At 71.5% G+C, this 56774-nt stretch carries 49 protein-coding genes (2 of these 49 running past the window's edge); 27 read left to right on the top strand and 22 right to left on the bottom strand.

The features are described 5' to 3' along the window. On the top strand, positions 1-404 hold the 3' end of the coding sequence (locus ACFYZQ_RS02095; RefSeq protein ID WP_389140637.1) for a TolB family protein. It extends 616 nt beyond the left edge of the window; 404 of the gene's 1020 nt are visible here — the last part of the coding sequence; its start codon lies beyond the left edge, outside the window; the stop codon is at positions 402-404. A 29-nt stretch (positions 405-433) separates the two neighbouring features. Here ACFYZQ_RS02095 and ACFYZQ_RS02100 read toward each other — a convergent pair whose 3' ends face one another. Both ACFYZQ_RS02100 and ACFYZQ_RS02105 read right to left on the bottom strand, forming a co-directional pair. Next, complete coding sequence (locus ACFYZQ_RS02100; RefSeq protein ID WP_389140639.1) at positions 434-1186, bottom strand: helix-turn-helix domain-containing protein; 753 nt, start codon at positions 1184-1186, stop codon at positions 434-436. A gap of 46 nt (positions 1187-1232) precedes the next feature. Continuing rightward, positions 1233-1535, bottom strand: a complete 303-nt coding sequence (locus tag ACFYZQ_RS02105) for a putative quinol monooxygenase (protein WP_389140641.1) — start codon at positions 1533-1535, stop codon at positions 1233-1235. A 363-nt stretch (positions 1536-1898) separates the two neighbouring features. On the opposite strand from ACFYZQ_RS02105, the gene ACFYZQ_RS02110 reads away from it, so the two are divergent. The 3 genes from ACFYZQ_RS02110 to ACFYZQ_RS02120 all read left to right on the top strand — a co-directional run bounded on the left by ACFYZQ_RS02110 (position 1899) and on the right by ACFYZQ_RS02120 (position 6936). Further along, entirely contained in the window at positions 1899-3452 is a 1554-nt protein-coding gene (locus tag ACFYZQ_RS02110) for an alpha/beta hydrolase (protein ID WP_389140643.1), read from the top strand. 226 nt (positions 3453-3678) lie between these two features. Further along, complete coding sequence (locus tag ACFYZQ_RS02115; RefSeq protein ID WP_389140645.1) at positions 3679-4419, top strand: hypothetical protein; 741 nt, start codon at positions 3679-3681, stop codon at positions 4417-4419. Positions 4420-4566: 147 nt separating this feature from the next. Then, entirely contained in the window at positions 4567-6936 is a 2370-nt protein-coding gene (locus tag ACFYZQ_RS02120) for an Orn/Lys/Arg decarboxylase N-terminal domain-containing protein (RefSeq protein WP_389140647.1), read from the top strand. Positions 6937-6999: 63 nt separating this feature from the next. Here the strand turns inward: ACFYZQ_RS02120 and glnA are convergent, their stop codons facing one another. Further along, positions 7000-8361, bottom strand: coding sequence for a type I glutamate--ammonia ligase (glnA, locus tag ACFYZQ_RS02125; RefSeq protein ID WP_361437730.1), 1362 nt, complete (start codon positions 8359-8361; stop codon positions 7000-7002). A gap of 339 nt (positions 8362-8700) precedes the next feature. Between glnA and ACFYZQ_RS02130 the strand changes: the two genes are divergently transcribed. Then, positions 8701-9897, top strand: a complete 1197-nt coding sequence (locus tag ACFYZQ_RS02130; protein WP_389140649.1) for a globin domain-containing protein — start codon at positions 8701-8703, stop codon at positions 9895-9897. A 32-nt stretch (positions 9898-9929) separates the two neighbouring features. Here the strand turns inward: ACFYZQ_RS02130 and ACFYZQ_RS02135 are convergent, their stop codons facing one another. Next, complete coding sequence (locus ACFYZQ_RS02135) at positions 9930-10367, bottom strand: Rrf2 family transcriptional regulator (protein WP_388788151.1); 438 nt, start codon at positions 10365-10367, stop codon at positions 9930-9932. 144 nt (positions 10368-10511) lie between these two features. Between ACFYZQ_RS02135 and ACFYZQ_RS02140 the strand changes: the two genes are divergently transcribed. The 4 genes from ACFYZQ_RS02140 (at position 10512) to ACFYZQ_RS02155 (ending at position 16149) form a co-directional block, all read left to right on the top strand. After that, positions 10512-11189: a DUF3105 domain-containing protein gene (locus ACFYZQ_RS02140; RefSeq protein ID WP_389140652.1), complete on the top strand. Its 678-nt coding sequence runs from the start codon at positions 10512-10514 to the stop codon at positions 11187-11189. Beyond that, a complete protein-coding gene (locus ACFYZQ_RS02145) occupies positions 11189-11812 on the top strand; it encodes a DUF305 domain-containing protein (RefSeq protein ID WP_389140654.1) in 624 nt (207 codons plus the stop codon). Before ACFYZQ_RS02140 ends, ACFYZQ_RS02145 begins: the two co-directional genes overlap by 1 nt. A gap of 218 nt (positions 11813-12030) precedes the next feature. Then, positions 12031-13974 carry a protease pro-enzyme activation domain-containing protein gene (locus ACFYZQ_RS02150; protein WP_389140656.1) on the top strand — a complete coding sequence of 648 codons (1944 nt, stop codon included), beginning with the start codon at positions 12031-12033 and terminating at the stop codon, positions 13972-13974. Positions 13975-14100: 126 nt separating this feature from the next. Next, on the top strand, positions 14101-16149 hold the full coding sequence (locus ACFYZQ_RS02155; protein WP_389140658.1) for an NAD(+) synthase: 2049 nt from the start codon (positions 14101-14103) through the stop codon (positions 16147-16149). 72 nt (positions 16150-16221) lie between these two features. Here ACFYZQ_RS02155 and ACFYZQ_RS02160 read toward each other — a convergent pair whose 3' ends face one another. Beyond that, positions 16222-17031 carry a DUF6461 domain-containing protein gene (locus ACFYZQ_RS02160; RefSeq protein WP_389140660.1) on the bottom strand — a complete coding sequence of 270 codons (810 nt, stop codon included), beginning with the start codon at positions 17029-17031 and terminating at the stop codon, positions 16222-16224. A gap of 509 nt (positions 17032-17540) precedes the next feature. Between ACFYZQ_RS02160 and ACFYZQ_RS02165 the strand changes: the two genes are divergently transcribed. Both ACFYZQ_RS02165 and ACFYZQ_RS02170 read left to right on the top strand, forming a co-directional pair. Then, positions 17541-22040, top strand: coding sequence for a ricin-type beta-trefoil lectin domain protein (locus tag ACFYZQ_RS02165; RefSeq protein ID WP_389140662.1), 4500 nt, complete (start codon positions 17541-17543; stop codon positions 22038-22040). Between the two features lie 70 nt (positions 22041-22110). After that, complete coding sequence (locus tag ACFYZQ_RS02170) at positions 22111-22494, top strand: hypothetical protein (RefSeq protein WP_389140664.1); 384 nt, start codon at positions 22111-22113, stop codon at positions 22492-22494. 275 nt (positions 22495-22769) lie between these two features. Here the strand turns inward: ACFYZQ_RS02170 and ACFYZQ_RS02175 are convergent, their stop codons facing one another. From ACFYZQ_RS02175 to ACFYZQ_RS02190, 4 genes are all read right to left on the bottom strand, one after another. Continuing rightward, positions 22770-23987, bottom strand: a complete 1218-nt coding sequence (locus tag ACFYZQ_RS02175; protein WP_389140666.1) for an MFS transporter — start codon at positions 23985-23987, stop codon at positions 22770-22772. Positions 23988-24100: 113 nt separating this feature from the next. Next, on the bottom strand, positions 24101-25159 hold the full coding sequence (locus ACFYZQ_RS02180; RefSeq protein WP_389140668.1) for an endonuclease/exonuclease/phosphatase family protein: 1059 nt from the start codon (positions 25157-25159) through the stop codon (positions 24101-24103). A gap of 125 nt (positions 25160-25284) precedes the next feature. Continuing rightward, the gene (locus ACFYZQ_RS02185; RefSeq protein ID WP_389140670.1) at positions 25285-25998 is read right to left on the bottom strand and encodes a TetR/AcrR family transcriptional regulator; all 714 of its coding nucleotides are present in this window, start codon (positions 25996-25998) and stop codon (positions 25285-25287) included. Positions 25999-26088: 90 nt separating this feature from the next. Further along, positions 26089-27678, bottom strand: coding sequence for an MFS transporter (locus ACFYZQ_RS02190; protein ID WP_389140672.1), 1590 nt, complete (start codon positions 27676-27678; stop codon positions 26089-26091). 200 nt (positions 27679-27878) lie between these two features. Here ACFYZQ_RS02190 and panB point away from each other — a divergent pair, with 200 nt between their 5' ends. Both panB and ACFYZQ_RS02200 read left to right on the top strand, forming a co-directional pair. Next, positions 27879-28745, top strand: coding sequence for a 3-methyl-2-oxobutanoate hydroxymethyltransferase (gene panB / locus ACFYZQ_RS02195; protein ID WP_389140674.1), 867 nt, complete (start codon positions 27879-27881; stop codon positions 28743-28745). A 146-nt stretch (positions 28746-28891) separates the two neighbouring features. Then, positions 28892-29074 carry a hypothetical protein gene (locus tag ACFYZQ_RS02200; RefSeq protein WP_389140676.1) on the top strand — a complete coding sequence of 61 codons (183 nt, stop codon included), beginning with the start codon at positions 28892-28894 and terminating at the stop codon, positions 29072-29074. Positions 29075-29102: 28 nt separating this feature from the next. Here ACFYZQ_RS02200 and ACFYZQ_RS02205 read toward each other — a convergent pair whose 3' ends face one another. The 4 genes from ACFYZQ_RS02205 to ACFYZQ_RS02220 are packed head-to-tail and all read right to left on the bottom strand — an operon-like array spanning position 29103 to position 33878. Further along, entirely contained in the window at positions 29103-30113 is a 1011-nt protein-coding gene (locus ACFYZQ_RS02205; protein WP_389140678.1) for a DUF5914 domain-containing protein, read from the bottom strand. Continuing rightward, positions 30110-31162 carry a phytoene/squalene synthase family protein gene (locus ACFYZQ_RS02210; RefSeq protein WP_389140680.1) on the bottom strand — a complete coding sequence of 351 codons (1053 nt, stop codon included), beginning with the start codon at positions 31160-31162 and terminating at the stop codon, positions 30110-30112. Before ACFYZQ_RS02210 ends, ACFYZQ_RS02205 begins: the two co-directional genes overlap by 4 nt. Next, positions 31159-32694, bottom strand: coding sequence for a phytoene desaturase family protein (gene crtI, locus ACFYZQ_RS02215; RefSeq protein WP_389140682.1), 1536 nt, complete (start codon positions 32692-32694; stop codon positions 31159-31161). Before crtI ends, ACFYZQ_RS02210 begins: the two co-directional genes overlap by 4 nt. Next, positions 32691-33878, bottom strand: a complete 1188-nt coding sequence (locus ACFYZQ_RS02220) for a polyprenyl synthetase family protein (protein ID WP_389140684.1) — start codon at positions 33876-33878, stop codon at positions 32691-32693. Before ACFYZQ_RS02220 ends, crtI begins: the two co-directional genes overlap by 4 nt. Positions 33879-34324: 446 nt before the next feature. Here ACFYZQ_RS02220 and ACFYZQ_RS02225 point away from each other — a divergent pair, with 446 nt between their 5' ends. The 5 genes from ACFYZQ_RS02225 (at position 34325) to ACFYZQ_RS02245 (ending at position 39799) form a co-directional block, all read left to right on the top strand. After that, positions 34325-35524 carry a lycopene cyclase family protein gene (locus ACFYZQ_RS02225; protein ID WP_389140686.1) on the top strand — a complete coding sequence of 400 codons (1200 nt, stop codon included), beginning with the start codon at positions 34325-34327 and terminating at the stop codon, positions 35522-35524. Beyond that, on the top strand, positions 35524-36255 hold the full coding sequence (locus ACFYZQ_RS02230) for a methyltransferase domain-containing protein (protein WP_389140688.1): 732 nt from the start codon (positions 35524-35526) through the stop codon (positions 36253-36255). Before ACFYZQ_RS02225 ends, ACFYZQ_RS02230 begins: the two co-directional genes overlap by 1 nt. Next, positions 36252-37835, top strand: a complete 1584-nt coding sequence (locus tag ACFYZQ_RS02235; RefSeq protein ID WP_389140690.1) for an FAD-dependent oxidoreductase — start codon at positions 36252-36254, stop codon at positions 37833-37835. Before ACFYZQ_RS02230 ends, ACFYZQ_RS02235 begins: the two co-directional genes overlap by 4 nt. A 126-nt stretch (positions 37836-37961) precedes the next feature. Then, a complete protein-coding gene (locus ACFYZQ_RS02240) occupies positions 37962-38987 on the top strand; it encodes an ATP-binding cassette domain-containing protein (protein ID WP_389140692.1) in 1026 nt (341 codons plus the stop codon). Beyond that, a complete protein-coding gene (locus tag ACFYZQ_RS02245; protein WP_389140694.1) occupies positions 38984-39799 on the top strand; it encodes an ABC transporter permease in 816 nt (271 codons plus the stop codon). Before ACFYZQ_RS02240 ends, ACFYZQ_RS02245 begins: the two co-directional genes overlap by 4 nt. A 29-nt stretch (positions 39800-39828) precedes the next feature. On the opposite strand, the gene ACFYZQ_RS02250 is transcribed toward ACFYZQ_RS02245, so the two are convergent. Both ACFYZQ_RS02250 and ACFYZQ_RS02255 read right to left on the bottom strand, forming a co-directional pair. Further along, the gene (locus tag ACFYZQ_RS02250) at positions 39829-43101 is read right to left on the bottom strand and encodes a BTAD domain-containing putative transcriptional regulator (protein WP_389141852.1); all 3273 of its coding nucleotides are present in this window, start codon (positions 43099-43101) and stop codon (positions 39829-39831) included. A gap of 14 nt (positions 43102-43115) precedes the next feature. After that, entirely contained in the window at positions 43116-43550 is a 435-nt protein-coding gene (locus tag ACFYZQ_RS02255) for a DUF6578 domain-containing protein (RefSeq protein ID WP_389140696.1), read from the bottom strand. 109 nt (positions 43551-43659) lie between these two features. Here ACFYZQ_RS02255 and ACFYZQ_RS02260 point away from each other — a divergent pair, with 109 nt between their 5' ends. After that, positions 43660-44430, top strand: a complete 771-nt coding sequence (locus ACFYZQ_RS02260; RefSeq protein WP_389140698.1) for a site-2 protease family protein — start codon at positions 43660-43662, stop codon at positions 44428-44430. Here ACFYZQ_RS02260 and ACFYZQ_RS02265 read toward each other — a convergent pair. Together ACFYZQ_RS02265 and npdG are read right to left on the bottom strand one after the other, a co-directional pair. After that, positions 44412-44645 carry a hypothetical protein gene (locus ACFYZQ_RS02265; protein WP_389140700.1) on the bottom strand — a complete coding sequence of 78 codons (234 nt, stop codon included), beginning with the start codon at positions 44643-44645 and terminating at the stop codon, positions 44412-44414. The two genes, ACFYZQ_RS02260 and ACFYZQ_RS02265, sit on opposite strands and share 19 nt — an antisense overlap. 4 nt (positions 44646-44649) lie before the next feature. Next, complete coding sequence (npdG, locus tag ACFYZQ_RS02270; protein WP_388788063.1) at positions 44650-45369, bottom strand: NADPH-dependent F420 reductase; 720 nt, start codon at positions 45367-45369, stop codon at positions 44650-44652. 177 nt (positions 45370-45546) lie between these two features. Here npdG and ACFYZQ_RS02275 point away from each other — a divergent pair, with 177 nt between their 5' ends. Further along, entirely contained in the window at positions 45547-46143 is a 597-nt protein-coding gene (locus tag ACFYZQ_RS02275; RefSeq protein WP_389140702.1) for a hypothetical protein, read from the top strand. 68 nt (positions 46144-46211) lie between these two features. Next, positions 46212-47504 (top strand): MFS transporter, encoded by a 1293-nt coding sequence (locus ACFYZQ_RS02280; protein ID WP_389140704.1) that lies wholly within the window; start codon positions 46212-46214, stop codon positions 47502-47504. Between the two features lie 384 nt (positions 47505-47888). Here ACFYZQ_RS02280 and ACFYZQ_RS02285 read toward each other — a convergent pair whose 3' ends face one another. Further along, positions 47889-48122 carry a hypothetical protein gene (locus ACFYZQ_RS02285; protein ID WP_389140706.1) on the bottom strand — a complete coding sequence of 78 codons (234 nt, stop codon included), beginning with the start codon at positions 48120-48122 and terminating at the stop codon, positions 47889-47891. Between the two features lie 58 nt (positions 48123-48180). On the opposite strand from ACFYZQ_RS02285, the gene map reads away from it, so the two are divergent. Further along, the gene (map, locus tag ACFYZQ_RS02290) at positions 48181-49038 is read left to right on the top strand and encodes a type I methionyl aminopeptidase (protein ID WP_389140708.1); all 858 of its coding nucleotides are present in this window, start codon (positions 48181-48183) and stop codon (positions 49036-49038) included. Positions 49039-49041: 3 nt separating this feature from the next. Here the strand turns inward: map and ACFYZQ_RS02295 are convergent, their stop codons facing one another. Further along, positions 49042-49725, bottom strand: coding sequence for a PhzF family phenazine biosynthesis protein (locus tag ACFYZQ_RS02295; RefSeq protein WP_389141854.1), 684 nt, complete (start codon positions 49723-49725; stop codon positions 49042-49044). A gap of 70 nt (positions 49726-49795) precedes the next feature. Then, positions 49796-50950: an RNA-guided endonuclease InsQ/TnpB family protein gene (locus ACFYZQ_RS02300; RefSeq protein WP_389140710.1), complete on the bottom strand. Its 1155-nt coding sequence runs from the start codon at positions 50948-50950 to the stop codon at positions 49796-49798. Positions 50951-50964: 14 nt separating this feature from the next. Here ACFYZQ_RS02300 and ACFYZQ_RS02305 point away from each other — a divergent pair, with 14 nt between their 5' ends. From ACFYZQ_RS02305 to ACFYZQ_RS02325, 5 genes are all read left to right on the top strand, one after another. After that, complete coding sequence (locus ACFYZQ_RS02305) at positions 50965-51207, top strand: type II toxin-antitoxin system prevent-host-death family antitoxin (RefSeq protein ID WP_389140712.1); 243 nt, start codon at positions 50965-50967, stop codon at positions 51205-51207. A 311-nt stretch (positions 51208-51518) separates the two neighbouring features. Beyond that, positions 51519-52655, top strand: a complete 1137-nt coding sequence (efeO, locus tag ACFYZQ_RS02310) for an iron uptake system protein EfeO (protein ID WP_389140714.1) — start codon at positions 51519-51521, stop codon at positions 52653-52655. Positions 52656-52668: 13 nt separating this feature from the next. Further along, on the top strand, positions 52669-53919 hold the full coding sequence (gene efeB / locus ACFYZQ_RS02315) for an iron uptake transporter deferrochelatase/peroxidase subunit (protein ID WP_389140716.1): 1251 nt from the start codon (positions 52669-52671) through the stop codon (positions 53917-53919). Between the two features lie 3 nt (positions 53920-53922). Then, positions 53923-54783 carry an iron uptake transporter permease EfeU gene (gene efeU, locus ACFYZQ_RS02320; protein WP_389140718.1) on the top strand — a complete coding sequence of 287 codons (861 nt, stop codon included), beginning with the start codon at positions 53923-53925 and terminating at the stop codon, positions 54781-54783. A gap of 108 nt (positions 54784-54891) precedes the next feature. Next, on the top strand, positions 54892-55884 hold the full coding sequence (locus ACFYZQ_RS02325) for a hypothetical protein (protein ID WP_389140720.1): 993 nt from the start codon (positions 54892-54894) through the stop codon (positions 55882-55884). A 5-nt stretch (positions 55885-55889) separates the two neighbouring features. Here the strand turns inward: ACFYZQ_RS02325 and ACFYZQ_RS02330 are convergent, their stop codons facing one another. Together ACFYZQ_RS02330 and ACFYZQ_RS02335 are read right to left on the bottom strand one after the other, a co-directional pair. Further along, on the bottom strand, positions 55890-56624 hold the full coding sequence (locus ACFYZQ_RS02330) for a bifunctional DNA primase/polymerase (protein ID WP_389140722.1): 735 nt from the start codon (positions 56622-56624) through the stop codon (positions 55890-55892). A gap of 127 nt (positions 56625-56751) precedes the next feature. Continuing rightward, positions 56752-56774, bottom strand: the 3' end of a protein-coding gene (locus tag ACFYZQ_RS02335; protein ID WP_389140724.1) for a small ribosomal subunit Rsm22 family protein. It continues 979 nt past the right edge of the window; only the last 23 of its 1002 coding nucleotides appear in the window; its start codon lies off the right edge, out of view — the gene reads right to left on this strand; the stop codon is at positions 56752-56754.

The following is a 56774-nucleotide window of genomic DNA, read 5'->3' on the forward strand; positions in this document are numbered from 1 at the left end:
TCGCGTCCGACGACCGCACCTTCTACGCGACGCTGGCGACGAAGGGCAAGACGTACCTGGTCCGGGGCGACCTGAAGGCCCGTACGGTCACCACCCTCCACACCAACGTGGAATGCCCGTCCCTGTCCCCCGACGGCACCCGCATCGCGTACAAGAAGCGCGTACCCGGCCTCTCGAAGGACGCCCCCTGGCGCCTGTACGTCCTGAACCTCCGCACGATGCGCGAAACCCCGCTCGCCGAGACCCGCAGCGTCGACGACCAGGCGGTGTGGAAGGACACCCACACGGTGGTGTACGCCCTGCCGGGCGACTACGGCGCCGACCTCTACGAGATGCCGGCGGACGGCACGGGCGAGCCACGCCGCATCAGCACGTCGGCGGTGTCCCCGGCCTACGTGGGGTGAGGGCGGGGCTGACACGGCGGCGAGGCTGGTCAGGGTCGGAAGCTGGCCCGGTAGTCGGTGGGCGTGCGGCCGGTCAGCTCCTGGAAGGCGGCGTTGAACGCCGACAGGGAGGTGTAGCCGACCATGAAGGCGATCTTGGTCACCGGGGTGTCGCCCGCGGCGAGTTCCTCGATCGCGCGCAGCAGCCGCATCCGGCGCAGGGCTGCCCGCCAGGTCATGCCCGTCTCGTCCGAGAACCGGCGTGCCAGCGACCGCGGCGCGAGACCGACCTCTTGTGCCAGGTCTTCGAAGCGGACTTCACGGTCGAGCCGCTCCTCGGTCAGTCGCAGGGCTCGGCGCAGTTCAGGAGACCGCCCCACCGGCACGACGACCGGGCTCGGCTGTTCGGCGAGCCGCCAGGTCACCGCGGCGAGCGCGGCGAACAGGGTCTCGGCGTACGCGGTGAGCGGTTGGTCGCTGTCGCCCCACGTGCCGCACTCGGCCACCAGGGAGCGTGCGAGGGGGCTGAGGTCGAACACGGTCAACGGCGCCGGCGGGGGCGGAGCGAATCCGGTGTCGAACAGCACCGACGCGGTCGTGACCGGCCGCGGGACACTCACCTGGATCGCCCTGCCCGCCTCGATCAGAGCAGCCCGGGCCGGCGGCAGCAACCACGCCCGGCCCTGTGCCTCCAGCCGGAGGGCACCGGCGGAGGCACAGAGGAGGTAGTGGCGATCGACGCAGAAGTCGCGAGTGGGCCCCGCGGCGAACGTGCGGACGAAGCTGTACGCCTTGCGGGTCATCGATTGCCTCGCACGGGCCGATCGTAGTGGTCCGTTGTGGTACCGGTCAGGCGACCGTCGCCAGCAACTCGCCGCGGAAGCGCCGGCTCACCGGCGCGCCGACCATGAGGGGGCGGATCGCCTCGCCGAAACGCGCGAAGGAGGCTGATCCCAGGTAACCGGCGAACGACGCCTCGTCCTCCCACTCGTGCACGATGGTGATGCGGCTGTCGTCCTCCCGGGAGGCGTAGACCCGGAAGGCGAGGTTGCCGGGCATGGCGCTGATCCGGTCACGTTCGGCGTCGAGATGGCCTAGGGCGGCCGCGCGGTCGGTGGCGGCGGTGTCGAAGTCGACGATGGCAATGAGCACGAGGGTCTCCTGGGTTCGCGGCGGTGATTGCTGCGGATGAGCTGCCTCTGAATCCTCACGCGGCGCCTGCTCGTCCGGCCTCCGTCAACCGGACGCGTTCACGCTCCCATCGGACAGACTCGCCGTGCGGTGGACGCCCTCGCGGATGTGGATGTCACCCGATGGCGTGCACCAGTGCACGCCGGAGTCGCTCTTCAAAGGGCGACGAGCAGAGAGCCGTCGAAGAGGTGCACGGCAGCCGAGTGACTGGGAGCACATCAGATACACGTCCTACTACCATGCACTCATTCGACGATCGGACGATCACGGGTACGGGCATGCGGCACGGCACGGGTGTCCGGGGGCGGGAACACGGGGATTTCAATGAGTGACGCACATCCGATACGAAGCCGCAGACCGGGCCTCTCGGTCGGTGCGCGCATCATCGCCGGGGTCGTCCTCGCCGTGATCGGGGCCGTCGGCGCCTGGCTCCAGCACGACGCTCCCGGCCGGAGGGCGGAGCCGCGTACGGAGTTCACCGCGCACAACCCGCCCGCCGGTCTGCCCACCGCGCTCACCACCGGCCAGCACCTCCACTGGTCCCGCTGCGCCTCGCCGCCCACCGCGCGCACGGGCTACGACTGCGCCGCCATGAAAGCCCCCCTCGACTACCGGAGACCAGACGGCAGGACGATCGACGTCGCCCTGATCCGCCGCAAGGCCACCGGCCCGAACGCCCGCCGCATCGGCTCGCTCGTCCTCAACTTCGGCGGCCCCGGCGTGTCCGGCGTGAGCGGACTGCCCGCACGCCTCAACCAGTACAAGCCGCTCCTCGACCGCTACGACCTGGTCTCCTTCGACCCGCGCGGCGTTGGCGCGACCATCCCCGTGCGCTGCGGGAAAACCGCGGACGACACCGGCTACGACGGGGCCGCCGCCTGCGCCAAGCACTCCGGGGCGCTCCTCCCGTACATCGGCACCTCGCGCACTGCGCGCGACCTCGACCTGATGCGCTACCTCCTCGGCGACGAGCGGCTGCACTACTTCGGCGTCTCGTACGGAACGGCGCTCGGCGCGGTCTACGCCCACCTGTACCCGTCGCACGTCGGACGGCTCGTCCTCGAGGCGTCCGTCGATCCGACCGAAGACCTCGACGAGGAGCAGGTGTCGCAGGTGAAGGCGGTCCAGGCGGCGTTCGACCGGTTCGCTGCGCACTGCGCGGCCCGTATCCGCCACTGCCCGACGGGCGACGGGCCCGAGGAGGCCGCGCGACGCATGGCGCGCCTGGCCGACCGCCTGGAGAAGAAGCCCGCCCCGGCCGGCGGCGGAAGGAATCTCGACGCCGACGGCCTCGCGTACGCCGTCAGCGACCATCTCGATCTCGGCACAGACGGCTGGTCGCCGCTCGCCAAGGCCCTCACCGCGCTGATCGACCACAACGACGGCCGTCCGCTGAGCAAGGGCGCGGACGACATCGGCTCCGCCGACCGCGCGGCGGCCCCCCGCGACATCAGCCGCGCCGCCCAGACCGCGATTACCTGTGCGGACTCCAGCCTGCGCCCCGGCTTTGAACGCCTCGACAGGGACGAGGCCCGCGTCAAGGCCGCCTCACCCGTCTTCGGCGCGGCCTGGTCCAACGGCGTCTACCTCTGTTACGACTGGCCGTTCGACGGCGAGCGCGTCACGCCCCAGGTGAACGCCGACGGCGCGGCCCCCGTCCTCGTGGTCGGCGGCACCGGCGACCCGACCACCCCCTACCCCGGCGCCCGCCACATGGCCCGCGCCCTGGGCGACGGTGTCGGCGTACTCCTGACGGCCGAGGAGGAGGGCCACGGCACATACCCGCAGAACCGCTGCGTCACGGAGACGGTCGATCAATACCTCCGCACGGGCCGCACCCCGGCCCCGGGGACGGTGTGCCGGGGCAGCATGTCCTGAGGCCCGTACGAATCCGCCGGGCGGCCGTCCGCACACCGGTTCGCTCGCAGGGGCCCCGGGCGTGCACCACCACACCGCCCGGTCCACACAACCACGCCGGCTGTCTGTGGGCCTTCGCATCCCTCCGGCGATCCCCAGGAGTCGTGGCTTGCCGAGCTGGCGTCCTGAGGTGTCTACGCTGATGTAGGGGGCATCGCGACGCGGCCGACCTCGCGGGGTGATCAAGATGCTCGACCTGTCCGCCACGTTGAAGGACTTTCCGGCGGTACGGGGCCGCGCCCCCTGGCCGGGACACGAGTACGTCAAGGGCTGGGGCGTGTTCGCGCTGCCCTTCGGCTCCGGTCACGTGCTCGCGCTGCGCGTCTTCCCGGAGAACGACTTCGGCCCGTACCGCACGCTGTGGCACCGCGACCCGGGCGGCGACTGGACGATCGACGTCGACGGGGCACGGCTGGACACCGCGTGCCCCAGGTACTATGGCGCCGCGTGCGTCCGCACGGGGTACGCGCACATAGAGCTCACCTGGACCGGCCCGGCCTCGCTGCGGGTGACAATGGATTCTCCCCCGCTGGACTGGACCCTCACGGCCACCTCGACCCGGCTCCTGGACCTCCTGAACACCGTCAGCGCGGCGCTGCCGCTCTCCACCTGGCGCACTCCTGCCTGGCTCCGGGCACGGCAGCGGCTGGCCCGCGCGCTGGGCATGGGCGACCTGCGCTTCCACGGGGTCATGCCGAGCGGCCACACCGGAACGCTCATGCCCCAGCGGATCTACTTCGTCGAAACCTCACGGGCCGTGTTCGACGGCGTCGACCTCGGCCGCCCCACCCACCTGCCGGACTGCCCGCGCATCGGTGCCTCGCGCCTGCCGGCCCGCGGTGTCCTCGCCATCGGCCAGGCGGTCTGGGAGGTCCTCGACCCCGCCGAGTACGAACGCACCCGCTCCGAGACCGCCCTGCGCCCCTAGGAGGCCCTGGGCCGGCTGACGCACAGGTCAACGCACAGACAGGGGTTTCCGCCCTCGGGGTGGTTTACCGCTCGGCAAGCCGCCGTCGGCACCGGCGCCGCCGGACACTCGGCCGGAGGCGGCGCCGGCCGCCGGAAGGGGGGCGGCATGGCCGAGAACGGGATTCTGATCGCGGTCCGGGAGCACCACCGGGACGAGGGTGCGAGCGCCGAGCAGTTGCGGCGGATCCGGGACGCCATCGAGGCGGGCGGGTTCGGGGTGCGCTGGGCGGTCGGTGCCGCCGACGCGGAGGCGGTGCTGCACACCGAGGCCGGGCTGGCCGCGGCGCTGGTGGCCTGGGACCTGCCCGGGGACGGGGGCGAGCCCGGCGGGGCCGCCGTGCTGCGCCGGATCGGACGGCGCTTCCAGGACCTGCCCGTGTTCCTGGTCATGGCGGACGACGGCGTACGGGACCTGCCGCTGTGGGTGTCGGAGTCGGTGGTGGGTTACGTCTGGCCGCTGGAGGACACCCCGGCCTTCATCGCGGGGCGGGTGACGACCGCCGCCCGCGCGTACCGGGAGGCGGTCCTGCCGCCGTTCTTCCGAGCGCTGCGCCGCTTCGACGACGCGCACGAGTACTCCTGGCACACCCCGGCCCACTCCGGCGGCGTCGCCTTCCTCAAGTCGCCCGCCGGGCGGGCCTTCCACGACTACTTCGGTGAGCGCCTGCTGCGCAGCGACCTGTCGATCTCGGTCGAGGAGCTCGGCTCGCTGTTCGAGCACACGGGACCGATCGGCGAGGCGGAGCGGAACGCCGCCCGGGTGTTCGGATCCGACCTCACCTACTTCGTGCTGCACGGCGACTCCACCTGCAACCGGCTGGTCGGCCACTTCAGCGTCACGCGCGACGAGATCGCGCTGGTGGACCGCAACTGCCACAAGTCGGTGCTGCACGGCCTGGTCGTCTCCGGAGCCCGCCCCGTCTACCTGATCCCCACCCGCAACGGTTACGGCCTGGCGGGCCCGCTGCCCCCGGCGGAACTCGACGCCGGTGCGGTGGCGGACCGGATCGCCACGCACCCGCTCGCGGCGGGGGCCGTCTCACCGCACGCCCAGTACGCGGTCTTCACCAACTCCACGTATGACGGCCTGTGCTACGACGCGGCGGCGACGGCGAGAGCGTTCGCGCCCAGCACGCCCCGCCTCCACTTCGACGAGGCGTGGTTCGCGTACGCCCGCTTCCACCCCCTCTACGCGGGCCGCTACGGCATGTCCGTGGACGAGGAGGCCTTCCCCGGCCCGGACCGGCCCACCGTCTTCGCGACCCAGTCCACGCACAAGCTGCTGGCCGCGCTGTCGCAGAGCGCCATGGTGCACGTCCGGCCCGCGCCCCGGGCGCCCGTGGAGCACGACCGGTTCAACGAGGCGCTGATGATGCACGGCACCACGTCACCGCTGTACCCGATGATCGCCTCGCTGGACGTGGCCACCGCCATGATGGACGGGCCGCAGGGCCGGTGGCTGGTCGACGAGGCGGTGACCGAGGCGGTCCGCTTCCGCCAGGAGATGGTGCGCGTCGGGCGGCGCATCGAGGCCGCCGGAGACCGGCCGCCGTGGTTCTTCGGCGTGTGGCAGCCCGAGACGGTGACCGATCCGGCGAGCGGCAAACGTCTCCCCTTCGACGAGGCACCGGCCGAGCTGCTGGGCACCGAGCCGTCCTGCTGGACCCTGGAGCCGGGCGCCGACTGGCACGGCTTCCCCGGGCTGAGCGAGGGCCACTGCATGCTGGACCCGATCAAGGTCACCCTGACCTGCCCGGGAATCAGCGCCACGGGCGAGATGGCGGACACCGGCATCCCGGCCCGCGTCCTGACCGCCTACCTGGCCACCCGGAACATCGTCGTGGAGAAGACGGACAGCTACACCACGCTGGTGCTGTTCTCCATGGGCATCACCAAGGGCAAGTGGGGCACCCTGCTGGACGCCCTGATGGACTTCAAGGCGCTGTACGACGGCGCGGCCCGACTGGACCGCGTGCTCCCCGAGCTCACCGCCGCGCACGCCCATCGGTACGCCGGCCTGACGCTCCCCGAGCTCTGCCAGGAGATGCACGACCACCTGCGCTCGGTCCGCCTCGTGGAGCTGCTGGACACCGCCTTCCAGCAACTGCCGGAGCCGGTGGCCCCGCCCCAGCTCTGCTACCAGCGCCTGGTACGCGGCGGCACCGAACGCGTCCGCCTCACCGAGGCGGCGGACCGCATCGCCGCGGCCATGGTCACCGTCACCCCGCCCGGAATCCCGGTCCTGATGCCCGGCGAGAACACCGGCACCCCCGACGGCCCCCTGCTCCGCTACCTCGCCGCCCTGGAGTCCTTCGACCGCCGCTTCCCGGGCTTCGCCAGCGAAACCCACGGCGTCACGGTCGACGAGGCCACCGGCGACTACCTGATCGAGTGCCTACGCCCGGAGCAGCACCCCCACCGGGCCACCACCCCGGCCCAACGCCACGCCCCCGGGCCGGCCCACCTGCCCCGCTGAACCACCGAGGGGCCGACGGTCCACGACCACCGCCCCCTCGGCACGGATCCGTCCCCGCTGCCCTTACAGCACCGGCAGGTTCTTCCGCAGCTCGAACGCCGTCACCTCGGAGCGGTACTCCTCCCACTCCTGGCGCTTGTTCCGGAGGAAGAAGTCGAAGACGTGTTCGCCGAGGGTCTCGGCGACCAGGTCGCTGTTCTCCATGAGGGTGAGGGCCTCGCCGAGGTTCTGCGGGAGGGGTTCGATGCCCATGGCGCGGCGCTCGGCGTTGGAGAGGGCCCAGACGTCGTCCTCGGCGCCGGGCGGGAGCTCGTAGCCCTCCTCGATGCCCTTGAGGCCGGCGGCCAGCAGCAGCGCGTACGCCAGGTACGGGTTGGCGCCGGAGTCCAGGGAGCGGACCTCCACGCGCGCGGAGCCCGTCTTGCCGGGCTTGTACATCGGGACGCGGACCAGGGCCGAGCGGTTGTTGTGGCCCCAGCAGATGTAGGAGGGGGCCTCGCCGCCGGCGCCCGCGGTGCGTTCCGAGCCGCCCCAGATGCGCTTGTAGGAGTTGACCCACTGGTTGGTGACCGCGGAGATCTCCGCGGCGTGCTTGAGCAGGCCCGCGATGAAGGAGCGGCCGACCTTGGAGAGCTGGTACTCGGCGCCGGATTCGTAGAACGCGTTGCGGTCGCCCTCGAAGAGCGAGAGGTGCGTGTGCATGCCCGAGCCCGGGTGCTCCGAGAACGGCTTCGGCATGAAGGTCGCCTGCACGCCCTGCTCCAGCGCCACCTGCTTCATGACCAGCCGGAACGTCATGATGTTGTCCGCCGTGGAGAGCGCGTCGGCGTAGCGCAGGTCGATCTCCTGCTGGCCGGGGGCGCCCTCGTGGTGGGAGAACTCCACCGAGATGCCCATCGACTCCAGCATGGTGATCGCCTGGCGGCGGAAGTCCATGCCGATGTTCTGCGGGGTGTGGTCGAAGTAGCCGGAGTTGTCGGCGGGCGTCGGGCGCGAGCCGTCGAGGGGGCGGTCCTTCAGGAGGAAGAACTCGATCTCCGGGTGGGTGTAGAAGGTGAAGCCCAGGTCGGAGGTGCGGGCCAGGGCGCGCTTGAGGACGTAGCGCGGGTCGGCGAAGGACGGGGAGCCGTCGGGCATGAGGATGTCGCAGAACATGCGGGCCGTGCCGGGGGCCTCGGCGCGCCAGGGCAGGACCTGGAAAGTGGAGGGGTCCGGCTTGGCGATCATGTCGGACTCGTAGACCCGGGCGAAGCCCTCGATGGCGGAGCCGTCGAAGCCGATGCCCTCGTCGAAGGCCTGTTCCAGCTCGGCGGGGGCCACGGCCACGGACTTCAGGAAGCCCAGCACGTCCGTGAACCACAGGCGTACGAACCGGATGTCGCGCTCCTCCAACGTCCGGAGCACGAACTCCTGCTGCTTGTCCATCTTCCGCTTCCCCATCCTTGCTGGTCAGGCCGCCTGTCCCTCATACCACGGGAGGCGGTCGGGCACCTGAGCATCCCACCACAACACCATTTCACGCGTGTTGCCGACCTTGATCGCCCGGCCGTCCAGGGGCTGAACGGCCCGGGTACGGCGGGTGTACTGCTCTCGCCCCATCTTGCCCCCTGTGAGTCGCTCTTGTAATGGGCGGTCCGCCTCGGTTCCGTCCTCCCCCGTGAGCAACACCACGCCTCTTAAAGTTGCATCTCAAATGCAAGTTTAAATAGCGTCTGGATCAGTGCCGGACCCGTGTCGGGTCCGTCGATCCAGGAGGAGTCCGCCATGCTCTCCGAGCAGTCCGCAGCCACCGTCCGCGCCACGCTCCCCGTCGTCGGCGGTGCCATCGGCGAGATCACCGAGCGCTTCTACGCCGGACTCTTCGCCGCCCACCCCGAACTGCTGCGCGACCTGTTCAACCGCGGCAACCAGGCCGCCGGCACCCAGCGCCAGGCCCTCGCCGGTTCCATCGCCGCCTTCGCCACGCACCTCGTGGATCACCCGGACCAGCGGCCGGACGCCATGCTGTCCCGCATCGCGCACAAGCACGCCTCCCTCGGCGTCACGCCCGAGCAGTACCAGGTCGTGCACGAGCACCTCTTCGCCGCCATCGTCGACGTCCTCGGCGGGGCCGTCACGCCGGAGGTCGCGGCCGCCTGGGACGAGGTGTACTGGCTGATGGCGAACGCGCTCATCGCCGTGGAGAAGCGGCTGTACGAGGAGAGCGGCAGCCACGGATGGCGGGAGTGGGAGGTCGTCGAGCGGGTCACGGAGACCGCCGACGTGGCGAGCTTCCGGCTGCGCCCGGTCGACGGCGGGCCGGTGCGGGACTTCCGCGCCGGGCAGTACGTCTCCGTCCGCGTCGAGCTGCCGGACGGCGCGCGGCAGATACGGCAGTACAGCCTCTCCGGGGCGCCGGGCTCCTCGCTGCGGCAGATCAGCGTGAAGCGGGTGTCCGGCGACGCCGGCGGCGCGACCCCGGAGGGCGAGGTCTCGGGCCACCTTCACGCGCGCGTGCGCGAAGGCGACGTCCTCGAGCTGTCGGAGCCGTACGGCGACCTCGTCCTGGACGACGTCACGGACACGCCCCTGCTGCTCGCCTCCGCGGGCATCGGCGTGACCCCGATGATCGCGATGCTGGCGCAGCTGACGGAGACCGGCCACCGCGCCCCGGTCACCGTCGTCCACGGCGACCGCTCCCCCGCCGACCATGCCCTGCGCGCCGACCACGAGGCGTACGCGGCGAAGCTGCCGGACGCGGCCGTGCACCTCTGGTACGAGGAGCAGGCCCCGGCGGGGGCGCGGTCCGGGCTGGTGGACCTGAGCGGTGTCGTCGTACCGAGCGGCACGCGCGCGTACCTGTGCGGCCCGCTGCCCTTCATGCGGGCGGTGCGCGCCCAGCTGATCGAGAAGGGCGTGGCACCCGCCGACATCCACTACGAGGTGTTCGGCCCGGACCTGTGGCTGGCCTCGCGGGGCTGAGCCCCCAGGGCTGCGCTCTCAGCGCTGAGCCCTCAGGACGCCCGGCCGATCTCCAGCAGGAGCGGGCCGGTCGGGGCGGTGACCATGTCCGCCACCGTGAGCGGGTCCAGCGTGGCGAAGAACGCCTCCTGGGCCCGCCGCAGCGCGCCGCGCAGCCGGCAGGCGGAGTTCAGGGGGCAGGGTGTGGCGCCGCCCTCGCAGTCGACCACGTCGCCGTCGCCCTCGAAGGCGCGGACCACGGCGCCCACCGACGCGGTGCGCCCCCGCTCGGTGAGGGTGAGCCCGCCGCCCCGGCCGCGCCGGGCGTCGACCAGGCCCATGTGCTGCAGCTCGGCGACGACCTTGGCCGCGTGTGTGTACGGCACGTCCATGTCCCCCGCGACCTCGCGGGTCGTGGGGCTGGTCTCGCCGGCGACGGCGAGCCGCATGAGCATCCGCAGGGCCAGGTCGGTGGAGCGCAGCAGCCGCATGCCGCCAGCGTAGATAATGCGCATCCTGCATTCAAATTATCGTTTCCGTACAGTTTCCGGCCCTCACTGCGGCCGGTGACCCGTCTGCCATTACGATCAGCGGTCCCACCCGTCCCTTGCCTTTCCCCCAGAAGGACACCACCCATGGGTTCCGCGAAGATGACCGGCAACGCCGCGCGCAAGGCTCGAATAGAGGAGATGCGGCGTGCCGAGCAGGCCCGGGAACGGCGCAACCGGATCCTGACCGTCGCCGCGAGCGTGGTGGTGGTCGCCGGTCTCGCCGTCGGCGGTGTCGTGCTGGTGCGCTCGCAGCACGACTCGGGCGGCAAGGACACGGCGGCCGGTTCCAAGAGCTCCGGGGACTCGGGGCACTTCACGACCGACAAGGACGGTGTGCGGACCTGGTCGGGCAAGCTGTCCCGGACGCACGTCACCACGTCCGTGAAGTACCCGATGCATCCGCCCGTGGGCGGCAACCACAACCCGGTGTGGCTGAACTGCAACGGCAACGTCTACACCTCGCCCGTGAAGGACGAGAACGCCGTGCACGCGCTGGAGCACGGCGCGGTCTGGGTGACGTACACCGCCAAGGCGAAGAAAGCGGACGTGGACGCGCTCGCCGCCAAGGTGAAGCAGACGCCGTACACGCTGATGAGCCCGTACGAGAACCAGGCGGCGCCGCTGATGCTGTCGGCGTGGGGCCACCAGCTGACCGCGAAGAGCGCCGACGACCCGGCGGTGAACAAGTTCTTCGCCACCTATGTGCAGGGCAAGCAGACCCCTGAGCCGGGTGCCTCGTGCACCGGCGGGACGATGAAGTGATGCGGCTCGTCGGCTGGGTCGCGGGCGCCGCGGCGGCGGTGCTCGTCGCGGCCGGGGCGGTCACCTACGCGGTGGCCGAGGACGGGGCCTCCGGCACGAGCACGCCGGGCGCGGAGTCGGCGGACGCGGGCTTCGCGCGGGACATGGCGGTCCATCACCAGCAGGCCGTCGAGATGTCGTACATCGTGCGCGACCGCACGAAGAACGAGGAAGTCCGTCGGCTCGCCTACGACATCGCGCAGACCCAGGCCAACCAGCGCGGCATGCTGCTGGGTTGGCTCGACCTGTGGGGGCTGCCCAAGGTGTCGGCCGAGCCGCCGATGACCTGGATGGGGATGGGTGACATGCCCGCCGGCAAGGACGGCGCGCTGATGCCGGGCATGGCCACCAACAGCGACCTGAAGAAACTGCAGGGACTCAGCGGCAAGCAGGCCGAGGTGTTCTACCTACGGCTGATGACGGACCATCACAAGGGCGGCATCCACATGGCCGAGGGATGCGTGGCCAAGTGCACGGTCGGCGTGGAGAAGAGGCTCGCGCAGGGCATGGTGGACGCGCAGCAGTCGGAGATCCAGCTGATGGCGGACATGCTCAAGGAGCGCGGGGCGCAAGCGCGTTCTTAACGCTCCTGCAAGGACAAAAGCCCCAAATCCCCCTGCATGACCGTTCCTTGGGCTTCTCTTGACTTTAGCGTTCCCCTGGCATGAACGGTTCATCGAAAGAGTGGCCCCGATCGTGTGATCCATCGGGCCGAACCGCCGCGGGCCCGGCGCGGATCGCCGATGACCGACCACACATGCCTACATGCGCCTCTCATCAGGGGCGCATCGCAGGGGGTTACATGAGATCCAACCGCGCCAACCTGCGCACCGTGAGCCTGGCAGCGACACTGCCCATGGTCGCCGGTGCGCTGGCGCTCGGCATACCCGCGGCGCACGCCGCGGACAACCCGGGCCGGGACACGCTCGCGGGCACCAAGCCCGCCTGGGCCACGGCCAAGGCGGACAAGGGCGCCGCCTCCGACAGCGCCCAGGTCCACGCCCGGGTCTACCTGGCCGGCCGTGACGCGTCCGGCCTCGCGGCTTACGCCAAGGCGGTGTCCGACCCGAGCTCGCCGCAATACGGCAAGTACCTCAGCGCCAAGCAGGCCCAGGTCCGCTACGGCGCCACCAAGGCCCAGGTGGCCGCCGTCAAGTCCTGGCTGAAGTCGGCCGGACTGAAGGTCACCGGGGTCACGCAGCACTACGTCTCCGTCACCGGTGACGTGGCCGCCGCCGAGAAGGCGTTCGGCACCCAGCTGCACAACTACGCCAAGGGTTCCAAGACCTACCGCGCGCCGTCGAAGGCGGCCTCCGCGCCGGAGAGCCTGAAGGGCGCCGTCCTGACCGTCACCGGCCTGGACAACGCGCCGCACAAGGCCAACCACGACGACCAGCTGCCCGGACCGGGCACGGTGTTCAAGAACTCCGGGCCGTTCTCCTCGTACTACGGCTCGAACATCGCGAGCACGCTGCCCGACGCCTACGGCCAGAAGATCCCGTACGCCGTCAAGGGCTACACCGGCAAGCAGCTGCGCGCCGCCTACGGCGCCGGCACGTACACCGGCAAGGGTGTGCGGGTCGCCATCACGGACGCGTACGCCTCGCCGACCATCGCCTTCGACTCGCAGACCTACGCGAAGAAGCACGGTGACGCGGCCTGGAAGACCGGCCAGTTGAAGCAGGTGCTGCCGAAGAAGTACACGCACACCGGCGCCGACGAGTGCGACGCCTCCGGCTGGTACGGCGAGGAGACCCTCGACGTGCAGGCCGTGCACGCGGTCGCGCCGAACGCGAACGTCACCTACGTGGGCGCCGCGTCCTGCATGGACGACGACCTGCTCGACTCGCTCAGCAAGGTCGTCGACAACCACCTGGCCGACATCGTCTCCAACTCGTGGGGCGACATCGAGGCCAACCAGACGCCGGACCTGGCCGCCGCCTACGACCAGGTCTTCCAGTTCGGCGCGGTCGAGGGCATCGGCTTCTACTTCTCCTCCGGTGACAACGGCGACGAGGTCGCCAACACCAAGACGAAGCAGGTCGACACCCCGGCCAACTCGGCCTGGGTGACGGCGGTCGGCGGGACCTCGCTGGCGGTCGGCAAGGGCGACACGTACATGTGGGAGACCGGCTGGGGCACCGAGAAGGCCTCGCTGTCGGCCGACGGCAAGAGCTGGACGGGCTTCCCCGGCGCCTTCACCTCGGGTGCGGGCGGCGGCACCAGCAAGACCGTGGCCGAGCCCTACTACCAGAAGGGTGTCGTCCCGGACTCGCTCGCCAAGGCCAACAACGCCGCCGGCAACCGCGTCGTCCCGGACATCGCGGCGATCGCCGACCCGAACACCGGCTTCCTGGTCGGCCAGACGCAGACCTTCCCGGACGGGTCGGAGCAGTACAGCGAGTACCGCATCGGCGGCACCTCGCTGGCCGCCCCGGTGATCGCGGCCGTGCAGGCCCTGGCCCAGGAGGCGCACGGCGGCAAGGCGCTCGGCTTCGCCAACCCGGCCATCTACGCCAAGGCCGGCTCGAAGGCCTACCACGACGTGGTGGACAAGCCGACCGGTAAGGACCTCGCGGTCGCCCGCGTGGACTTCGCCAACGGCTTCGACGCCACCGACGGCCTGCTGACCTCGGTCCGCAGCCTCGGCAAGGACAGCTCGCTGTCCGCGGTCAAGGGCTACGACGACGTGACCGGCGTGGGCTCGCCCGCGAACGGCTACGTGGAGTCGTACAAGAAGCACTGAGGCACCGCCGGTAACGGCACCTGAGGGCCGCGGGATGTGATCATCCCGCGGCCCTTCGGCGTGGGTGAGGTGACTCCAGGCGACCCACCACCCTCATCGTGTCGCTCTGACGATTACACTGGCCCCGTGCCTCCCTTGAACTTCTGGTCGATCTATCAGCACGGGTTCGCACGCGTCGCCGCGTGTACGGGTCACACCGTCATCGCGGACCCGCCCGCCAACGCCGAAGCGGTCCTGCGCCAGGCGCGCCGGTGCGCCGAAGAGGGGGTCGCCGTCGCCGTCTTCCCGGAGATGGTGCTGTGCGGCTACTCGATCGAGGACCTGCTGCTGCAGGACGCGCTGCTCGACCGGGTCGAGGAAGCGCTCCAGGAGGTGGTGGCCGGGTCGGCCGACCTGCTGCCGGTACTGGTCGTCGGCGCCCCACTGCGCCACCGCAACCGCGTCTACAACTGCGCGGTGATCGTGCACCGCGGCCGCGTCCTCGGCGTCGTGCCCAAGTCGTACCCCCCGAACTACCGGGAGTTCTACGAGCGCCGGCAGATCGGCGACGGCTCCGACGAGCGCGGCGGATCGATCCGCCTCGGCGGCGAGACCGTGCCGTTCGGCGTGGACCTGCTGTTCGAGGCCCAGGACGTCCCCGGTCTCGTACTGCACGCGGAGATCTGCGAGGACATGTGGGTGCCGGTGCCGCCCAGCGCGGAGGCGGCCCTCGCCGGCGCGACCGTCCTCGTCAACCTCTCGGGCAGCCCGATCACGGTCGGGCGGGCCGAGGACCGCAAGCTGCTGTGCCGTTCGGCGTCCTCCCGCTGCCTCGCCGCGTACGTCTACGCGGCGGCCGGTCTGGGCGAGTCGACCACCGACCTGTCCTGGGACGGCCAGACCATGATCTACGAGAACGGCGTGCTGCTGGCGGAGTCCGAGCGGTTCCCGCTCGGCGACTCTCACGCGGTGGCCGACGTGGACCTCGACCTGCTGCGGCAGGAACGGCTGCGGATGGGCACGTTCGACGACAACCGCCGCACGCACAACGCTCGGACCGACGACTTCCGGACGATCACGTTCGAGCTCGATCCGCCGCTCACCGACCTGGGGCTGCGCCGCCACCTGGAACGCTTCCCGTTCGTGCCGGCCGACGCCGACCGCCTCGCCCAGGACTGCTACGAGGCGTACAACATCCAGGTGGCGGGCCTGCAGCAGCGCCTCGCCTCGATCGGCGGCCCGAAGGTCGTCATCGGCGTGTCCGGCGGCCTGGACTCCACGCACGCGCTGATCGTCGCCGCCCGCGCGATGGACCGCGCCGGCCGCCCGCGCAGCGACATCCTGGCCTTCACCCTGCCCGGCTTCGCCACCAGCGACCACACCAAGGACAACGCCCACAAGCTGATGAACTCGCTCGGCGTCACCGCGGCCGAGCTGGACATCACGCCGACCGCCCGGCTGATGCTGCGGGAGATGGGCCACCCGTTCGCGTCCGGCGAGCCGGTGTACGACGTCACCTTCGAGAACGTCCAGGCCGGTCTGCGCACCGACTACCTCTTCCGGCTCGCCAACCAGCGCGGCGGCATCGTGCTCGGCACCGGCGACCTGTCGGAGCTGGCGCTCGGCTGGTCCACGTACGGCGTGGGCGACCAGATGAGCCACTACAACGTCAACGGCGGAGTGCCGAAGACCCTGATCCAACATCTCATCCGCTGGGTCATCAGCAGCGGCCAGTTCGACGAGGAGACCGGCGACACGCTCGCCGCCATCCTCGACACCGAGATCAGCCCGGAGCTGGTCCCGGGCGAGGAGATGCAGTCGACGGAGTCGAAGATCGGCCCGTACGCGCTGCACGACTTCACCCTCTTCCACGTGCTGCGCTACGGCTTCCGCCCCTCCAAGATCGCCTTCCTCGCCTGGCACGCCTGGCACGACCCGGAGTCCGGCGCCTGGCCGCCGAACTTCCCCGACGCCAAGCGGGTGGCCTACGACCTCCCCGAGATCCGGCACTGGCTGGAGGTCTTCTGCCGCCGCTTCTTCGCCTTCGCCCAGTTCAAACGCTCGGCCATGCCGAACGGGCCCAAGGTCGCGGCCGGCGGTTCCCTGTCGCCGCGCGGCGACTGGCGGGCCCCTTCGGACGGCAACGCGCGGGCGTGGCTGGGGGACTTGGCGCGGTTCGACGTCCTGAAGGGGTGAGGGTCACGGCCCTCCTGGGGGGCAAGCGCGCATCACGGTGGTCACGCCTTCAGCAGTGGGTCACCGAACCGGTCAGGCAGGCGAAGAGCCAGGAGCCCCATCGCCGGCGACGGGCTTTGCGGCCTGGGCCCGCGCCCGGGCCGAAGCGGCCTCGACCTCGTCGCGGGTGAACTCCTTGTAGAAACGTTCCCCGTGGGCGTCGGTGATGTCGATGACGATGCCGGTCCAGTCCTCCGCGGGCTCCTCGGGTACATGCCCGAGTTGGTATTCGGAATCCCGGAGCAGTTCCTCCGTCACCCGCACCCCGGTCAGCCGCTCGGCGAGCGCGAAGACCGCCGCCTTGGTGTGGAAGAGCCCGTTCGTCTCGCCCTCGTCGTCCGACAGCGCGAGGCCGACCTCACGCATCACCGGGTTGAGAGCGTCGGGAGTGCTGCCGTCCCTGAACGTGGACCGCTCGAAGGTGGTCCGGAGTTCGCCGTCCTCGTACCAATTGAAGAAGTGCATGGGCTTGCCTCCATTACTGGAGTGCACCACCGCGCGCCCACCGGCCGACAGGGCCTCCAGGAAACGCGGCTGCATGCCCATACCCCCTTCTCCGACGTGCAGGACGAGTGTCCAGTCACCACCTTCGCCCGGGACGGTGAACGCTCCCGCGAGGAAGGAGTCGTCCCAGTAGTCCGCCGGGTCGCGCAGCTCGTCCTGCCGCTCGATCAACGCGTCAGCCCCTGTGCACGAACCCAGGGGCTCCGCCCCCATCACCCGCAGCACCTCCCCCGGGGCGACACCCCGCACCAGGGTCAGGGTGTACCCGGCCTCCAGCGCGTAGCCGAACAACGGGTAGGAACGTATCCAGGCATAGTCCTGTGCCGTCACCGAAGTCATGCGGCACAGTCTGCCTGCTGCCACTGACAAGGCCGTGGAACTGCGAGCGTCGCGAACACGAAGGCTACCGGGAACGAAAACCGGCCATCTGCGATCACCCATCGCGTCCCGCCGGCCGTCAGCACACACAGGCATCCCACGGGAAAGCGCAGGTGCGCCTGCGGATGAGCACCACTGCCGGGCAGACTCACTTGCCGCCAGGTTCACGCCACCAACTGCCGCACAGAGTGAACACCTGTACGGGTTCTTCTCTGTGTGCCTAAAGTGGCGCCGCGCACCGGCGGAGCCTGATCACTCCGTACGCGCACGTCACTCAGCGACCGGGGGAACGCCGTCGCTCACGGGGAGGGGTCGCATCGTCATGCCGTCGCGCCAGGCGTCGGTACACATGAACCCGGCAAGTCCCGCGCATTCCTGAGTCGACCTCAGGAACACGCCACTGCTGCCTGTTCTTCAGCCGCCCCCACGGCCCGCGCCCCTTGAAACGAAACGAAGAAAGGGATGCCTCCTTGCAGCCCAGACCATGGTTCCGCCTGCCCGGGCCCCTGAGACCCGGTAGGGCGGGAAAGCTCACCACCGCCATCACCTCCGTCGCCACGCTGGCCCTGCTCACCGGCCTCGCGGTCCAGCCCGATCTCGCCGCGAGTCTGACCGGCGCCCACTCCAGCGACCGGCCGGACGACTGGTTCGAGACCACCGGCGACGAGCAACTGCGTCTCGACCAGTGCCTGATGGGCGACGCGCTGCGCCTCGGCGGCCCGGGCATGTACACCTTCGCCCAGAACGCCCTCAACCAGACCCCCGAGAAGCTGCGCGAACTGGCCACCCTCGACGGGGCGTACAACGGCCCGCTGCATGATGCCTACAACCAGGACGAGGCCACCACCGACGCGAACTGGAAACGGCTGCACGCCCGTGAGGCGGCGTGGGAGAAGCCACTGGACGGTCTGCCCAATCCTGGCGGCTTCACCGACACCGAGTTCCACTGGGTGCCCGGCGTCCACGAGGGAGGCGACTTCTACGACCAGACCGGCCTCGGCAAGTGGGCCGGCGGTCCCGACTGGGTCGAGAAGTTCGACTTCTACGACCCCACCCCCAAGGCCGACGAGAAGACGCTCAAGGCCGTCGACGATCTGGGGACCCCCCTCTACGGCAAGGACCCCGACCCGAACCTGCCCACCGACCAGTGGAACCGCGCGCGGAACGAGCGCGACGCGTTCGAGTGGCTGCACGGCTTCGCCACGGAGGATGCCGGCGCCGACAACGCCCGTATCTTCCTGGCCTCGGGCGGTTGGCCCCGCACCGCGCCGGAGCCGGGCGGCGCGGAGTACCGGATCGCGGTCGAGGACCTGAAAACCCGCTTCGCCACCTGCGCCTGGCGTGACCCGATCGACCCGAACAAGACGCTCCGCCAGGCCGAAGACGTCGCCGCGCAGGAATGGCAGCAGGAGATCGCCTCCCAGGCCACCCAGCGCAACCAGATCCTCAACGCGAACCGGGACGCCACCACCGCCCTCACCAAGGGCGCCGAGACGATGGCCGAGCTGCTCGGCCAGTCCTGGGTCGCCGACCACCTCACGCGCTGGCAGGACTACTGGAGCGCCGGGGGCTTCGGCTGGATCGGCGACGGCCAGCTGGAGATCCAGGTGCCGGGAGCCACCGGCAAGTGCCTCGACGTGGCCGGCGGCGGCAAGACCAACGGCACCCCGGTGCAGATCTACACCTGCAACAGCGGCGCGGCCCAGAAGTGGCATCTGTGGGGGTCCGAGGACGGTGGCTACCGCCTGATGAACCCCAATTCGAGCCTGAAGTGCCTGGACGTGGCAGGCAGCAGCAACGCCGACGGCGCCAAGATCCAGATGAGGGACTGCGCCGCCACGAAGACCCAGTTCTGGGACTTCGACGTCCGCACCCCGGGCGCGCTGCGCAACACGGTGACCGGCAAGTGCCTGCACCTGCCCGGGTTCGACAACAGCAAGGACGCCGTGCAGTCCACCTGCAACGGCTCCAGCGCGCAGAAGTTCCGCGTCGTGCCCAAGACCCACACCGGCGACGACAAGCTGGACTACCCGGACAAGGCCCAGTTCGACAAGGCCAAGGCCGGGGTCACCGCCGCGCAGACCGCGGCGAAGGCGCAGCTCGCCGTCCTCAAGACGCAGCTCACCGCCGCGCAGAAGGCCGCCACCGCGTCGGACACGGCCGTCCAGGCGGCCTACGGCATCGCTGATGCCAACGGTGCTCCGCGGGGCCGTGGTCTGCTGGTGGGTCAGCAGAAGGACCAGGTCACCAAGGGCGCGGCTGCCGCGGTGACGGCGCTGGAGAAGGCGGGCGAGACGGCTGAGGCCGCTACCCGTGCCGCCGCCGGGGACAGCGCGACCATCGCGCAGCGCGCCCTCGCCCAGGCCGCGCAGTCGAAGGCGGAGTTCCGCAAGAAGGCCGCCGAGACCGCGGAGTTGCAGGCCAAGGCGGCGGCCGACGCGGCCAAGGTGCACCGGGACAACGCCAAGGCGGACAAGGAGACCGCGGAGGCCAAGCTCGGCGTCGCGCTGAAGGCCGAGGGCGACGCCAAGGCGGCCGCCGCCGACGCGCACGCCAAGCGGCTCGCGGCGGAGGCCGAGGAGAAGACGGCCAGGGCGGAGAAGGAGACGGCGGCGGCCAAGCAGGCCGAGGCCGCCCAGCACCGCAGGAACGCCGAGGCGGAAGCCACCAAGGCCGGCGACGCCAAGTCCCGGGCCGAGACGGCGGAGAAGACCGCCGAGGACCGGCGCGACGACGCGGTCAAGGCCAAGGACCACGCCAAGGCCATGCGGGACGACGCCTGGGACGCCAAGCAGAAGGCGGACGCGGCCCGCGCCAAGGCCGACGCCAAGGACGCCTACGCCGACTCCCGGGACTCCGGGGACGCCGCCGACGCAGCCCGCGCCGCCGCGAACGACGCGGACAACGCCGCCGACGATGCCGAAGCAGCCGCGACGAAGGCCCGTTCCGAGGCCGATGCGGCCACCCAGGCGGCGGCCGCCGCCGACGCCGCCGCCACCCGCGCCGAAGCCGCGGCCAAGCGCGCCCGCTCCGACGCGGACGCCGCCCAGGCCGACAAACTGAAGGCCGACGCGGCCGTCAAGACCGCCACCAGCGCCGCCGCCGACGCCATCAGCGCCTCCCAGGACGCGTCAACCGAGGCCAAGACGGCCGTCAAACTCGCCGACGAGGCCGAGCAGCACGCCAAGGACGCCAAGACCCAGGCCGACGCAGCCAACGTGGAGGCCGGCAAGGCACTCGCCGCCGCCGCGAAGGCCGCCGGATTCGCCCACGTCACCGCCCAGGCCGCCGTGGACGCAGGCAAGGCAGCCGAGCAGGTAGCCAACCCGGCCAACGACGCCATCCAGCTCGGCTCCGCCTACGTCGACACCGACTCCGCCGCCGGCCTGGTCGTACTGACCGGACAGGCGTCCAAGTCCATCGCCGACCAGCAGCAGGCCGTCGCCGACGCACACGCCAAGAACGCCGCAGCCGAGGCCCAGGCCGCCAAGAACATCGCCGACCAGGCCAAGGGCGACGCCAAGGAGGCCTACCAGCACGCGGCGAACGCCGCCCAGTACGCGGCCGACGCCCGCACCTACTCCAAGGAGGCCCTCGGCTACGCGGCCGACGCCGCCAAGGCCGCCTCAGCAGCGGCAGCGTCCCTGGCCCGCACCATCGACTACGACCAGCAGGCCACCGCCGACGCCGCAGCCGCCGACAAGGCCGCCGGCAACGCCGAGGGCTACGCCAAGGACGCCCGCGACTCCGCCGACACCGCCGCACTCGACGCCGCAGCCGCCCGCTCCGCAGCCGCCCAGGCCGAACAGGACGCCAAGGACGCCCGCGCCGCCGCCACCCGCGCCGACGCAGCCGCCACCGAAGCGGAACAGGCGGCCAAGGACGCCGACAAGTACGCCACGGAAGCCCAGGAAGCCGCCGATCAGGCAGAACGCGAGAAGGCCAACGAGCAGGTGGGCGCGGGCGGGAACACTGGTATCGCCGGTGTGTTCACCATCGTCGACAAGATCGAACTGGTCGGTGACCCGCGTCAGCAGAGTCCTTGCATCGGCCGCCCATGCACCACGCACTTCGATCTGACGTTCAACGCGACCGTTAGCTTCTACATGTGCACCAATCCGGACGTACCGGCGACCGAGTCCGGATGCCCGAAGGCAGACACGGTCTTCCTCGGTACGCAGACGTTCAAGGACCTGCACAAGTCGATCGAGTACACGTTCCAGGAGGCCGACTACGGGGACCTCATCAGGATCGTGGGCAAAGCCGCCTACAACGTCCTTGTCAAGGACTTCGTCGACTGCTACCACAAGTTGACACCTGGCAACGACGGAGGGACCGCCTCCGGTTGCGCATGGGCGGCCGCCGCCTTCGTTCCCGCCGGCAAGATCGCCGAGGCCATCGAGGCTTTCCGGGTCTTCACCAAGGCTCTGCGCACCGGCGCGGGCGTCGAGGAGGCGATCGATCACCTCCGGGTTGCCGATCGCGCGACCATGGAGGCTCTGGAGTCCGCCGCGGTGGCGAACCTCGCTGCCGCCGAAGGCGAGAAGATCACTCGCGGCGCTCTGGAGGCCCGTCTCGTCGAGTACATCCGCCGGTATTCGCTCGGCGTCGACCCGGCAAAGGGACTGAAGTTCAACAAGGGCGAGATGCATTCGGCCCTGCGCGTGGAAAGCGAGCGCGGGGTGCAGCTCACCCGGGACAAGACCGGCGACCTGGAATGGTATGATCAGGCCGGACGAGGGTATGACGCAGTCGGGAATTCACCCTCGGAATACCTGCAGATTCCACAGTTCGTGAAGTCCATCAAGGCGCATCTACTGAAGACGGAGAAATCCGGGCGGTTCGTTTCCTTCGTTCCGGTGGACGTGTCCACGTACACGGCCGAGCAGATCAAGGCGATCAAGGCTGCCGTCAAGGAACTTCCGGAGGCCGATCAGGCCCGGATCTTCTACGTCGGTGACCACACCTGATCCGTCCGTCTACTTGCGGTGGGCGGCCCTTCAAGGGGCGCCCACCGCTCGTCGTAAAGGCAAGGAAGCAATGACAAAGCTCGTGTCGTTCCCCGTCGGCGAGTCGGGTGAGGACCTCAACTGGTTCGCCACTTCCGCCCTCTTCGACGATGTGGCCGCTTTCGTTCTCCGCCATGTGGCAGACGATCAGGCAAAGCGAGACGTCACGGCAGGTGCCCTATCGGGCTACCTTTTCCTCGGAGACCTTCCCGAGCCTGATCAGACGAATATTCTGACCGCATTGCGCGACGCTTTTCCCGACCATGTCGATTCCGAGATCTATCCGCCTCAGGTGACTGCTGGGATGGACGACCCGGAGATCTTTGTCGCGCGTGCCAAGTCGCTTGCGCAGATGGCAGGCAGAAGTATCACCCTGCGTCAGGCTTCCGGAGCCGGACCGGACAGGAAGGGCTGACCGGCCGAGCCTGATCTGCTGGTGGTGGGCGGGATTCTGGCGCCTTGCGCCGCCGCTCCCGCGAAGGTGAACGGCCGGGACACCTGAGGGCGGGCGGCCGACGGCAGCGAGGGCAGGTGCTCGATCCCGCTGACCTGCCCAAGGCGGCCTCGGCCGACCGTCCACCTTGTCCGGCGCATCTGACGGCCGTTCCGACGGAAACCGGAGACGGGGCGTTCTCCCGCAACGGAGAACGCCCCGTCGGCCTTCAGGCGCGCAGTTGATCGCAGGCCGGGTCAGTGGTGCAACGCACCCGACCGCTCGGGCAGGTGGGAGGCGACCACGCGCTCCCGTCCGGCGGCGGGGACCCGGCGGCGGTCCACCGTGTAGGCCGCGCCGGCCACCGCGAGGCCGAGTACCGCCAGGCCCGCACCGGCGAGCGCCGGGGACGTCGCGCCGAAGCCGGCCGCGAGGGCCAGGCCGCCGATCCAGGCGCCGCCGGCGTTGGCCAGGTTGAAGGCGGCCTGGTTGGCGGAGGAGGCCAGGGAGGGGGCCGCGGAGGCCTTCTCCATGACCATCAGCTGGAGCGGAGAGCCCGTCGCGAACGCCGCCATGCCGAGGAGGACGACCGCGAGGGCCGCGCTCCACTCCGTGCGCATGAGGACGGGGAACAGCAGCAGGACCGCGGCCAGGGACCCGAGTCCGCTGAACAGCGTGCCGCGCAGGGAGTGGTCGGCGAGACGGCCGCCGAGCAGGTTGCCGGCGGTGGCGCCGACGCCGAACAGCGCGAGCAGCAGTGTCACGTTGGACTCGGCGAACCCGGCGGACCGGGTCAGCATGGGCGTGATGTAGCTGTACGCCGAGAACAGGGCGCCGAAGCCGGCCACCGTCGTGCCGAGGGCCAGCCACACTGGCAGCGAGCGCAGGGCGGCCAGTTCGCCGCGCAGGCCGGCCGCGGAGGCGTGCGCGTGGTCGTGCGGGATCAGGGCGGCCAGCGCGGCTATCGCCACCAGGCCGATCGCGCTGACGCCGAGGAACGTCGCCCTCCAGCCCAGGTGCTGGCCCATGAGCGTGGCGGCGGGCACGCCCGCGACGTTCGCGACGGTCAGGCCGAGGAACATCAGGGACACGGAGCGGGCCTTGCGCTCCGGCGCCACCATGGTCGTCGCGACCACCGCGCCCACGCCGAAGAACGCGCCGTGCGGCAGACCGCTCAGGAACCGGGCGGCGAGCAGCGACCCGTTGCCGGGGGCGAACGCCGAGAGGGCGTTGCCGACGACGAACAGGCCCATCAGGCCGATCAGGACGGTGCGGCGGGACATCCGCGCGGTGACCGCGGCCAGGAGCGGGGCGCCGATGACGACGCCCAGCGCGTACGCCGAGACCAGGTGCCCGGCGCTGGGGATCGAGATGTGCAGGTCTTCCGCGACGTCGGGCAGCAGGCCCATCATCACGAACTCGGTCGTACCGATGCCGAAGGCGCCCACGGCAAGGGCGAGCAGGGCCAGGGGCATGAGGGGACCTCTCAGAGCGTTTCGTGCAGTTCCGTACAGTTGCGCGACTTCTCAGTCGTATCACTATGTTCAAGTACGGAACAAACGCGCTCCGGGCCGCTATTCCAGCGGGGTCAGGACCCGGTTGCCGATGTGGTGACCTTCACACGCGCCGCCACCGGCAGATGGTCGCTTCCCGTTCGCGGCAGGGTCCAGGAGCTCTCCGGCTCGATGCCCTTGACCATGATCTGGTCGATCCGGGCCATCGGGAACGACGCCGGCCAGCTGAAGCCGAAGCCGCTGCCCGCGGCGCCCTGCGTCGAACGCATCTGGGAGGTCACGCCGTTGAGGGCGCGGTCGTTCATCGTGCCGTTCAGGTCGCCGAGCAGTACGACCCGCCCGACCGTCTCGTCGGCGATCGCCTCACCGAGCGCGTCGGCGCTCGTGTCGCGCTGCCGGGCGGTGAACCCGGCCTCCATCTTCACCCGCACCGAGGGCAGATGGGCGACGTACACCGCGACGGGACCCTCCGGGGTCGCCACCGTGGCCCGCATGGCCCGCGTCCAGCCCAGCTTGATGTCGACGGCCCGGGCGTCGCTCAGCGGGTACTTGCTCCACAGCCCGACCGTGCCCTGCACCGAGTGGTACTTGTACGTCGACGCCAGCGCCTTCTCGTACACCGGCACGGCGGACGCCTTCAGCTCCTCCAGCGCCAGCACGTCCGCACCGGACGCGGCCACGTCCCGGGCCGTACCGGAGGGGTCCGGGTTGTCGGCGTTGACGTTGTGCGTGGCCACCACCAGGTCGCCGCCGGTGCCGGACTTGTCCGTGAGCAGTCCCCCGAAGAGGTTCAGCCACACGATCCCCGGCAGCAGCGTCGCGATCAGCGCCGTCGCCGACTTCCGCACCAGTCCCAGGACCAGCAGTACCGGGATGGCCAGCCCCAGCCAGGGCAGGAAGGTCTCCGTGAGGCTGCCGAGGTTGCCGACCCGGTTGGGGATGCGCGAGTGCAGCAGCATCACGAGGGCGAGCAGCAGCGCGAGCACGGCGAGGACGACACCCCGGCGCCAGATGCGCGGGTCCCCGCGCCAGCCGCCGAGGAACCGGTTTGCCAGGCGCCGAAGCCGAGATCCCTGGCGCTCGGGCCCCGAGCCGCCGTTGTCCGTCTCCGTCATGTACGCCTGCTGCGCCATACCGTCTGCCTCACTGCCTGCCGTGCACACCCTGTTCCCCGTGTCCCTTCCGACCCTAGGGGATGATCGACCTCGTTCCCGCCGTCCCATGACGGCCGTACGGGCACGAGGACGAACAAGTCGGTTCAGGAAGTTCCGGTTACCGGAGTGACCAACGCCGTCTGTGACGAAACGCGCACATTCCGGCCGTCGGGATCCGGGGAACTGACGGGCCGTAGGCCGGCCAGGACGGTGTCCACGATCTCCTCCGCGAGTCCTTCGTGGAGGTCGGCGTCGGACCGCATGACGGTGCGGGCGAGCATGGGGCCGACCAGCAGATCGTTCGCCAGTTCCAGGTCGACGTCCGCGCGGAGTTCGCCGTTCAGCCGGCCCCGGCGCAGGACCTGCAGTCCGAGTTCGCGCCGGGGAGCTATCACGTTGGCGTGGTAGGCGGCCCAGATCCTGGGGCTGCTCTTCATCTGGGCGTGCACGCTGTGCAGGATCGCCGAGGAACGGCTGACCAGACCGCGTCGGCGCAGCGCCTCCAGTAGTACGACCAGGTCGTCCCGCATCGAGGTGCCGGGGAGTTCCGGGTCGTCGGGTTCGGCGGCGCGCATGACGTCGACGAACAGTTCCTCCTTGCCGCTCCAGCGGCGGTAGATGGTCGCCTTGCCGACGCCGGCGGTGCGGGCGATGCGCTCGATGGACAGTTCGGCCAGCGAGACACCCTCCTCGAGGAGCTTCATCACACCCTCGAGGATGGCTTGTTCCACCGCCTCGCTGCGGGGGCGGCCCCGGCTGGGGGCGTCCGGCCGGGACCGGCTGTCGCTGTCGGCGGACCGGCTGTCGGCAAGGCTCACGTCTTTCCGTCCTTTCGCCTGCTGCGCCGATTGTCGCGCAGCTACCTCCTCCCCCGTCCTTCGACTCTCCTCCGTCGACTCCCCCGTCGGCTATTCTCCCGCCGCCACCAACTGCGTCTCCTCCTTGCCCTGCTGACGCTCCGGCGGCTTGCCCGGCAGGAAGAGCGCCGTGACGACGGCGCCGACGAGCGCGACGCCGGTGCCGCACAGCGCGGTGACGTGCATGGCGTGCAGGAACGCGTCGTTGGCGGGGTCGACCAGGGCCTTGCCCTGGGGGCCGAGTTTCGCGGCGACGCCGAGCGTGGCCTCGATGGACTCGCCCGCGGTGTCCCTGAGGCCGACCGGCAGCGGTCCGAGCTTGTCCTCGATGCCGTTCCGGTAGGCGGTGGACAGGACCGAGCCGAGTACGGCGATGCCGAGGGCGCCGCCGACCTGGCGGAAGGTGTTGCTCAGGGCGGAGGCCGAGCCGGCCTTCTCGCGGGGGAGGGCCTGCATGATGACCACGGAGGTCGGGGTCATGATGTGCGCCATGCCGGCGCCCATGAGGAAGAAGACGACCTCCAGCAGCCAGATCGGCGTGTCCGCCTGGAAGGTGGCGAACGCGGTGAGCGTCGCGGCGATCAGCACCAGGCCCGCCGTGGTGGTGGCCTTGTTGCCGAACCGGTCGACCACCAGCCGGGCGCGCGGCGCGAAGATCATCTGGGCGGCGGCCAGCGGCAGCATCAGCAGACCGGACTGCAGCGGTGAGTAGCCGCGCACGCTCTGGGTGTAGAAGACCGAGAAGAACGTCACACCCATCAGCGCGAAGAAGACCAGCGCGATGGCGCTCATGGCGGCCGAGAACACCTTGTTCTTGAAGTAGGTGACGTCCAGGGACGGGTGGTCGCTGCGCTTCTCGAAGAGCACGAAGGCGGCGAGGACGGCGAGACCGGACAGGATGGTCGCCAGCACCTTGGCATCCGTGAAGTCGGCCAGTTCGCCGCCCTTGATGATGCCGTAGACGAGCAGGACCAGGCCGACGACGGACAGGACGACGCCGACGGGGTCGATGCGGCCCGGGCTCGGGTCGCGGGAGTCGGGCACCAGCCACACCATCAGCCCGAGGGCGAGGATCACGATGGGCACGTTGATGAGGAAGACCGAGCCCCACCAGAAGTGGTCGAGCAGCACGCCGCCGGTGATCGGGCCGATGGCGATGGCCAGGCCGACTCCGCCCGCCCAGATGCCGATGGCCTTGGGCTGCTCCTCGCGTTCGAAGACGTTCATCAGGACGGCGAGGGTGGCGGGCATGACGAAGGCGGCGCCCAGGGCCATCAGGGCGCGGTAGGCGATGAGCTGGCCGGGCGAGCCGGACTCGGCGGCCAGGGCCGAGCCGATGCCGAACACGACGAGGCCGCCCAGCAGGACCTTCTTGCGGCCGATCCGGTCGCCGACGAGGCCGGCGGTGAACAGCAGTCCGGCGAAGACGAGGGTGTAGGCGTTGATCGCCCACTCGAGCTCGCTCTGGGTGGCGCCCAGACCGGTCGGCGCCGGGGTCGAGATCGTCTTGATGGCGACGTTCAGGATCGAGTTGTCCAGCACCACGATGAGCAGGCTCAGCATCAGCACGCCGAGGATCGCCCAGCGGCGCCGGTGGACCTCTTCCGGTATCCGGCGGGCAGGGACGGCAGGAGTAGTCATGGGGACGAGCCTAGGGTAATTCCAATACGGCACCGTCTCGTATCTGTATTCCTTTACGAAGGCCTTACGCGAGCGGAACGCGAGGCGTGCGCGAGGGATCACGCCGGGCCCCCTTGGCCGTCACTGGCACGAGGTGCCACCATGGAGACGGTCCGGGGACGCCGTCAGGGCGCCTCGAGATGACGTTAGGAGCCGTTGCAATGACGCAGCTTTCGGCTGCCCAGACGAAGCCCTCCGACGGCAGCAAGGCGCTGTACGGGGGCAAGGGCACGCGCCGCATCACCGTCCGCGACATCGCCCTCGCCAAGGAACGCGGCGAGAAGTGGCCCATGCTCACCGCCTACGACGCGATGACCGCGTCCGTGTTCGACGAGGCGGGCATCCCCGTCATGCTGGTCGGCGACTCCGCCGGCAACTGCCACCTCGGGTACGAGTCGACCGTGCCCGTCACCCTCGACGAGATGACCATGCTGTCGGCGGCCGTCGTACGGGGCACCAACCGCGCCCTGATCGTCGGCGACCTGCCCTTCGGCTCCTACCAGGAGGGCCCGGTGCAGGCGCTGCGCTCGGCGACCCGGCTGGTGAAGGAGGCGGGTGTCGGCGCCGTGAAGCTGGAGGGCGGCGAGCGCTCGCACGAGCAGATCCGGCTGCTGGTGGAGTCCGGCATCCCGGTCATGGCCCACATCGGGCTCACCCCGCAGTCGGTCAACGCCATGGGCTACCGCGTGCAGGGGCGGGGCGAGGAGGCCGCGGCGCAGCTGCTGCGGGACGCCAAGGCCGTGCAGGACGCGGGTGCGTTCGCGGTGGTGCTGGAGCTGGTGCCGGCGGAGCTGGCGGCCGAGGTCACGCGGGTGCTGCAGATCCCGACCGTCGGCATCGGGGCCGGGCCGGAGACGGACGCTCAGGTGCTGGTGTGGACGGACATGCTCGGGCTGACCTCGGGTCGCGTGCCGAAGTTCGTCAAGAAGTACGCCGATCTGCGTGAGGTCATGGGCAACGCGGCCAAGGCCTTCGCCGAGGACGTCGTCGGCGGGACGTTCCCGCTGGAGGAGCACTCCGTCCACTAGGACCATCGCCGCACCACAGGCAGCCCGCCGATCGTCCCCCGTCGGCGGGCTGCCGCGTTCCGCCCGCGGCGCGTCGGCGTGACGGGCCGCCGCTGGGCCGATCCGCCTGGGGTGCGGCCCCCGGACCGGCGACCGACGATGAAGTCATGGCGAACGCGAAAGCACCGCCACCGCGTCCGGACGCCGCCGACCGGGGCCCGCGGGGGTGGGCCCTGCCTGCCGTGCTCGGGTTCGTACTGTTCGTGGGCCTCTTCCTCCTGGTCTTCGTCCATGCCGTCGCCTGGTGGTTCGGCACCCACACGTGGCAGTGGCCCGGCACCGGCGGTTGACCGCACCCGCAGGTCGGGGCCGTCCGGGTCAACCGGGTGACCGGCCGGTTTCACGCAGGCGCCGACGGCGTTCCGCGTAGGCCAGGTCGTCGCGCCACAGACGGCCCACGGCGGCGCGCACGAGGGGCCTCAGCAGAGGGGCGGCCGCGCGGGCGAGGACGAAGCCCGGCCGGTCGGACGTGGCCAGTACGGCCTCGACGACCAGCGTGCGGGGTCTGCCGCGGTCGTCGGGATCCAGAGGCGTGGCGTGGGTCTCGACGACGGATGTCTCCCCTTCGCCGTCCGTGATCCGCATGGCCACGGTGCGGGGTTCGGGCGCGGTGAACTCGGCGCGGACGGGTACGACGAGGCGACGAGTGAGGCGGAAGGAGACGTCCACGACGAAGCGGTCGGCGTCCTGCGGGCCGGCCGGGGCTTCGACGACGGTGAGGTCGACGAAGGTGTGCGGGTGGTACCAGGCTCCGTGCCACGGGTCGAGACGGTTGGCGATCACGTCTTCCGGTTCGCAGACCCCCACACCGTGCCACACGGTCTGGAGAGCGGTCGCCGGCTCAGGCCTCACGGGGACCACGGGAGCACGCGTCGGTTGTTCCCCTCCGACGGCGTCGAGGCGCACCCACACCAGCACGCCGTCGTCGTGCACCGGGAGAGGCTCCCAGCCGGCGGACCGGGAACCGTCCAGGGCGAGGCCGTGCCAGTGGCAGACCAGGGTGCCGCAGTGCACCGGGCTGTCGCCCAGCGGTGCGCCGAGGTGCGGGCAGACGCCGGGCCCGCCCACCAGGCGCCCGCTGCCGTCCCGCCACACCACCACCTCCAGGCCGGCGACGTTCCGCGACAGCGGCCGGGTGGCCCGCAGGTCTGTGACGGCGCCCACGACGAACCAGTTGCCGGACGGCCGGGCCGTGGCCCGTTCGACTGCGGAGGCGATGACGGCGGGCCGTGCTTCCCGCCAGGTCGGCCGCTGGCGCGCCCATGGGGGCGAGCCGCGTCGCAGTCGCAGCGGAACACGTCCTCGGGCCGGCGTGTGTCCGGAGCTCATCCGGTCTCCATCGCGTCACCCCACGGCGGCACGGAACTCGTCGCCGAGACCGCCGGGGCAGCAGAGGCGGGCGAGTCGGAGGTGACCGGAGCGAGCCCGCTGCCGTGCCGGTCCCTCAGGCGGGCGGCCGCGACCCGGACGAGCCCGTCGGCGGCGATGACCGCCCGCCGGCGGCGGGGCACGACGGCACGCCGGTGCAGCACGGCGTATCCGTCGCGGGCGACGGCGTCCAGGATGCCCTGGTACAGGATGTAGGCGGTGCGGATGCACGGGCGCGCCAGCGGGTCCAGCATCGCCAGGCCGGGCGCGGCCTGACGGTAGACGCCCCGGGTGAGGTCCTCGGCGGCCCGGAGCGCGGCGGTGATGCGGGAGTCCCGCCGTCCGGTGGACCTGCTCCACTGCAGGAGGGGCCGGTCCACGCCGTGGGCGGTGAGCAGGTCGGCCGGCAGGTACACACGGCCGCGGTCCAGGTCTTCGCCCACGTCGCGGAGGAAGTTGGTCAGCTGGAAGGCCCGGCCGAGCGCGGCGGCGTGCGGGGCGGCTTCTTCGAGGGGGCTCACGGTGCCGAGTACCGGCAGCATCTGCAGGCCGATGACCGCGGCCGAGCCGTGCATGTAGGCGCAGAGATCGTCGTGGGTGGCGTATTCGGTGACCGTCAGATCGCTGCGCATGGAGGCCATGAAGTCGGTGAAGTGTTCGGTGGGGATGGCGTAGCGGGCGGCGGTGTCGGCCACGGCCAGCACCACGGGCTCGTCGGTGCCGGCCACGCCCCGGTGACCGGTCAGTGCCCGGCGCAGTCGCGCGTCGAGCCGGGCGAGGGTCGCGGCGCGGTCGTCGCGGTCGGCGGCGCGGGGGCCGTCGACGATGTCGTCGGCCCAGCGGGCGAAGCCGTACAGCGCGTGCACGGCGGGTCGGCGGTCGGCGGACAGCAGGCGGGTGGCCAGGAAGTAGGTCCGGCCGTGGCGGGCGTTGAGGCGGCGGCAGCGGGCGTAGGCGGCGCGCAGTACCGGGTCGGTGATGCCGGCGGCGTTCAGTTCCCGCGCGGTCATGGGCGCACGCTCCTCGCTGCCGTAGGCGGTACGGAGGTGTGCGGACGGTGGCGGGGTGCGCCGGTGATGCGGGCGGCGGCCAGTCTGCCGGAGATCAGGACGGTCGGCACTCCGACGCCGGGGGTGGTGCCGCAGCCCGCCAGGACCGCGTTGTCCGTCCCGCGCACGAGGTTGCGGGGGCGGAACGGGCCGGTCTGGGCGAAGGTGTGGGCCACCGAGAACGGGGTGCCCGCGGCATGGCCCTGGGCGGCCCAGTGGGCGGGGGTCACCAGGCACTCCTCGTCGATGTGCCGGGTGATGCCCTGCAGGCCGCGTGCCTCCAGGACGGCCAGGAGGCTGTCGCGGTAGCGGGGCGCGAGGTCGTGCCACGCCGCGGCGGACGGTCCCACGTCGGTGTTGGGGCAGGGTGCCAGAACGTAGTGCAGGTGCCTGCCCTCGGGGGCGAGGGCGGGGTCGCCGGCCGTGGGGCGGGTGATGAGCAGGGACGGGTCGGTCATCAGGCTCCCGGTCCGGGTCAGTTCGTCGAACGTCTCGTGCCACGCGGTCCCGAAGGACAGGGTGTGATGGGCCAGGTGCGGCCAGGTGACGTCCGTGCCGACGTGCAGGACGACGGCCGACGGCGCGTGCCGCAGCGGTACCGGGCGGCGGGGCCGGCGGCCCAGCAGCCGGTGGGCGGTCGGCAGGTCGGGGGTGAGGACGACCGCGTCGCAGGGGATCCGCTCATCGGCGGTGACGACGGCCGTGACCCTGCTCCCTGATCGCTCCAGGCTCGTGACCTCACGCCCGAGGAGCAGGTCCGCGCCGGCGTCGACCGCGGCGGTGGCCATGGCACGGGGCAGGGCGTGCATGCCGCCGCGCGGGAAGTACACGCCCGCCACGGTGTCCATGTACGCGATGACGGCGTAGGCGGCCAGTGCCCGGGCCGGTGCGACACCGGCGTACAGGGACTGGAAGGTGAACACCCGCCGCAGTCGCTCGTCGGCCAGGAAACGTCCGATCGCTGCGTCGAGGCGGCCGAAGCCGCCGAGTGCGGCCAGTCGGGCCAGGTCGGGGGTGAGCAGCCCCAGCGGGGAATCGAAGTTGGCGTCGATGAACCGGCGCATCTGCACGCTGTAGAGCCGTGTCAGCCAGGCGCGCAGCCGCCGGTACCCGGCCGCTTCACGTGGTCCCGCGAACCGTTCGACCTCGGTCTCCATCGCGGTGGCGTCGATGTGCACGTCCAGTCTGCTGCCGTCGGCGAAGCACGCCCGGTAGGCCGGGTCCAGGGACAGCAGTTCGATGTGGTCGCCGAGCCGGGCACCGACGGCCGCGAACGCCTCTTCGGCCAGGTGGGGCATGGTCAGGACGGTGGGGCCGGTGTCGATGCGGTAGCCGCCGCGCTCCAGTCGGCCGGCTCGGCCGCCGGGCAGCCGCTCGCGTTCCACGATGGTCACCCGGCGGCCGGCTCCCAGCAGGTGCAGTGCGGCCGACAGGCCGGACAGGCCCGCGCCGATGACCACGACGTGGTCGCTGCGGCCGGCCACCGTCCTCATCGGGACCACCCCTGTGCCGGGCCGGGCGGTGCGGCGTCCGGTTCCGCCGCGGTCCCGTCCGCGGTCCGGGCCTCTGAAGGGGACGCGGCCGCGTCAGGGTCGGTCACGACGCCCGCGGCGGCGCACAACAGGTCCCGCAGCCGCTCGCGGCCGGGGTGCCGCAGGTCGGCATCGGCCAGATGGCGCAGGCTGCGGGCGACCAGTTGCTCGATGCGGTGCTCCACGGCGGCCCGGGCCCCGGTGCGGACCAGTGTCCGCCGCACTTCCGCCATCTGCGCCTGAGTCAGCCGGCCCGCACCCACGCACCGGTCCAGTACGGTCAGCGCCTCCGTGTCGCCGTCCGCCACGGCCCGGTGCCTGGCCACGGCCACGAGATAGGTCGGCTTGCCCTGCCGGATGTCGTCGCCCGAGGGTTTGCCGGTGACGTGCGGCTCGGCGAAGACACCGAGAAGGTCGTCGCGCAGTTGGAAGGCGATGCCCGAGCATCGTCCCGCCGCGCACAGCGCCGCGGTGGTGCGCGGATCGGCCTGCGCCAGCGCGGCGCCCAGGGCGACCGGTCGCTCGACCGAGTACAGGGCGCTCTTGAGGTAGGCGACGCGCACGGCGGCGGCCGGGGAACGGGCGCCGGTGGCCTGGCCGTGCAGGTCCAGGTACTGCCCGGCCACCATCTCCGTGCGCAGGGCGCGCCAGAGGGCGGCGACGGAGTCCGCGGCGGCCAGGTCCGCCACGGTGGCGGCCATGACGTCGTCCGCCCAGGCCAGCGCGAGGTCACCGACCAGGATGGCCGCGGCCCTGCCGAAGCCGCGGCCGGTGTCGCCGCGCCGTGGCGGGTACCGCCGTGCGATGTCGGCGTGCACCGACGGCCGTCCACGGCGCCGGTCGGAGTCGTCCATCACGTCGTCGTGCACCAGGGCGCAGGTCTGGATCAGTTCGAGCGCGGCCGCGATGCGCAGGGCCGCCTCTGCCTGTGCCGGTTCGCCTCCACCACCGCAGGAACGCAGCGCCCACCACAGAAACCGTGGTCGGATGCGTTTGCCTCCCGCCAAGGTGAAGGCGGCCAGTCGTGCCGCCAGGTCCCGGCCGAACACGGGGTCGAGGGACGACGCCTGTGCGACGCGTTCGTCCAGGATCTGCCGCAGGCTCCGTTCGACGGCGGCCGGTACGTCGGCGTCCACGGCCTCCACGTGCGGGACGGTCCCTGGCGCCGCCCCTTCCGGCCCCGGCGCGGGACCGGTGCCGTGGGCTCGGACGGGCTGCTGCACCGGCCGTGGACCGGGAGGGTGCTTGTCACGCGTACCCTGCTGGGCGCTGCTGGGGCGCATCCCGGTTCCTCTCGTCGGTGCGGGCACGGGGCTGTACCCATGCGTTCGCCTGGAGGCGGCGTACCGGATGCAGCCGAAGAAGCTCCGCGCAGCCGGCCCGCCGGTCGCAGCGGCGGCAACAACACCCATTCCACTCAGGAGCGCCGGTGACCGGGGCCTTCGCCTGATGGGACGCGTCGGCCACCCGGTAGGGGCACGTCCAGCGCGGCTGCATCCGCGCACGGCGGCGGTACGGAATGCTTCTGCACAGCGCGCCCGGCAGCGCCGGGCCACCAGGAGCAGCACTCGCGGTGTCGTGGAGGGTTACCGTGGCCGAGACGGACATCGCGATCGTGGGTGCGGGGGCCGCGGGGCTCTCGCTCGCCCACCGGGTGTCGCTCGGCGCACCGAAGGGGCCCGCGCCCTCCGTCGTACTGATCACGGCCCCCGCCGGTCCGCTGCGGCCGCCCCGACGCACGTGGTGCTACTGGGAGACGGGCCCCGGCCGCTACGACGCCGTGGTGACGGACTCCTGGGAGCGGCTGCGGATGAGGGACCGGCACGGAGCGACGGCCGAACGACGCATCTCACCCATGCGCTACATGATGATCCGGTCCGACGACTTCCAGACGCTGGTCGACCGCGACCTGAAGGCCTGTGCGGGGGTGCGCCGTGTCGAGGCCACCGTCGACGACATCAGCGGCCTGCCCGACGGCACCGCCAGGATCCGGGCCGTCGACGCCGACGGCGCACGGGTGACGGTGGATGCCCGCTGGGTCTTCGACTCACGTCCCCCGCGGCGTGCGCCCACCGCCCGCACCCATCTGCTGCAGCACTTCAGGGGCTGGTACCTGCGCACGGAGGAACCCGCGTTCGACCCCGGAGTCGTCGACCTGATGGACTTCCGCACCCCTCAGCCCGCTCCCGGACTGTCCTTCGGGTACGTCCTGCCCACAGGCCGGCACACCGCCCTGGTGGAGTACACGGAGTTCGGTCCCGAGCCGCTGAGCTCGGACGCCTACGACGCCGCACTGGACCATTACGCACACGGCGTCCTCGGGCTCGGCGCCGTACGGGTGCTCTGGTCGGAGACCGGGGCGATCCCCATGACGGACGCCTCGTTCACCAGGGAGAGCCCCGCTTCGGTGTTCCGGATCGGCACCGCGGGCGGGGCGACGCGTCCCGCCACGGGATACACCTTCGCGGCGATCCAGCGTCAGGTGGACGCGGTCGCGCGAGCGTTGCGTACCGGTCGGCGTCCGGTGCCGCCGCCCGCCTATCCGGCCCGGGCGCGCGGGATGGACGCCATCCTGCTCCGGGCGCTGGCGACGGGACGGGTCGACGGCCCCGACTTCTTCTACCGTCTGTTCACCCGTGTCCCCCCGCAGCGCCTGCTGCGTTTCCTCGACGGGCGGACCCGCCTGTACGAGGACTTCGCCATCGGCCTGCGCACTCCCGTCCCGTCGATGCTGCGTACGGCGGCCGAGCTGCCCCTGGTCCCCCGCCGTCCCCCCGCAGGAGCGAGCTGATGACCTTGCTGCGCGGCCCGGAACTGGCCGCCGCCTTCGACCGGGGCGCCCACGCCTACGACCGCCTGGTCGCGCTGAACCCCGGATACCACGGACAGTTGCGCCGCTCCGCCCGGCGACTGGGTCTCGCGGGCGGCGGCGCCGGCCGGCGGGTGCTCGATCTCGGCTGCGGTACGGGCGCCTCCACAGCGGCCCTCCTGTCCGTGCTGCCGCGGGCGGAGGTCGTCGGGATCGACGCGTCGGCAGGCATGCTGGAAAGGGCGCGCGCCAAGCACTGGCCGCCCGCCGTCACCTTCGTACGCGCCGCGCTCGAGGACCTGTCCGCGGGGGTGGTGAAGGGACCGTTCGACGCCGTGTTCGCCGCCTACGTGTTCCGCAACGTCGCCGATCCGGACGCCGCCCTCGGCATGGTGCGCCACCTGCTGGCACCAGGCGGCCGGATCGCCGTGCACGACTACGCGCTCAGCGGGCGACGCGTGGATCGCATGGTCTGGGCGGCCGTGTACCACTCGGTCGTCCTTCCGCTCGGCGCCCTCACCGGGGACCGGGATCTCCACCGCCACCTGTGGCACAGCGTCGACGCCTTCGACACCGCGCCCGCGTTCGGCGACCGGCTCCGCCGGGCCGGGTTCGACCAGGTCCGCGTGGTGCGGTTGCCCGGCTGGCAGACCGGCATCACCCACACCTTCCTCGGCCGCCGCCCCGTACGGGAAACGGACGACCCGTCATGACCCCGCAGGGTGACCGGTATGCCCGGCGTCATGGGCGCGACCGGCGTGCCCGTGTCATCCAGCCACGCCCCGGTCGGCGCCGGATCGACGGGGATCCGCCCTCGACCGCGGTCATCGGCGGCGGCATCGCCGGGGTGGCCGCGGCCGTCGCGCTCGCCGAGCGGGGGGTCCGCGTCACGCTGTACGAGCGCGAACCCCGTCTGGGCGGCCGCCTGGCCGGGTGGCCCGTCACCCTCGCCAACGGCCGGCCCGCCACCATGAGCCGCGGCTTCCACGCCTTCTTCCGCCAGTACTACAACCTGCGCGGGCTGCTGCGCAGGACCGACCCCTGGCTGGAGGGGCTGACCGCGCTGCCGGACTACCCCCTGCAGCACAGCAGCGGCCTGCGCGACAGCTTCCGCCACGTACCGCGCACACCGCCCTGGAGCGCCCTTGCCTTCGCCGCCCTGAGCCCGACCTTCCGCGTCAGGGATCTGCTGTCCATGAACGGGCCGACGGCGCTGCCCCTGCTCGACGTACGCACGCACAGCGTCCACGAACAGCTGGACCACGTCAGCGCCCACGACTTCCTGGCAGCGATCCGCTTTCCTCCCGCGGCCCGCTCGCTGGCCTTCGAGGTGTTCTCCCGCAGCTTCTTCGCCGACCCCCGCCAACTGTCGGCGGCCGAGATGGCGTTGATGTTCCACATCTACTTCCTCGGCTCCGGCGAGGGGCTCCTGTTCGACGTGCCCCGCGCGCCGTATCCGGAGGCCCTGTGGGACCCTCTGACGGCTTATCTCACCCGCCACCGCACCGAAGTGCGGACATCGGCCCCCGTGCACGGCGTTCATCCTGATCCCTCGGGTGGTTTCCGGGTCGTGGCGGACGGTCCCGCGCAGCGGTACGACACCGTCGTTCTGGCCCTGGACACCGGTGGACTGCGGGCGGTCGTGGAGGCCTCGCCCCGCCTCGGCGACGCGGCCTGGCGCGCCCGGATCGCCCGGCTGCGAACCGCTCCCCCGTTCCTAGTGTCCCGCCTGTGGCTGGACCGCCCCGTCGACCCCTGCCGTCCGGGCTTCCTCGGTACCAGCGGCTATCCCTCCCTGGACAACATCAGCGTGGTCTCCCACTGGGAAGGGGAGGCGGCACGCTGGGCCGCGCGCACCGGGGGCTCGGTCGTCGAACTCCACGCCTACGCCCTGCCACCGCACGCCGCCCGTGACGTCGAAGAAGAGCGCCTGGTGAGGCAACTGCACCAGGTGTTCCCGGAGACCGGCGCCGCGCGGACCGTGTCCGCTTGCCATGAGTGGCGAGCGGACTGCCCCTTGTTCGCCGTGGGCGGGTACGCAGACCGGCCCACGGTCCGCACCCCGGACCCCGATGTCGTCGTAGCGGGCGATCTGGTCCGCACCGGCCTGCCCGTGGCCCTCATGGAGCGCGCCGCCACATCGGGGTTCCTTGCGGCGAACGCCCTGCTCGAGAAGTGGAGCGTGCACGGGCAGACCCTGTGGACCGTGCCCGATCACGGGCGTTCCGCGCTGTTGCGCGCACTCGCCCGACGCTTCGGGCGGGCGCCGGGGGCACCGGCCGGAGAGACGTGACGCAGCCCGGCGAGTCGTCCGAATGAGCCGATCGTTGGTCGGGGCGCGAGGGCGTGTCGGTGGCGTGCAGGCGGGTGTAGGTGAGCTGTCGGTGGTTTGTCGGTCGGGTCTGGCACCGTCTTCGGCATGACGCGAATCGATGACAACCCGGGCGGCGCGAGCCACGCGGTGAAGGTGCGGGGACTGGTCAAGCACTACGGCGAGACCAAGGCGCTGGACGGCGTGGACCTGGATGTGCGGGAGGGCACCGTGATGGGGGTGCTCGGACCGAACGGCGCCGGGAAGACCACCCTCGTACGGATCCTGTCCACCCTGCTGGCCCCCGACGCCGGCCAGGCGACCGTCGTCGGCTACGACGCCGTACGGCAGCCCCGGCAGCTGCGCCGGGTGATAGGGCTCACCGGCCAGTACGCGTCGGTCGACGAGAAGCTCCCCGGCTGGGAGAACCTCTACATGATCGGGCGGCTCCTCGACCTGTCCCGCAAGGAGGCCCGCGCCCGCGCCGACGAGCTGCTGGAGCGGTTCTCGCTCACGGACGCCGCCAAGCGCCCGGCGAGCACCTACTCCGGCGGTATGCGACGGCGGCTCGACCTCGCCGCCTCCATGATCGGCCGGCCCCAGGTGCTGTTCCTCGACGAGCCGACGACGGGACTCGACCCCCGTACCCGCAACGAGGTGTGGGGCGAGGTCAAGGCCATGGTCGGGGAAGGGGTCACCGTCCTGCTGACCACCCAGTACATGGAGGAGGCCGAGCATCTGGCCTCGGAGCTGACGGTCGTGGACCGCGGCAAGGTCATCGCCAAGGGCGGCATCGAGGAGCTGAAGGCCAAGGTCGGCGGGCGCACCCTGCGGGTGCGGCCGGCCGATCCGCTGGAGCTGCGCCCGCTCGCCCGCATGCTCGACGAGCTCGGCATCACCGGGCTCGCGGGCACCACCGTGGACACCGACAGCGGCGCCCTGCTGGTGCCGATCCTCAGCGACGAACAGCTCACCGCGGTGGTCGGCGCGGTCACCGCGCGCGGCATCACGATCACCTCCATCACCACCGAACTGCCCAGCCTGGACGAGGTGTTCCTGTCCCTCACCGGCCACCGCGCCAGTGCCCCGCAGGACACCACGCCCGCCGACACCCGCCAGGAGGTCGCCGTATGAGCGCCGCCACCGCCACCGCCACCGACGCCGACGCGCGCATCCCGCTGCGCGGCCACCTGCGCCACACCGGCGCCCTGATCCGCCGCAACCTGCTGTGGATCAAGCAGGACCCCGAGTCGATGATGGACGCGGTGCTGATGCCGGTCATCTTCACCCTGCTCTTCGTGTACGTCTTCGGCGGCTCCATCGGGCAGGCGCTGGGCGGCGGTCAGGACGGGTACGTGCAGTACGTCATCCCGGGCATGATCGCGATGATGAGCATGACGCTGTCCCAGGGCGTCGGCACCGGCTTCAGCCAGGACTTCAACTCCGGGGTCATGGACCGCTTCCGCTCGCTGCCCATCGGACGCGGCTCGGTGCTCTTCGCGAAGATCTCGGTGGAGCTGGCGCGGATGCTGTTCGCGACCGTCGTGCTGATGATCGTCGCCGTGCTGGTCGGCTTCGACATCCACCACTGGGGCGGGCTGTTCGCGGCTGTCGGTCTGTCCACGGTGTTCGCCTCGTCGATCATGTGGGTGTTCCTCACCCTGGGCGTGATCCTGAAGAACGCGCAGTCGGTGCAGGCGATGGGCTTCCTGGTGCTGTTCCCGCTGCAGTTCGGCTCGTCGATCTTCGCGCCGACGAAGGACATGCCGGGCTGGCTGCAGGCCTTCACCGACTACAACCCCCTGTCCACGCTCGCGGACGCGTCGCGCGGACTGATGGTCGGCGGCCCGGTCGCGCACGACCTGTGGGTGACGGTTGGCTGGTCGGTGGCGATCACCGCGGTGATGGCACCGGTCGCGATCCACAAGTTCCGGACCAAGAACTGACGTCCGTGCCGGTCGTCCGGGTGGGTGCGTCAGAGCAGGGCGGTGGCCTCCGCGGGAGAGAGGCCACCGCCCTCGGCGTACGCGGAGTCGTAGGCCTCCTCGTCGAGCACGGCCCGGACGGCCGCCTCGGTACGCCCACGGACCTCCCGCTCGATGGTCGACGCGACATGACCGGACGGCAGCATCGCGTCGGCGGCAGCCAGGCAACGGGCGGCGTCGCGGGCGCGGGAGCCGCCGTCGACCGCTGCGAGTGCCGTCGCGGCGATGGTCAGATACGCGGGCTGCAGATGCGGGGCGATGGTCCGGGACAGCGGGTCCGCGGCCTGGTCCAGCGCCCGCCGGATCTTGTCCAGGGCTGCGTCGGCGCGGCCGTCGAGGGCGTCCACCCAGGCCTCCTGGCCGAGGATGAGGGCGTCGAAGACGGGGAAGTGCGCGATCCCGAAATCCTGGCGGATCAGGCGGAGTTGCTCGCGGGCCTCCGGGACGCGGTCGGTGAGCGAGAGCCGGCCGGCGAGGACGAGGCGGGCCATGGGCATCGCCTCGTTGGTGCTGCCGTCCTGGCGGGCGACTACCTCGCGCAGCATGCGCTCGCCGCGCTCCGGCTCGCCCGCCTCCAGGAGGACGGCGGCCAGCCGGACGCCGAGCACCGCCGTCTGGGCGCGGGCGCCCAGGCGTTCGGCGTGCTCGATGGCCGCCCGGAAGTCGGCGGCGGCCGACTCGTACCCGCCCTTGCGCTCGTGGGACTCGCCGCGCGCGGAGAGCGCCTCGGCGGCGCCCCAGGCGTCGCCGAGGCGATGGAAGATCTCCAGTGCCTCGTCGGCGTCGCGCGCGGCGTCGCTCGCCCACTCGGTGCGGTTGGCAAGGATGTTGGCGCGCATCTGGAGGGTGGAGGCCAGTTCCCACTCGAAGCCCGGTGTCTCCCGGGAGGTCCGCACGCAGGCGTCGATGATGGTGCGCATCTTGTCGACGCCACCGGTCAGCAGCACGGCGAAGAACCACAGCATGCCGGGGGGACGGCAGGTCTGCGGCATGCCGGGCTCGTACACCTGGGTGATGACGCGCAGCTTCGCCTGCGCCGCGGGGGTCTGCCAGGCGTCCAGCTCGGTGTCCATGCAGGCGAGATGGGCCAGGTGCAGACCGCGCCGGGCCTCGTCGAGCACGTCGCCGGTGTACGGGGGCGGTACGTCCGTGCAGCGCTGCCACACCGGTGCGGCGCGGCGGACGGGCTCGGCGAACGGGTCGGGGCCGAGTGCCATGACGTCGCTGCACAGATGGCGGGCCTCGATGCGCAGGTCGCGCATCTGCCAGTACCAGACCAGGGAGAGGACCAGGCAGAGCGCCTCCTGCTCGTCCTGCCCGGCCACCGCACGGCGCAGGGCGGTGCGCAGGTTCTCGTACTCGAGCTGGATCCGCGCGACGGCGCCGGCCTGACCGGGTCCGCGCAGCAACGGGTCGGTGGTGCGGGCGAGTTCACGGAAGTACGTCAGGTGGGCGCGCTCGGTTCGTTCCCGGCGGCCGGACTCGTCGAGCCGTTCGCCCGCGTACTCGGCGACGGTCTCCAGCAGCCGGTAGCGCATCGCGCCGTCGGGGGCGGGTGCGGCGACGACGAGGGACTTGTCGACCAGGGAGCCCAGCGCGTCGAAGGCGTCCGGTCCGCACACCGCCTCTGCGGCGGCGAGGTCGCAGCCGCCCGCGAAGACCGACAGGCCGCGCAGCACCTCCCGTTCCCCTTCGTCGAGCAGGTCCCAGGACCAGTCGACGACGGCCCGCAGGGTCTGCTGGCGCGGCAGCACGGTACGGCTGCCGGAGGTGAGCAGGCGGAAGCGGTCGTCGAGCCGGTCGACTATCTGGCGGGGCGTGAGCATCCGCAGCCGGGCGGCGGCGAGTTCGATGGCCAGGGGGAGGCCGTCGAGGCGCCGGCAGATCTCGGCGCACGCCTCCGGGTCGTCCTCGACGCGGAAGCCGGGCCGGGCGGCCGCCCCCCGTTCGGCGAGGAGCCGCAGCGCGGTCGGCTCGGGCAGCGGCTCCACGGGGCGCAGCAACTCACCGGGGACGCCCAGGGGTTCCCGGCTGGTGGCGAGCACGGTCACCTCCGGGCAGCGGGCCAGCAGCCGCTCGGCGAGGCGGGCCGCGGCGTCCACCACGTGCTCGCAGTTGTCCAGGACGAGCAGCATCCGGCGCCGGCCGCAGTGTTCGACGAGCCGCTCCACGGGGTCGTCGTGCCGGTCGGCGACGGCCCGCAGCCCCTCGGCGCCGGCGCCGTGCAGCACGGTCTCGCGGGCGCCGATCGCGGTGAGCACCGCCTCCGGGACGGCCTCGGGATCGTCGACGGGCGCCAGTTCGGCCAGCCACGCCCCGTCGCGGGCGACGTCCCGGGCGGCCTCGGCGGCCTCCTGCGACAGCCGGGTCTTCCCGGCGCCGCCGGGTCCGAGCAGCGTGACCAGCCGGGCCGCCGTAAGATCCGCCCGGATGGCCTCGATGTCGGTCTCCCGGCCCACGAAGGAGGTGAGACGGGCGGGCAGGTTGCCCGGTGGCGGGGACGTCCCGGGCGCGCACACCGCCGCCGAGGACGTCTCGGGGCTCAGTAACTCAGCGTGCAGCACCCGCAGTTCGGGGCCCGGATCGGAGCCGAGCCGCTCGGCGAGGAGCTGTCGTACGTCCTCGTAGGCGGCCAGTGCCTCCGCCGTGCGGCCCGTGTCCCGCAGGGCGCGCAGCCGCAGGGCCTGCAGGGCCTCGTCCAGGGGGTGGCTGTCGCACAGTGCGGTCAGCTCGGGCAGTGCCCCGTCGGCGTGGCCGAGAGCGAGGGCAGCGGTGTGCCGGGCGCGCAGGGCGTCCAGGCGTCGGTTGGCGCAGCGGGCGGCCTCGGCGGTGCGGTCGGGCAGGTCCGCGAGGGCGGGACCGTGCCACAGTGCGAGGGCGTCGTCGAGGACCGCGGCCGCCTTGGCCGGGTCGCCGTCTGCCAGAGCGCGCAGTCCCTCGCCGGTCAGGCGCTCGAAGCGGTGCAGGTCGATGTCGTCCGGCGCGGCGGTGAGCCGGTACCCGCCGTCCGCGGAGGCGACGGCGTCCGCCCCGAGCGCCCGCCTGAGCCGCCCGACCAGCGCCTGCAGCGCCGCGGTCGCGTCGGCCGGGGGCTCGCCGTCCCAGACCTCGTCCACCAGCACGCTCACCGGCACGGTCCGCCCGGCCCGCAGCGCGAGCACGGTCAGCAGCGCACGCAGCCGCGCCCCGCCCACGGGAACGGACGTACCGTCGGGGCGGAGTGCCTGGGTGGTGCCGAGAACGCGATACCGCACGGGCCCTATTCTCCCCGCCGCACTCACCGCCGGTCACGCGGTTCACGCGGTTCGGGCTGCGCGGGGTCGGGGACGTCCAGGGTGACGAGGGCGCCGGACGTGCGGCGGGCGCGGCGCAGGCCTGCCTTCGTGACCGTCTCCTGGTGCTCGAACCATTTGGGGCACTTCTCGACGGGCTCGAGTGTCCACGTGCCGGGCACCGGTGAGAGGCCGCCGTCTCCGGGGGCGGGTTCCGCGTACTCCTCGCGGACCAGGTCGATGGAGCGGACCCGGCCGGTGGTCTTCCGCCGGGGGCCGCCGTGGTTCTCCACCCACGCCTGGGCGCCGTAGCGGGCCTCTTCCCGGACCTGCGGCTCGTCGTAGGGGACCAGTCGCCAGCCGATCTCGTCGCCCACGGCGAACGGGCGGCCGCAGCATTCCATCTGCCAGTCCTCGTAGAACACCCTCATCAGCGCCATGCCCCCACCCTTCAGGAACCGCGCGGACACCGCGAGACGTTTTCCTGCGTGTCCCCAGCCAGGTACGGTCGGCTTCCCGACCGCCCCCCGTCCCACGGGAGCCTCTTACATGACCACCGCCACCACCCGCGCCGACGACCGCCGGATCAGCCCGGTCTTCCTCGGGATACTGGCCGTCACCGCTGTCACGGGATGGGCCACCTGGACGGGGTTCGCCGAACAGCCGGGCGTCGCCGTGTTCCTGTTCGTGACGGGCGCCTGGATCGTCTCCCTGTGCCTGCACGAGTACGCGCACGCGCGCACGGCCCTGCACAGCGGTGACATCTCGGTCGGCGCGAAGGGCTACCTGACGCTGAACCCGCTGCGGTACACGCACGCCCTGCTCAGCATCGTGCTGCCGGTGGTGTTCGTGATGATGGGCGGGATCGGCCTGCCGGGCGGCGCGGTGTTCATCGAGCGCGGCCGGATCCGGGGCCGCTGGCGGCACAGCCTGGTCTCGGCGGCCGGCCCGCTGACGAACGTGCTGTTCGCGGCGGTGTGCACGGCGCCGTTCTGGCTGCACGCGCTGGACGGGGTGCCCCTCGAGTTCCGTTTGGCCCTCGCCTTCCTGGCGCTGCTCCAGGTGTCGGCCGCGCTCCTGAACTTCCTGCCGGTCCCGGGTCTCGACGGCTACGGCGTGATCGAGCCCTGGCTGTCGGACGGCGTCAAGCGGCAGGTGGAGCCGTTCGCCCCGTTCGGGCTGCTGTTCGTGTTCGCGCTGCTGTGGCTGCCGTCGGTGAACCAGGTGTTCTTCGACGTGGTCGACGCGGTCCTGCGGGCGCTCGGGGTGAGTGACTACGAGGCCTCGCTCGGCTGGAGCCTCTACCGCTTCTGGGAGTAGCCGGCCCGGTCCCGCCGCAGGTAGTACCAGGTCATGTTGGAGGACAGACCGGCCAGCAGCACCCAGACGACCCCCACCGGCCAGCTTCCCTGGACGAAGGAGACGACGGCCGCGGCCACGGCGAGGACGCAGACGACGAGGGTGTAGAGGGCGAGGCGGGGCATTTCTGGCGGCTCCTGTCGGGGGACACTGCTTCGGCGACCAGTGTCCCCCATGCGGTCAGACGTCCGTGATGCGGAGCCCCGCGTGCGCCTTGTACCGGCGGTTGACGGAGATCAGATTGGCGACCAGGGACTCCACCTGGTGGGCGTTGCGCAGCCGCCCGGCGAAGATGCCGCGCATGCCGGGGATGCGTCCGGCCAGCGCCTGGACGATCTCCACGTCGGCGCGCTCCTCGCCGAGCACCATGACGTCGGTGTCGATCTCGGCGATCTCCGGGTCCTGCAGGAGGACCGCCGACAGATGGTGGAAAGCGGCGGCCACCCGGGAGTCCGGCAGCAGCGCGGCGGCCTGCTCGGCGGCGCTGCCCTCCTCCGGCTTCAGCGCGTAGGCGCCCTTCTTGTCGAAGCCGAGCGGGTTGACGCAGTCCACGACCAGCTTCCCGGCCAGTTCCGCGCGCAGGGACTCCAGGGTCTTGCCGTGGCCGTCCCAGGGCACGGCGACGATCACGATGTCGCTGCGCCGGGCGGTCTCGGCGTTGTCGGCGCCCTCGACGCCGTGCCCGAGCTCCTCGGCGGCGGCCTGGGCGCGCTCGGCGGCCCGGGAGCCGATGATCACCTTCTGTCCGGCCCTGGCGAGCCGGTAGGCGAGGCCCTTGCCCTGCGGCCCGGTGCCGCCGAGCACGCCGACGACCAGCCCGGAGACGTCGGGCAGGTCCCACGGGTCCTTGGCGGGGGCCTTCTGCGGTGCGCTGTCGCTGGAGGTGTCACTAGAGGTCATGCGCCGACTCTACGTCCGCCCCCACGGTCCCCACGGTTGGGGTGAGCCGGGTCACGGGCCCCACCGCGACTCCCCCGGGCCGGAGGGTTCCGCGGTGATCGGGCAGTGTCCCCGAGTCGGGCGAATTCAGGGTGAATTCCGCGTCACGAGTGACCGGTTGCGGCACCATGCGGTCGTATGGACGCCGTACGGGTCGCATTGCTGCGCGAAGTGCTCGCCGGGACCGAGTGGCTGGAGGCCACCCGGCGGTTCGCGGGCACGCTGCGCGGGTCCGTGGTGACGCACGGCGGAGGGCTGCTGCTGGTGGGCACCCCTCAGTACGAGCCCTGGCATCTGGCCGCCCACTTGGTGGACGAGGCCGCCTGGTCGGGCACGCCCGAGCTGGCCCCGACCCTGGTACGGCACGACGCGCGCCCCTCGGACCCGGCGCACCTGGCCGTCGGGCCCGGGCGGATCGAGGCGGCGCGGCGGGGCGAGACGCTGCTCGTCGTGGCTCCGGAGGAGCCCGCGCCGCTGCTCCAGCGGGTGCACGACGCCCGCCGGTCCGGGGTGACCGTGCTGGCCCTGGGTGCCGGCGGGGGCGAGCTGGAGTCGATGGCCCACGAGACACTGGTGGTGCCGGAGGGGGCGGAGCTGGACCTGGACAGAGTGCAGCACCTGGTGAGCGCGGCGGCGGGCGAGAACGCGGGCTGTCCGAGGGTCCGGCGGGGGTTCCGGGACCGGCTGTCCCGGCTGGCGGAGATGCTGACGGCGCCGCCCCCTGCCCCTTGGTGAGGGGCAGGCAGCACACAGGGGAGAAAACCAGTTGCCCTGTCCCTCCTTCCGCCCGACCATGACCGCTCGTGACCTCCGGCCTGCGCAACCTCCTCCCCGATCTGTCCCCGTGGCGGGCCTCCGCCGACTTCCGCACGCTGTGGGTGTCCGGGTTGATCAGCAATTTCGGCAGCTTCCTCACCTTCGTGGCACTGCCCGTGCAGATGAAGGACCTCACCGGGTCCACGGTGGCCGTCGGGGCCGTCGGAGCGGTCCAGTTGGTGCCGCTGCTGGTGTTCGGGCTGTACGGCGGCGCTCTCGCGGACGCGCTGGACAAGCGGAAGCTGATCTGGTGGACGGAGGCCGGGCAGGGGCTGCTGAGCGCGGTGCTGCTGGGCAACGCGCTGCTGCCCCGCCCGGCCGTCTGGCCGCTGTACGCCGTCGCCGCCCTCTCGTCGGCGCTGGTCTCCGTCCAGCGGCCGGCCCTGGACTCGCTGTGGCCGCGGATCGTCGCCCACGACGACATGCCGGCCGCCGCCTCGCTCAACTCCCTGCGCTGGACGGTCGGCGGGGTCGCGGGACCGGCCGTGGCGGGCGTGGTCGTGGCGTACGCGGGGCTCGGCGCGGCCTACGCGGCGGACCTGGCGACGTTCGTGATCTCGTTGGCGTACGTCGTCCGCATCGCACCGTGCCCCGCCTCGCACGAGGCGAGTAAGCCGTCCCTGCGGTCCATCGCCGAGGGCGCCCGGTACGCCTGGAGCCGCAAGGAGCTGCTCGGCACCTACGCCGTCGACCTCGCGGCGATGTTCCTGGCGATGCCGCTCGCGGTGCTGCCCTTCCTCGCCGACGAACTGGACGCCGACTGGTCGCTGGGCCTGATGTACGCCACGGTCCCGCTGGGGTCGATGCTGGTGAGCCTGACCAGCGGCTGGACGTCGCGGGTGCACCGGCACGGGCTGATGGTGGTGCTGTCGGCCGCGCTGTGGGGCCTGGCGATCGCGGCCGTCGGCGTCGTCGGCAACATCTGGCTGGTGCTGCTGTTCCTGACCGTGGCCGGTGGCTGCGACATGGTCAGCGGGATCTTCCGCGGGGCCATGTGGAACCAGACGATCCCGGACGAGCTGCGCGGCCGGCTGGCCGGGATCGAGCTGCTGTCGTACTCGGTCGGACCGACCGTCGGGCAGGTCCGCTCGGGCGGTTTCGCCGCCTGGTGGGGGGTGCGGGCGTCCGTCTGGTCCGGCGGGCTGCTGTGCGCGGGCGCGGTGGGGCTGCTGGCGCTGTGCCTGCCGAAGCTGATGACGTACGACGTACGGACGAACGAGCACGCGACCCGCCTGCGCGCCCTACGGACCGCGTCCGCACCGGCGGCGGCGGAGGCCTGACCACCTGGCGTCCGTGCCCGGGGAAGGCCTTTCCCCCGCCGGGGTCGTGAGCAAGCGACGCGGAAGAAGAGGCCGGCACGCGGCCGAGCCACCGTCGCCCGGACCCCGGGCACGCCGGTCAGCGCACGTCCGGCGCCGTCGGCGACACACCGCGTCGGCCGGACCGCGGCCCTCACCGGCCGGCCGCAGCCCCGGCCCCCTCCGTCCGCGCTCCCGGCCGCCTGGCGCCAGGTCACAGCGCAGCGCTTCTCCCTGCTGAGGGAACGCGAGCACGCGGCACGAAAGCAGAAGCGGCACACGGCCGAGCCGGCGCCACCGGGGCCCGGGCGGGCCGCCAGGCCGGCGTCCGTTTCCGGCCCGCCGGGGTGCCGTTCCGGGGGCGGGTCAGTCGTCGTCCTTCGTGCCGCCGGCCGGCGCGTCGTGCCAGCGGGGGTCGTTCTCCCACTGGAGGTTGCGCTCGCGGGCGCTCTCCATCGCGTGCTCGGCCTCCGCACGGGTGGTGTACGGCCCGAAGCGGTCCTTGGCCGGGCACTCCGGGCCCTCCTCGACCTTCTTGTGCTGCAGGCAGTAGTACCACTCGCCGGGTTTTCCGGCCGTCCGCTTCTTGAACAGGGCCATGACCAGCTCCTCTCGCCACGGACATATTCCCCCGCGCCCGCTGGTTAGACTCGCTGGCATGTCTGGCCAGTCGCTGCTCGTCCCAGGGGAGCTGTCCCCCACCCGCCCGGTCCCCGGAAACATCCGTCGCCCCGAGTACGTCGGCAAGCCCGCGCCGACGCCGTACACCGGGCCGGAGGTGCAGACGCCCGAGACCGTCGAGGCGATGCGGATCGCCGGGCGTATCGCCGCGCGGGCCATGGAGGAGGCCGCGAAGCTCATCGCGCCGGGCGTGACCACGGACCAGTTGGACAAGGTCGCCCACGAGTACATGTGCGACCACGGCGCCTACCCGTCGACGCTCGGTTACCGCGGCTTCCCCAAGTCGTTGTGCACCAGCGTCAACGAGGTCATCTGCCACGGCATCCCCGACTCGACGGTGCTCAGGGACGGCGACATCGTCAACCTGGACGTGACGGCGTACATCGGCGGGGTGCACGGCGACAACAACGCCACCTACCTGGTCGGCGACGTGGACGAGGAGTCACGGCTGCTGGTCGAGCGGACCCGGGAGTCCCTCAACCGGGCGATCAAGGCCGTGAGGCCCGGCCGGCAGATCAACGTCATCGGCCGGGTCATCGAGTCCTACGCCAAGCGCTTCGGGTACGGCGTGGTCCGGGACTTCACCGGGCACGGCATCAACTCGTCGTTCCACTCCGGCCTGATCGTCCCGCACTACGACAGCCCGCACGCCACCACGGTCATGAAGCCGGGGATGACCTTCACGATCGAGCCGATGCTGACGCTGGGCACGCACGAGTACGACATGTGGGACGACGGCTGGACCGTGGTGACCAAGGACCGCAAGCGCACGGCCCAGTTCGAGCACACCCTGGTGGTGACCGAGACCGGCGCGGACATCCTCACGCTGCCGTAGCCTCTAGCGTTCCGGCTCGCGCTCCAGGTACACCCGGCCCCCCACCTCGACCCACCCGTGCGGCTGCGGGGCCGTGAGGAGCTGGGAGCCCGAGCCCTGGGTGATGTTGAGGGCGCGGCCCAGTCGCTCGGTGAGCAGCAGGGCCGCCGCGCCCGTCGCCTCGTCCTCCTCGATGCCGTCGTTCCGGCCGGGGAAGGCGCGGGCGCGGATGCGGCCGGCGGACTCGTCCTCCCAGGCCCAGGCGTAAATCCATTCGCCGGGTGACGGCACGGGCAGCGCCTCGACCTCGGCGGCGGTGGCGTACTGGCGCAGGGTGCGCGGCGGCGCCCACTCCGGGCGGGCCTCGATCCAGCTGAACTCGCCGTCCAGGCGGGCGCCGACGACCCCGGCCGGGGTGACGAGTTCGGGTACGTCGAGCAGCCAGGCGGTGCCGACGCAGGGGTGACCGGCGAAGGGCAGGCGCAGCGTGGGCGTGTAGATGTCGATGACCCCGCGCTCGGGGTCGTCGACGAACACCGTCTCGCTGAAGCCGAGCTTCGCCGCGAAGGCCTGGCGGTCGTCCGGGTGGGGGATCCGCGAGCCGTCGCGGACGACGCCCAGCTCGTTGCCGTATCCCCCGTTGGCCGCGCAGAAGACGCGCAGCACGTCGTAGTCATTGACGTCCTCTCCCCCCTGAAGGCGGGAGATTCCCTCCCTGGCGTCCGCGATAGCGGTGCGCCTTGAGCCGGGTTCCTGTTTCACAGGGTCCTGCCTTCCGTCAGACGGAGGGACTTACGGTCCCTCCGCAGGCGTTTTCCCTCTCGGCCCGTCCGGCCGCGAGGACGATCCGGGCCGCGTTGACGTCCCGATCGTGGATGGTCTGACACGCCCCGCACGTCCACTCGCGGACGTTGAGGGGCTTGGGCCCGTCGATGACGAAACACACCGAGCAGGTCTGCGACGACGGCAGGAAGCGGTCCACCTTGCCGAAGGCGCGCCCGTACCGTGCGGACTTGTACTCCAGCATGGCAACGAACTGGGCCCACGCGGCGTCGTGAACCGACTTGGCGAGCCGTGTGCGGGCGAGGCCTTTCACCGCGAGGTCCTCGACGTAGACCGCTTGGGTATCGCGGACGATCGCCGTAGAAAGCTTGTGGTGGTGGTCCCGACGCGCGTCCGCGACCTTGGCGTGTGCCTTGGCTAAGCGGAGGACGGCCTTTCTGCGGTTGTTCGAGCCTTTTGCCTTGCGGGAGAGGGATCGCTGTGCCTTGCGGAGCTTGCGCTCGGCGCGGCGCAGGAACTTCGGTGCGGTGATCTTCCGGCCGTCGGAGAGGACCGCGAAGTGTGCGAGGCCCAGGTCGATCCCGATCTCGCCCGTGGCTTCCGGCAGGATTTGCGCTGGGTCGGTATGCACGACGAACGACGCGAAGTACCGGCCGGACGCGTCCTTGATCACGGTGACCGATGACGGATCCGACGGCAGGGCGCGGGACCAGCGGACCTTGATGTCGCCGATCTTCGCGACGTTCAGCCTGCCGTCGGGGCGCAGCCGGAAGCCGTTGCGAGTGAACCGGATCGCTTGCCGGTTGTCCTTGCGCGACCGGAACCGGGGTGCACCGACCTTCGGGCCCTTGCGGCGGCCAGTGACCGAGGCGAAGAAGTTCCGGTACGCGGTGTGCAGGTCGGCCAGTGCCTGCACCAGAACCACGCTGGACACCTCGGCGAGCCAAGCACGTTCGGGAGTCCGCTTCGCGGCGGTGATGACCTGCTTCTGAAGGTCGGCGTCCTTGAGGTACGGCATACCCGCGGCGTGGGCTTCCTGCCGAATACGCAGTCCGTCGTTGAACACCGTCCTGGCGCACCCGAACGCCCTTGCCAGCGCGATGCGCTGCCCCGGCGTCGGCTCGAGGCGGTAGTTGTACCTGAGCTGCATGTACATCAATGTACATGAAAGTCCATACCGGTACGTTGGGGCGCGTGAACGATGAACCTGTGGAAGTCTCCGTGGCCGACGCTCGCCGCCACCTCGCGGACGTCCTTAACGCCGCGTCCGCGCGTGGACGAATCACATACATCACCAGCCGCGGCCGCCGCGTGGCCGCCGTCGTGCCGCTCACCGTCGCCGAGAATGCGGAACGGGGGATCGGCGCTGCGCACCTCGCAGGGGAGGATGAGTCCACTCCACCCTGAAGGGTGAGTTCAGCAGCAAAGAACGTCCCGATCACGTGGGGAATTGAAACATCACCCGGGCGATGAGGGCGCCCCAGGCGGGGGGCGCAGCCAGGGAGGGGCCAGGAGTGCGTTAGGGCGCTTCGCATGTCCGGCGACAAGACGACTTGACCTGTTCTTTACCTACTCTTGGTGTCTACTTTTCGCCGTCGATATCAAGCCGTGTCTGTGATCTTTCCGTGCGAGCTGAATCACGGACCGGGTGGGTAGTACTGAGGTAAGCCTCAGGTAAGTTAGGGCAGCCTCACCACACCGTTTCGCTTGGAGCCCGCATGCGAGCCGTCCAGCTCACCGTCACCGCCGCCGCGACCGCGGCCGCTCTGACCGTCCTCTCGGCCTGCACGGCGAAGAGCGACGCCAAGGGCGGCGACGCCATCCAGGTGACCGCCGCCGACTCCACGTGCGACACCTCCGCCAAGTCGGTCCCGGCCGGCCAGGTCACGCTGCGGATCGAGAACAAGGGCAGCAAGGCCACCGAGGTCGAGATCGTCCTCCCGGACGGCCGGATCATCTCCGAGAAGGAGAACGTCGGCCCCGGCACCAAGTACACGCTGACCGCCGAGGTGAAGGCCGGCTCGTACGAGATCGCCTGCCGCCCGGGCATGAAGGGCCACGGTGTGCGGCAGAAGCTCACCGTCACGGGCGGCTCCACCGCCGCCAAGCGGAACCCGCAGCTCGACAAGGCGGTCGCCGACTACCGCGCCTACGCCCAGGACCAGGCCGACCAGACGCTGCCGCTGGTCGGGACGTTCGTGAAGGCGGTCAAGGACGGCGACCTGGAGGCCGCGAAGAAGGCCTACGCCCCCTCCCGGCTCGGCTGGGAGCGCACCGAGCCGGTCGCCGAGTCCTTCGGCGACATCGACCCCAAGGTCGACATCCGCGAGGACGGGCTGGAGTCCGGCCAGAAGTGGACCGGCTGGCACCGCCTGGAGAAGGCCCTGTGGAAGGACAAGAAGACCGGCGCCGAGGAGAAGGCGCTCGCCGACCAGCTGGTGACCGACCTGAAGGACTGGCAGAAGCGGGTCGGCAAGGCCGAGATCACCCCGACCTCCATGGCCAACGGCGCCAAGGAGCTGCTGGACGAGGTCGCCACCGGCAAGGTGACCGGCGAGGAGGAGGCCTACTCGCACACCGACCTCGTCGACTTCAAGGGCAACGTCGAGGGCGCGCAGAAGGCGTACGAGCTGCTCAAGCCGGTCGCACAGAAGAACGACCCGGCCCTCACCAAGGAACTGGACAAGCAGTTCGGCGCGCTGAACGCCCTGCTGGACAAGTACCGGTCGAACAGGACCTCGTACGACTTCGTCTCCTACGACAAGGTCACCGACGACCAGCAGAAGGAACTGTCGGACGCGGTGAACGCCCTCGCGGAACCCCTGTCCAAGCTCGCCGCGGCCGTCGTGAAGTAGGGGGACGACAACAGTGACGGACACCCAGGGAACCAGCCCCTCCCGCCGCGCCCTGATCGGCTGGGGCGGCGCCGGCCTCGCGCTCGGGGCCGCCGCGGCCGGCGGTGCGGTGGCGATGGCGAGGACCGGCGACGACGCCGACCCGGCCGCGGCCGACACCGGCGCGGCGGTGGACTTCCACGGCACCCACCAGGCGGGCATCGCCACACCGGTGCAGGACCGGCTGCACTTCGCCGCGTTCGACGTCAAGACCGACGACCGCGACGAGTTCGTGCGGATGCTGAAGGACTGGACGGCCGCCGCGCGCCGGATGACCTCCGGGAAGGCGGTCGGCGAGGGCGCGTACGGCGGGCTCGCCGAGGCACCGCCGGACGACACCGGTGAGGCGCTGGGGCTGAAGCCCTCACGGCTGACCCTGACGATAGGGTTCGGGCCCTCCCTGTTCGAGAAGTTCGGGCTGAAGGACAAGCGGCCGGCGGCCCTGGTCGACCTGCCCGCCTTCCCCGGCGACAACCTCGAGAAGTCCCGCACCGGCGGCGACCTGTGCATCCAGGCCTGCGCGGACGATCCGCAGGTCGCCGTGCACGCGATCCGCAACCTGGCCCGGATCGGCTTCGGCAAGGTCGCCATCCGCTGGTCCCAGCTGGGCTTCGGCAAGACCTCCTCGACCACGCCGGACGCCCAGACACCCCGCAACCTCATGGGGTTCAAGGACGGCACCCGCAACATCGCGGGCACGGAGACGGACCGGCTGAAGAAGTTCGTGTGGGTCGGCGACGGCGACGGCCCGGGGTGGATGACCGGCGGCTCGTACCTGGTCGCCCGGCGGATCCGGATGAACATCGAGACCTGGGACCGGACCTCGCTGCAGGAGCAGGAGGACGTCTTCGGCCGCGACAAGGGCGAAGGCGCCCCGGTCGGCAAGGCGAAGGAGCACGACGAGCCGTTCCTGAAGGCGATGAAGCCGGACGCGCACGTGCGCCTGGCGCACCCCGACTCCAACAACGGGATCACCATCCTGCGCCGGGGCTACTCCTTCACCGACGGCACAGACGGGCTCGGCCGCCTGGACGCGGGCCTGTTCTTCCTGGCCTACCAGCGCGACGTGCGCAAGGGGTTCATCCCGCTGCAGCGCAAGCTGGCGGGGCACGACGCGCTCAACGAGTACATCCAGCACGTGGGTTCGGCGGTGTTCGCCGTCCCGCCCGGCGTCCGCGACCAGGACGACTGGTGGGGCCGGACACTGCTCACCGAGGAGGCGTAGCCCGTGTTCTCCAACTATCTGATCGCTCTGCGCGAGGGCCTGGAGGCCAGCCTCGTCGTCTGCATCCTGATCGCCTATCTGGTCAAGACCGGCCGCAGGGACGCCCTGAAGCCGATCTGGATCGGCATCGGCACCGCGGTCGCCATCGCCATGGGCTTCGGCTGCGTCCTGGAGTTCGGCTCCCAGGAGCTGACGTTCAAGGCCCAGGAGGCGCTCGGCGGTTCCCTGTCGATCGTCGCGGTGGGCCTGGTGACCTGGATGGTGTTCTGGATGCGGCGCACCGCCCGGCACCTGAAGGCGGAACTGCACGGCAAGCTGGACGCGGCCCTCGCGATGGGCACGGGCGCGCTGGTCGCGACGGCGTTCCTGGCCGTGGGCCGCGAAGGCCTGGAGACCGCCCTCTTCCTGTGGGCGTCGGTGCACTCGGCCTCCGACGGCACCCCGCGCCCGCTGGTCGGCGCGGCGCTCGGCCTGGCGACGGCGGTGCTCCTCGGCTGGCTGTTCTACCGGGGCGCCCTGAAGATCAACCTCGCCAAGTTCTTCACCTGGACCGGCGGCATGCTGGTCGTGGTCGCGGCGGGCGTGCTCGCCTACGGTTTCCACGATCTGCAGGAGGCCGCCATCATCCCGGGCCAAACCGACCTGGCCTTCGACATCAGCGATGTCATCCCGCCGCTGAGCTGGTACGGCATCCTGCTCAAGGGCGTCCTCAACTTCCAGCCCGATCCGACCGTCGTACAGGTCACGGTGTGGTTGCTGTATCTGGTACCGACGCTCGCGGTGTTCCTCGCTCCGTCGGACTTCTTCGCCCAGCTGCGCGGCAAGTCGCAGCCGGCGCCGCCCGCGGCGCACGACAAGGCCTGAGTCACGGCAAGGCCTGAGCGCCGGACCGCCGCCCGGGGCACCCGGCGTCCGTACACCGTTCCCTCCCGGTAGGGTTCGCCTCCGGGAAGGGGAAGGTGAAGGGACCCGATGAGCAGGGATCGCAGCCCTCGCGGGCTTCGCAGGCGTGACCGGAACACACTCATAGCGGCTTCGCTGACCGCTTTGTCGCTGACGGCGAGCGGATGCATGGTGGTGCACGGGGAGCGCGAGGTGCTCCCCGCCGCGACCCGCGCCGAGGCCGCGAAGGCACTGCGGCAGTTCACGGACGCGTACAACAAGGCCGACAAGGCGTACGACCGTTCCCTGGACGCCGACCACGTCACGGGCGCGTTCGGCGACATCGACGGGGCCCGGCTGAAGGCGGGGCAGATCAACAGCCCGGGCGGCAATCCGGCGCACACGCCGCTGAAGCTGTCGGACGCGAAGTTCACCATCGTCAAGAAGGCGGGCTGGCCCCGCTGGTTCGTCGCGGACACCGCCGCCAACAAGGGCGGTTCCGTCCGCTGGCTGTTCGTCTTCACCCGCGGCGACCTGGCCGAGCCGTGGCAGGCGGCGTACGTGACGCTGGTGGCCCCCGGCAGCGTGCCGGAGTTCAAGAAGGACGCGGACGGCTGGGGCGAGGCCGTCCCCGCGACCTCGGCGTCACTGGCGGTCGAGCCGCAGGCGCTGAGCCAGGACTACGCGACGTACCTCAAGAGCGGCGGGAGCAGCTTCGCGGACGGCGCGCACACCAGCGGGTGGCGCGCGGACCGCGCGAAGAGCGCCAGGAAGCCGGGTCTGGTCACGCAGTACATCGACGAACCGCTGACGCGCGGCGACTACGCGCCGCTGGCCCTGCGCACGGCGGACGGCGGGGCGCTGGTGTTCTTCACCACGCACCACTACGAGAAGGAGACCGCCGCCGCGGGCACCTCCGTGCCCTCCAGGGGCGCCGACGTCAAGGCCCTGACCAAGGGCGAGGTCAAGCAGTCCCTGACGCTGGAGTTCGTCTCCAACGAGGTCGCCCTGGACCCGAAGCCGGGCGGCAAGGTGTCGCTGCTGGGCCGCATCCAGGGTCTGACGGGCGCTCAGGGCAGCTAGGGGGTTCAGTGCCGCAGGGGCCAGGCCGCCGCCGGGTGGCCGGGTTCCTGGCCCGCGTGGCGGGCGCAGGCGTCGGTGAGGGCCTCCAGCAGGCTCAGCGGGTCGGGCAGCGGATGCTCCGGGCCGCGTACCCAGCGCACCGCCTTGCCGTCGCCGGGCAGCCGGGCCGGGGGGACCAGCACGTACGAGCCCCGGCAGTGCCAGCGCAGGCCCGGGTGCTCGTCCATCGTCTCGGGGTGGCAGTCCAGTTCGCAGGGCCACCACTCGTCCTCGTCCTCGGGCGTGCCCCGGGTGAGGGTGAAGAACAGCATGCGGCCGTCGTCGCTCTCGGCGACCGGACCGACCTCGACGCCGGAGCCGAGCAGCCGCTCCAGGGCCTCCCGGCCGGCCTCCGCCGGCACGTCGAGGACGTCGTGCACCATGCCGGTGGCGGTGATGAAGTTGGCCTCCGGCTGGTGCCGGGCCCAACGCTCGATCTGGGCGCGGTCGGTGGTGGACTGCGTCTGCCAGGCGAAGGACACGGGGTGCCGGGCAGGAGTCGGACAGCCGACCCGGTCGCAGGAGCAGCGGTAGCCGGGCGCGGGGTGCGCGGCGGGCGCGAGCGGCAGTCCCGCTTCGGCGGCGGCCAGCAGCAGGGCCTCACGGCCGCCGTCGTCGGCGGTCTCCTTCGGGCGGCGGCCACGCAGCCACTGGGAGAGTCTGCCCTGCCGGCCGGACCGGCCGTCGAACGTCCCGCTCATCTATCGCCTCGCATCGCTGTTGTGCGGACAGCATGCCCCATGGTCCCACCTTCCCGTGCGCCGGGGGCATCCGGGGCAAGGGTGACCATGCGGTCAGCGCGGGGCGAACCCGGGCCGTGACCCGGTGTCAGGAGCGCTCCGGCTCCGGTG

The organism is Streptomyces sp. NPDC001843, from assembly GCF_042891955.1.
Taxonomy (GTDB): Bacteria; Actinomycetota; Actinomycetes; order Streptomycetales; family Streptomycetaceae; genus Streptomyces.

Excerpts from the sequence above, each read along its gene's own strand:
- ACFYZQ_RS02235 (WP_389140690.1), top strand. The coding sequence starts at position 36,252 with ATGACCCCGCAGGGTGACCGGTATGCCCGGCGTCATGGGCGCGACCGG.
- ACFYZQ_RS02255 (WP_389140696.1), bottom strand. The coding sequence starts at position 43,550 with ATGGCGCTGATGAGGGTGTTCTACGAGGACTGGCAGATGGAATGCTGC.
- ACFYZQ_RS02115 (WP_389140645.1), top strand. The coding sequence starts at position 3,679 with ATGCTCGACCTGTCCGCCACGTTGAAGGACTTTCCGGCGGTACGGGGC.
- ACFYZQ_RS02245 (WP_389140694.1), top strand. The coding sequence starts at position 38,984 with ATGAGCGCCGCCACCGCCACCGCCACCGACGCCGACGCGCGCATCCCG.
- ACFYZQ_RS02325 (WP_389140720.1), top strand. The coding sequence starts at position 54,892 with ATGAGCAGGGATCGCAGCCCTCGCGGGCTTCGCAGGCGTGACCGGAAC.
- ACFYZQ_RS02190 (WP_389140672.1), bottom strand. The coding sequence starts at position 27,678 with ATGACTACTCCTGCCGTCCCTGCCCGCCGGATACCGGAAGAGGTCCAC.
- ACFYZQ_RS02130 (WP_389140649.1), top strand. The coding sequence starts at position 8,701 with ATGCTCTCCGAGCAGTCCGCAGCCACCGTCCGCGCCACGCTCCCCGTC.
- ACFYZQ_RS02275 (WP_389140702.1), top strand. The coding sequence starts at position 45,547 with ATGGACGCCGTACGGGTCGCATTGCTGCGCGAAGTGCTCGCCGGGACC.
- ACFYZQ_RS02210 (WP_389140680.1), bottom strand. The coding sequence starts at position 31,162 with ATGACCGCGCGGGAACTGAACGCCGCCGGCATCACCGACCCGGTACTG.
- ACFYZQ_RS02240 (WP_389140692.1), top strand. The coding sequence starts at position 37,962 with ATGACGCGAATCGATGACAACCCGGGCGGCGCGAGCCACGCGGTGAAG.
- ACFYZQ_RS02100 (WP_389140639.1), bottom strand. The coding sequence starts at position 1,186 with ATGACCCGCAAGGCGTACAGCTTCGTCCGCACGTTCGCCGCGGGGCCC.
- panB (WP_389140674.1), top strand. The coding sequence starts at position 27,879 with ATGACGCAGCTTTCGGCTGCCCAGACGAAGCCCTCCGACGGCAGCAAG.
- ACFYZQ_RS02175 (WP_389140666.1), bottom strand. The coding sequence starts at position 23,987 with ATGCCCCTGGCCCTGCTCGCCCTTGCCGTGGGCGCCTTCGGCATCGGT.
- ACFYZQ_RS02230 (WP_389140688.1), top strand. The coding sequence starts at position 35,524 with ATGACCTTGCTGCGCGGCCCGGAACTGGCCGCCGCCTTCGACCGGGGC.
- ACFYZQ_RS02180 (WP_389140668.1), bottom strand. The coding sequence starts at position 25,159 with ATGGCGCAGCAGGCGTACATGACGGAGACGGACAACGGCGGCTCGGGG.
- map (WP_389140708.1), top strand. The coding sequence starts at position 48,181 with ATGTCTGGCCAGTCGCTGCTCGTCCCAGGGGAGCTGTCCCCCACCCGC.
- ACFYZQ_RS02145 (WP_389140654.1), top strand. The coding sequence starts at position 11,189 with ATGCGGCTCGTCGGCTGGGTCGCGGGCGCCGCGGCGGCGGTGCTCGTC.
- ACFYZQ_RS02205 (WP_389140678.1), bottom strand. The coding sequence starts at position 30,113 with ATGAGCTCCGGACACACGCCGGCCCGAGGACGTGTTCCGCTGCGACTG.
- ACFYZQ_RS02135 (WP_388788151.1), bottom strand. The coding sequence starts at position 10,367 with ATGCGGCTGCTGCGCTCCACCGACCTGGCCCTGCGGATGCTCATGCGG.
- ACFYZQ_RS02150 (WP_389140656.1), top strand. The coding sequence starts at position 12,031 with ATGAGATCCAACCGCGCCAACCTGCGCACCGTGAGCCTGGCAGCGACA.
- ACFYZQ_RS02170 (WP_389140664.1), top strand. The coding sequence starts at position 22,111 with ATGACAAAGCTCGTGTCGTTCCCCGTCGGCGAGTCGGGTGAGGACCTC.
- crtI (WP_389140682.1), bottom strand. The coding sequence starts at position 32,694 with ATGAGGACGGTGGCCGGCCGCAGCGACCACGTCGTGGTCATCGGCGCG.
- ACFYZQ_RS02110 (WP_389140643.1), top strand. The coding sequence starts at position 1,899 with ATGAGTGACGCACATCCGATACGAAGCCGCAGACCGGGCCTCTCGGTC.
- ACFYZQ_RS02330 (WP_389140722.1), bottom strand. The coding sequence starts at position 56,624 with ATGAGCGGGACGTTCGACGGCCGGTCCGGCCGGCAGGGCAGACTCTCC.
- efeO (WP_389140714.1), top strand. The coding sequence starts at position 51,519 with ATGCGAGCCGTCCAGCTCACCGTCACCGCCGCCGCGACCGCGGCCGCT.
- glnA (WP_361437730.1), bottom strand. The coding sequence starts at position 8,361 with ATGGACAAGCAGCAGGAGTTCGTGCTCCGGACGTTGGAGGAGCGCGAC.
- ACFYZQ_RS02300 (WP_389140710.1), bottom strand. The coding sequence starts at position 50,950 with ATGCAGCTCAGGTACAACTACCGCCTCGAGCCGACGCCGGGGCAGCGC.
- ACFYZQ_RS02160 (WP_389140660.1), bottom strand. The coding sequence starts at position 17,031 with ATGACTTCGGTGACGGCACAGGACTATGCCTGGATACGTTCCTACCCG.
- ACFYZQ_RS02140 (WP_389140652.1), top strand. The coding sequence starts at position 10,512 with ATGGGTTCCGCGAAGATGACCGGCAACGCCGCGCGCAAGGCTCGAATA.
- ACFYZQ_RS02285 (WP_389140706.1), bottom strand. The coding sequence starts at position 48,122 with ATGGCCCTGTTCAAGAAGCGGACGGCCGGAAAACCCGGCGAGTGGTAC.
- ACFYZQ_RS02260 (WP_389140698.1), top strand. The coding sequence starts at position 43,660 with ATGACCACCGCCACCACCCGCGCCGACGACCGCCGGATCAGCCCGGTC.
- ACFYZQ_RS02305 (WP_389140712.1), top strand. The coding sequence starts at position 50,965 with ATGAAAGTCCATACCGGTACGTTGGGGCGCGTGAACGATGAACCTGTG.
- ACFYZQ_RS02120 (WP_389140647.1), top strand. The coding sequence starts at position 4,567 with ATGGCCGAGAACGGGATTCTGATCGCGGTCCGGGAGCACCACCGGGAC.
- npdG (WP_388788063.1), bottom strand. The coding sequence starts at position 45,369 with ATGACCTCTAGTGACACCTCCAGCGACAGCGCACCGCAGAAGGCCCCC.
- ACFYZQ_RS02265 (WP_389140700.1), bottom strand. The coding sequence starts at position 44,645 with ATGGGGGACACTGGTCGCCGAAGCAGTGTCCCCCGACAGGAGCCGCCA.
- ACFYZQ_RS02200 (WP_389140676.1), top strand. The coding sequence starts at position 28,892 with ATGGCGAACGCGAAAGCACCGCCACCGCGTCCGGACGCCGCCGACCGG.